The sequence below is a fragment of the Streptomyces sp. NPDC006643 genome (genome assembly GCF_042870175.1).
Lineage (GTDB): Bacteria > Actinomycetota > Actinomycetes > Streptomycetales > Streptomycetaceae > Streptomyces.
Genome location: NZ_JBIAHA010000023.1, coordinates 79,682 through 137,352, shown reverse-complemented (window position 1 = coordinate 137,352; position 57,671 = coordinate 79,682). Strand labels below are relative to the sequence as shown.

Below are 57,671 nucleotides of genomic sequence, written 5' to 3'. Positions count from 1 at the left end.
GACTTCTTCGGCGGGCAGGCGTGGCGGGACCACAACGGCCAGGAGTTCTGGTCGAAGGGCGCGCCCACGGTGAAGGACTGCACGGCGGCGGTCGGCTCCCTCCGCCGCGCGGGCGACCCGCTCGCGGGCCAGGCGGCCAGCCAGAAGATGTGCTGACGCGGGACTGACGTGGCTGGGGTGGCCCGAGGATGCCTCGGGCCACCCAGTCGGCGCGTCGACGCGTCAGCGCGCGGCGAGATGGGTGGTGAAGGCGGCCCAGGCGGCGGGGGAGAGGGTGAGCCGGCCGATGTGGGGATCTTTGGAGTCCCGCACGGGCGTCCCGTGATGCCGCCGGCGACGGTGGGACGGGGCGCGGGCTGGTGCTGGTGGACGCGATCGCCGTGCGGTGGGGGGCAGCGGGCGGTCGGGGCCGGGGAAAACCGTGCGGGCGTACGTGCCGGAGTCAGCGTGAGGTGACGTGGCCGCCGCGGCCCGCCGCCGTACCGGCCAGGGCCATGAGGGCGGCGGCCAGGGCCAGTACGAGGAGCCCCGGGGTCCAGGTCCCGGTGGTGTCCTTGGCGAATCCGAAGAGGACGGGGCCGATCGCGGCGATCAGATAGCCCACGCCGTGGGACATGGCGGCGAGCAGGCCCGCGTCGTGGGCGTCCCGCGCGCGCATCGACATGAACGCGATGCCCAGGCTCAGTACGGCGCCGAGGCCCAGGCCGATGACCGCCGACCAGAGGGCGGGCGCGGCCGTCGGTGCCACGGCCAGGGCCAGGACGCCGATCGCGCACAGAGCGCTTCCGGCGACTGCCAAGTGGCTCTGGCGGGCGGAGCGCCCGGCCCACACCGGGACCACCAGTGCGGTGACGACGGCGGAGCCGAAGCAGAGGGACAGCAGCGCGCCGGCCCGGCTCTCGGACATCTCGTGCGAGGTGTAGAGGGTGGGCAGCCATGTGGTCACGGTGTAGAAGAGCAGCGACTGGCAGGCGTAGAAGAGGGTCACGGCCCAGGCCAGCCGGTCCCGCCGAAGGCCGCGTCCCCGGTCCGTCCGGGGGGTGGCGGTGCCGGGGGCATGGTCGCCGCGTCGTACGAGCGGCGACCAGACCGCTGTGGCCAGGAGGATGAGTACGCCCCAGACGGCCAGGCCGCCGGGCCAGTCCAGGCCCAGGGTGTCGCGCAGCGGGACGGTGAGTCCCGCCGCCAGTGCGCCTCCGCCGACCAGCATCGTGGTGTGCAGGCCCGACATCAGTCCCACGTGGCGGGGGAAGTCACGTTTGATGAGGGCGGGCACGATCACGTTCGCCACCGCTATGGCCGATCCGACGAGAACGGTGCCGGCGAACAGGGGCGGCAGGCTCGGCGCGAGCCTGACGGCCACTCCGCCCAGCAGGATCAGCAGGACCGCGAGGAGGATGCGCGTCATGCCGAAGCGCCGCGCGAGGCGGGGCGCCAGGGGTGCGAGGGCGACGGAACAGATCAGCGGGAGCGTGGACACGACGCCGACGACGGTGTTCGTGGTGCCGGTCGACTCCTTGATGTCGTCCAGGAGGGGAGAGACCGCCGCGATGGCGGGCCGCATGTTCAGACTCACCAGCAGGACGGCGGCGCCGTACAGCGGAAGGCGGAGACGGAGACGGAGACGGTTCGGTCCTGGGCGGGGCGGCGTGGCTGACGGGGAGTCCACGGCGTGCGCGGTGGACTCGGCGGGGGCGTTCATGCGCGAGGGGTCCTTTGCTGGGCGGCCCGGCGGGTCGGGTACGGCCGGCCCCGTCGAGTGGTCGCGCCGCCGGGCGTTCAGGACCTCTCGTGCACCGTGTTCGCGGTTCTGGCCGGGCCGGTGGTGTCCGCCGCGTCGAGTACGGCGCGGGCGCTGTCGTGGGCCAGGCGGGCGGCGTCCGGGCCCAGGAGCGCGGAGGTCACCACGGCTCCTTCGATCAGGATGTGCATCTGTTCGCCGATGCCCGGGGGGTCGGCGTAGTCCTTGGCGAGCCGGGTCAGGTAGGCGCGGTACAACGTCTTGTGCTCACGCACCACTTCGGCCACCAGCGGGTCCTCCTGCGGGGTCCGCGCGCCCAGTTCGGCCCAGGCGTTGACGAACACGCAGCCCCGGAAGCCCGGCATGTCGACGGTTTCCCGCATGCTGTCGAAGGCGGCGAGCAGACGCTCGCGTGAACCCGCCGGAGGCGGCGCGGCCCGCTCGACGTGGTCGCTGAGCCGCGCGCGCAGCCTCTTGCCGTGCGCCCTCAGGTAGTCGGCCACCAGGTGGTGCTTCGACGGGTAGAGCTTGTAGAGCGCCGCCAGGGACACCCCGGCCCGGTCGCGTACCTGGTCCATCCGCACCGCGTGGACGCCGTACGCGGAGTACAGCTCCTCGGCGGCCTCCAGCACGCTGGAGCGCCTTTCGTCGTAGTCCACGGGCGGCATGCGGAGCCTCTTCCTGGAGTCAGAATGGTCCTTCTAGTCTAGGGACGCGCCGTCGGGCGTGAACCACTCGCCGACGGGCTTGACCAGGGGTGTGATGCCCAGTTCCCGGCAGCGGTCCTCGAAGCGCCCGACCGCGCGCGGCGTCTGGCGGTAGACCGGGGGCCGGTTCATGGTGTCGTAGTGGATGGGAACCGCGATGCGGGCCCCGAGGATATGGGCCGCGACGGCGGCTTCCTCCGGCAGCATGACGGCGGGGACCGGGCTCGACGGCCGCAGGTGGGGAGGGGCGACCACCGCGCCGTTGATCGGCACGAAGGCGATGTCCACCGGGCCGAACCGGCGCGCGATCGACCACCAGAAGCCGTGGAACATGGTGTCCCCGCCGTGGAAGACCCGTACGCCGTCGCACTCCACGACCCAGTTGAGCTGCGGATCACCCAGCCCGTCGACGGAGGGCCCCGCGCCGATACGGAACGGGCCGACGGTCCGTTCGTCCCACGGCCGCAGCACTTCGGCCGTGGGGAGGTGCGCGCGGAACGCGGTCTCCATGCCGTCGGTGAACTCCCGGTCCTCCGCCGGTCCGGCGACCGGTTCGGGCCGGTAGACGGGGGCTCCGGCGGCCAGCGCCCCGCGTATCGCGGCGGGGTCGGCGTGGTCCATGTGCAGATGCGTCACCAGCGCCGCGCCGGTGGCTCCGGGCCGGGACGCGGCGGGGAACTTCTCGTCCGACAGCTTCGCGGGGTCGTCGACGAGATCGGCGAGCGGTGAGACGTCCTGGAGGAGGTCGATCACCAACGTCTGGTCCCTGTGGTCGAGTTCAGCGCCTGCCCATCCCAGCCGTCGCAGTCTCACGGTTCTTCCTCCTCGGCTTCGCGGCGCGGTCCGCGCGGGGCGCGGCCGACCATCTCATTCAGATCAGAATGGCCATTCTTAGAATGGTGATTCTGATCGTAGCAGAATGACGATTCTGCGCGTGGTGGGTGGGTGTGGGGATGGCTGGCCGTGCGATGGCCGCCGGGATGCGGAGGCGGGCCGATCAGGGCTTGTAGCGCAGACCGTCCAGCAGGAGGTCCAGCAGGCGGCCCGCCTGCTCGCGCATGCCCGGGTCGCCCGCCGCCAGGCCCACGCCGCTGACGCCGATGAGCACGTCGTCGGCGTCGACATCCCTGCGGAGAGTGCCGTCCTCGGCTCCGGCGTCGAGCAGCAGTCCGATCGCGGAGCCGAGCAGATCGCGGCTGCGCGCGTAGGGGTCGCCGCCGGACGCGATGACCGCGCGGAGCGCGTCGGCCATGCCCTGCTTGGCGATCATGAAGTCTATGTAGCGGTCCATCCACGCGCGTACGGCGTCGGCGGGGGCCAACTCGTCGAGCAGTGCGGCAGCGGCGTCGCAGACGGCCGTCAACTCGTTGTGGTAAACGGCCTCGACCAGGGCCTCGCGGGTGGGGAAGTGGCGGTAGAGCGTCCCGATGCCGACCCCGGCGTCCTTGGCGATCGCGTCGAGGGTCGCGCTCTTGCCGTTCTCCTCGGAGAGCAGCCGCATCGCGGAGGCGAGGACGAGGTCGCGATTGCGGCGCGCGTCCGCGCGCAGGGGCCGGCCGCCGTTCGCTGCTGTCACGCGGGCCTCCCTCCCTCTGCTGCGGCTGTTCGCCCCACTCCGCGAGTACGGCCCGAACGTAGTCGACGGCGGGCATGCTTGCTAAACGGAGCCTCCTCCGGTTAGCTGGGCCAGGCGGAGGATCCTCCGCTTACTGTACGGCGAGGTCTGGACCCCGCCATTTCCCCTGTTCGGTCCGCCTCGGAGCCGTAAAGCAGCCGTACAGAACCCGCACGGAACGGATACAGCGCACAACAGCGCACACAGCGCCCGGAAGAGGACCGTCATGAACCAGCCCGACCGGATCACCACCCCCTACACCCGCGACACCACCGCCGCCGAGGTCATCGACGGCATCGACCTGACCGGCAGGCGCGCCGTCGTCACCGGCGGCGCCTCCGGCATCGGCGTCGAGACCGCCCGCGCCCTGGCCTCGGCGGGCGCCGAGGTCACCCTCGCCGTACGGAACGTCGAAGCCGGCGAGCGTACGGCCGCCGACATCACCGCCACCACCGGCAACACCCACGTCCTCGTCGCCCCGATCGAACTGGCCGACCGCGCGTCCGTCGCCGCGTTCGCCACCGCCTGGCAGGGGCCGCTGCACATCCTCGTCAACAACGCCGGCGTCATGGCGGAACCGCTGAAGCGCACCCCCGAAGGCTGGGAGCACCAGTTCGCGACCAACCACCTCGGCCACTTCGGGCTCGCGCTCGGCCTGCACGACGCCCTCGCGGAAGCGGGCGACGCGCGCATCGTGTCGGTCAGTTCGAGCGCCCACCTGCGCTCACCCGTCGTATTCGACGACATCCACTTCGACACCCACGAGTACGAGCCGTGGGCGGCGTACGGCCAGTCCAAGACCGCCAACATCCTGTTCGCCGTCGAAGCCACCAAGCGATGGGCCGCCGACGGGATCACCGTCAACTCCCTCATGCCGGGCGGAATCCGCACCAACCTGCAACGCCACCAGAACACGAACCCCGAATTCCAGAAAATGACCGAGGGCGCCCACTGGAAGACCGCCGAGCAGGGCGCGGCCACCTCGGTCCTGGTCGCGGCCTCACCGCTGCTGGAAGGCATCGGCGGCCGGTACTTCGAAGACGTCACCGAAGCCGGACCCAACGTGCCGGGCAGCGGCACCGGCGTCGCCGACTACGCGATGGACCCCACGTCGGCCACCCGGCTGTGGGACCTCTCACAGGAGATGCTCGCCCGCTGAGGCGCACCGCCCGCGCGGTCCCCGGGACCGGTCAGTTTCGGAGAAGCGCCCACCGCCCGGCCCCATTAGCGTGAGCGCCATGGGCCGCAGCGCCGGTCGACGACCGCGCGGGCGACGCCGCCTCACAGATGGAGTCACGATGAGCAAGACCACGAGGACCGGTACGAGGGCGGCGGGCACGCAGGCGGCGGGCTCCCGGGCGGCGGGCACGCAGGCGGCAGGCAGAGGAACAGGCACGCGCACGCCCGCACGAACACCCGCGCGCACGCCCGCGCCGGACGGCGCCCTCAGCCACGGGGTGATCCGCGTCCACGGCGCACGCGTGAACAACCTCAAGGACGTCAGCGTCGAGATCCCCAAACGTCAGCTCACGGTCTTCACCGGCGTCTCCGGCTCCGGCAAAAGCTCCCTCGTCTTCGGCACCGTCGCCGCCGAGTCGCAGCGCCTCATCAACGAGACCTACAGCGCCTTCGTACAAGGCTTCATGCCGACCCTCGCCCGGCCCGAGGTCGACGTACTCGAAGGACTCACCACCGCGATCATCGTCGACCAACAGCGCATGGGCTCCGACCCCCGCTCCACCGTCGGCACCGCCACCGACGCCAACGCCATGCTGCGCATCCTCTTCAGCCGTATCGGAAAGCCGCACATCGGCTCACCCGGCGCGTTCGCCTTCAACGTCGCGTCGGTGCGCGCCAGCGGCGCGATCACCGTCGAACGCGGCCCCGGCCGGAACAGAGCCGTCAAAGCGACCTTCAGCCGCACCGGCGGCATGTGCCCCCGCTGCGAAGGCCGCGGCACCGTCTCCGACATCGACCTCACCCAGCTCTACGACGACTCCAAGTCGCTCGCCGACGGCGCGTTCACCATCCCCGGATGGAAGTCCGACAGCTTCTTCACCGTCCGCGTCTACGCCGAATCGGGCCTCTTCGACCCGCACAAGCCGATCCGTAGATTCACGAAGAAGGAAATGCAGGACTTCCTCTACCGCGAACCGACGAAGGTCAAGGTCGAGGGCGTGAACCTCACCTTCGAGGGACTGATCCCCAAGATCCAGAAGTCGTTCCTCTCCAAGGACCGGGAGGCGATGCAACCCCACATCCGCGAGTTCGTGGACCGGGCCGTCACCTTCACCACCTGCCCCGACTGCGACGGCACCCGGCTCAGCGACGAAGCCCGGTCCTCGAAGATCAAAGGCATCAGCATCGCCGACGCCTGCGCCATGCAGATCAGCGACCTCGCCGACTGGGTCCGCGCGCTGCGCGAACCGTCCGTGGCACCGCTCCTCGAAGCAGTCGGCGCCACCCTCGACTCGTTCGTGGAGATCGGACTCGGCTACCTCGGCCTCGACCGCGCCTCCGGCACCCTCTCGGGCGGCGAGGCACAACGCGTCAAGATGATCCGCCACCTCGGCTCCTCCCTCACCGACGTCACCTACGTCTTCGACGAGCCGACGATCGGACTGCACCCCCACGACATCAGCCGCATGAACGACCTCCTGCTGCGGCTGCGCGACAAAGGCAACACAGTGCTCGTCGTGGAACACAAACCGGAGACCATCGCCATCGCCGACCACGTCGTCGACCTCGGCCCCGGCGCCGGTACGGCGGGCGGCACCGTCTGCTTCGAGGGCACCGTCGAAGGACTGCGCACTGCGGGCACCGTCACCGGCCGCCACTTCGACGACCGCGCCACGCTCAAGACAACCGTGCGCGAACCCACCGGCACCCTGGAGATCCGCGGCGCGACCACCCACAACCTGCGCGACGTCGACGTCGACATCCCGCTCGGCGTACTCACCGTCGTCACCGGCGTCGCCGGCTCGGGCAAGAGCTCCCTCGTCCACGGCTCGCTCGTCAACAGCCCGGCTACGGCGGTCGCCGGTGCGGGTGCGGGCGCGGGCGTGGGCTCGGGCGTGGGGGCGGGCGTCGTCGCGATCGGCCAAGGCGCCATCCGCGGCTCACGCCGCAGCAACCCCGCCACGTACACCGGACTGCTCGACCCGATCCGCAAGGCGTTCGCCAAGGCCAACGGCGTGAAGCCCGCACTGTTCAGCGCCAATTCCGAAGGCGCCTGCCCCAACTGCAACGGCGCCGGCGTCGTCTACACCGACCTCGGCATCATGGCCGGCGTAGCCGCCGTCTGCGAGGAGTGCGAGGGCAAGCGGTTCCAGGCGTCCGTACTGGAACACCACCTCGCCGGCCGCGACATCAGCGAGGTGCTCGCCATGTCGGTCGCCGAGGCCGAGGAGTTCTTCGGCGCCGGCGAGGCACACACGCCCGCCGCACACCGCGTCCTGGACCGGCTCGCCGACGTCGGACTCGGCTACCTCACCATCGGCCAACCACTCACCACCCTGTCCGGCGGCGAGCGGCAGCGGCTCAAACTGGCCACCCACATGGGCGAGAAAGGCGGCATCTACGTCCTCGACGAGCCGACCGCCGGACTGCACCTCGCCGATGTCGAGCAACTGCTCGGCCTGCTCGACCGGCTCGTGGACTCCGGCAAGTCGGTCATCGTGGTCGAACACCACCAGGCGGTCATGGCGCACGCCGACTGGATCATCGACCTCGGCCCCGGCGCCGGACACGACGGCGGCACGATCGTCTTCGAGGGCACACCGGCCGACCTCGTCGCGGACCGCACCACCCTCACCGGCGAGCACCTCGCGACGTACGTCGGCGCCTGACACCGGGCTCCCGGCCCGCCGAATCCCCGTCCCCGCCACATCTCTGCCACATCCCTGCCCCTCACCCCCCGCGCCCCCGCCCCCCCCGCCTCGCGAGTTGGGCCCCGACAAGCCCGTGTCGCTGTTGGGCCGAACGGGTGAGGGGCGAGAGGATGGGCCGTATGCAGACACAGCGCACGGGCGGGGTGATCCGGTGAGCCGGTACGGCGGTTACGACAGGTACGACGCCACCGACGAGCAATGGGAAGGACTCGCCCAGGTCGTCCCGCTACGGGGCCGCAACGAGTGGCCCTCACGCGTCGACCACCGGGCGATCCCCGAGGACTACACCGCCGAACAGCGGCGATTCGTGGTCCTGCGGGTCCAGGTCTTCGCCGACGCCCGCGACGTCGCCGAACACCTGATCGCGCAGATCCCCGTACTCCTCGACCTGACCGGCGCCGACACCGACGTGGCCAAACGCATCCTGGACTTCAGCAGCGGCGTCGTCTTCGGACTCGGCAGCGGCATGCACCGCGTCGATCGCAACGTCTTCCTGCTCGCCCCGGTCGGCACCGAGGTGGAGGGCATCGCGGCGGCGGCCGTCCAGCAGCCATGACACCCCGGCACACCTGATACATCTGGGTCCGTGACCGAACTTGATGTACAGGGATTGCAGCACAGACTCGTGGAATTCGCGGCGGCCCGGAAGTGGCAGCCGTACCACACACCCAAGAACCTGGCAGCCGCGCTCAGCGTCGAGGCGTCCGAACTGCTGGAGATCTTCCAGTGGTTGACGCCCGAGCAGTCGGCGCGCGTGATGGACGACCCCGCGTCGGCGCACCGCGTACGCGACGAAGTCGCCGACGTACTGGCCTATCTGCTCCAGTTCTGCGACGTGTTGGGGATCGACGCGCTCACCGCGCTCTCCGAGAAGATCGACCGCAACGAACTGCGCTTCCCGCCGAGCGTCCCCCCGGGGCCTTCCTCCTAGCGTCACCCCGGGTCTCCCGCCGGGCCTCCCGCCGGGCGACGACCTCCCCGCGTCCCGGCCGACGACGCCCCCGACGTCCACATCCGACTGATTCGTCACTCTGCGGAGTGAGCGAGTTATCCACAACTGGCTTCCTGTCCACAGATTTCCGAATTCCTCTGGTCTTTCTGTTGCCAACCCCTCACTCTGGGTAATGAGTAAGTGGGCAGGGTGTTCGACAGACGGGGACCGACGGACAGATCGGACAGACGGAGACGGGGATGGCGAATGGACGCGGAAAGGCTCATCGGAGCCGGCCGGGTTGCCTTGGCCCGGAGCGGATCGGCACTGGACATCGTCGCGGAAGCCTGGCAGGCACAGGCTCTCGCCCAAGCGATCGGGGACCAACTGGCCCTGCACGGACCACAGGAGCTGAGGACGGAAGCCAGAGGACTCGCCGAAACAGGCGCGCGGGGCGGCGCCTCACCTGACCATCCCTCGCTGCGCGCCGGAGGGATACGGGCGGCACGACTCTCGACAGTCATAGACCCACGCACCGCACTGACCGGGCTCGGCGTCCTCCTCGGCGAGGTGGGAATCGCGCTCGTCTCGGTGGCCTGCGGGACGGACGAGGAAGGGTTGTACTGGCAATGCATCGAAGCGATCGACGCGGCCGACGAATCGAACGACCGGGTGCTCGGCATGCTGCGAAAGCTCACCACACAGGAAGAGGTGCGGGAACGGGTGCGCGAGACAGAGAGAGAAAGAGAGAAGGAGAGAGGTTGACGCAGCGGTGTGAACGACCGGCAGGGGAATGCGCGGGGCCCGGCGAGGACGCGCGCACGACGGGCGCTCGGAGGTGCAGGATGGATGCATGGATCTTCGAATCTTCACCGAGCCCCAGCAAGGGGCCAGCTACGAGACACTGCTGATCGTCGCCAAGGCGACGGAAGACCTCGGCTTCGACGCCTTCTTCCGCTCCGACCACTATCTGCGGATGGGCTCCGCCGACGGCCTTCCCGGTCCCACCGACGCCTGGATCACACTGGCCGGTCTCGCCCGTGAGACCAAGCACCTCAGGCTCGGCACCCTCATGACGGCGGGCACCTTCCGACTGCCCGGCGTACTCGCCATCCAGGTCGCACAGGTCGACCAGATGTCGGGCGGCCGGATCGAACTGGGCCTGGGCGCGGGCTGGTTCGAGGAAGAGCACACGGCCTACGGAATCCCCTTCCCCAAAGAGAAGTTCGCCCGACTCGAAGAGCAACTGGCCATCGTCACCGGACTGTGGAGCACACCGCTCGGCGACACGTTCTCCTACGACGGAACGCACTACCAACTGACCGACTCACCCGCGCTGCCCAAGCCGGCCCAGTCCAAGATCCCGGTCCTCATCGGCGGGCACGGCGCGAAGCGCACCCCGCGCCTCGCCGCGCAGTACGCGGACGAGTTCAACATCCCGTTCGCGTCGGTCGACGACAGCGCCAAGCAGTTCGGCCGCGTGCGGGACGCGGCGGTCGAGGCCGGACGGAAGGCCGACGACCTGGTGTATTCGACCGCGCTGGTCGCCTGCGTGGGCAAGACCGACGCGGAAGTGGCCCGCAGGGCCGCCTCCATCGGACGAGAGGTGGAAGAACTGAAGGCGAACGGACTCGCGGGTTCGCCCGCCGAGGTCGTCGACAAGATCGGGCAGTACGGGGCCATCGGCGCCTCCCGTATGTACTGCCAGATTCTGGACCTGGACGACCTCGACCATCTGGAACTGATCTCCTCCCAGGTCCAGTCCCAGCTGGGCGCCGACCTGATCGAGCAGTCCGCCCACTGAGCCGAACCGACCACCGACCACCGACTACCGTCCACCGGCCGAGGACAGGGAGGCGCCGGTGAAGCCCGTCCGCACATTCGCCGCCGCGCTCGCCGAGGGCAGCCTTGTCCTCGACGGGGGTCTGTCCGACCAACTGCGGGCACAGGGCTGCGATCTGTCCGACGACCTGTGGTCGGCGCGGCTCCTCGCCGACGCACCGGAACAGATCGAGGCGGCCCACGCCGCCTACGTACGGGCCGGCGCCCAGGTGCTGATCACCGCCAGCTATCAGGCGACGTACGAGGGCTTCGCCCGCCGGGGCATCGGGCGGGGCCACGCGTCCCGGCTGCTGGCCGACAGTGTGGCTCTGGCCCGGCGGGCGGGCGCAGGGGCGGCGCGGGAGATCTGGGTCGCCGCGTCCGTCGGGCCGTACGGGGCGATGCTGGCGGACGGCGGTGAGTACCGGGGACGGTACGGGCTGTCGGTGCGGGAGTTGGAACGGTTCCACCGGCCGAGGATCGAGACGCTGGCCGCCGCCGGGCCGGATGTCCTCGCGCTGGAGACGGTGCCGGACACCGACGAGGCAGAGGCGCTGCTCAGGGCGGCCGAGGGATGCGGAGTGCCGGTCTGGCTCTCGTACACGGTCGCGGGGGACCGTACGCGCGCCGGGCAGCCGCTGGCCGAGGCGTTCGCCCTGGCGGCGGCCGAGGACGACGTGATCGCGGTGGGCGTCAACTGCTGTGACCCGTCGGACGCGGACCGTGCGGTCACGCTAGCGGCCTCGGCCACGCACAAACCACTGGTCGTCTACCCGAACAGCGGCGAGAAGTGGGACGCGACAACCAAAAGGTGGGTGGGAGAGGGGCAAGGGGTGGGGGAGGGGAGGGGGGAGGGGCCCCTCCCCTCGTTGTTCACATCCGACCGGCTTCGTGGCTGGCAGAGCGCCGGGGCCCGTCTCCTCGGTGGCTGTTGCCGCGTCGGTCCCGCCCGGATCGCCGATGTCGCGGCTCTGCTGGACGCGGAGCGGGCCGACCGCTGACGTCAGTGGTCTGAGTGGTGGGTCCGCAGCGCTGATCGCTACGGAAACTACATCAACCTGGCGCCGGCCAACCGGCCGCGCCCGCCCGGCCCCGGGGCCGCCCCCCCCCGGGCGCCCCGCCACCGGCCCCACCGGCCGCAGTTCAGCGAGTGACGGTGCCCCCGGGGGCTGCGGCGAAGCAGGCGTCCGGATCGTGGTCGTGGTTGTGGTCGTCTTTGTTCTCACCGACCGCCGCCGTCGTCATCGACTCCAGCGTGACCGCCGTTTCAGGCGCCGCCGCCTCCGGCGTGGCGGCCATGACGGCGTCCAGCGCGGTGCCCGCTGCCAGCAGATCCGCCACGGCTCTGTCGATCCGTTCGCGCTCCCGTTGCAGGTCGGGAAGCAGGCCGGCACACCCGGGCACCGGCCCCTGACCGTCGTTCACCATGCAGGGCAGCAACCCTGCGATGGTGCGAGTGCTGAGACCGGCGGCGAGCAGCATGCGGATGCTCTGTACGGCGCGTACGTCTTCCTCGGCGTACTCGCGATAGCCACTGGGCCGACGCAGCGGGTGCAGCAGGCCCTGCTCCTCGTAGTAGCGCAGCAGTCGCTGGCTGATCCCCGTCCGGCGGGAAAAGGCTCCGATACGCATTCGCACGTGATCGCCACCACAGACTCGAATCGACTCTTACATCAGCCGGCTCGCGATCCGGCTTGACTCTCACACCGATGGGAAACTCTAACCTCCTACTCATGACAACGCAGCAGTCAATTCCCCAGCTCAGTAACCCCGTTACCGTCGTCGGACTCGGCCCCATGGGCCTGGCGCTCGCCGAGACACTGCTCGATCGCGGCCACCCACTGACCGTCTGGAACCGGACCCCGGAGAAGGCGGATTCCCTCGTCGCCAACGGCGCCCGCCGCGCGGCGACCGTCGCGGAGGCGGTGTCCGCGAGTCCACTCACGGTCATGTGCCTCAAGGACTACGACACGATGTACGAGGTCCTCGACCCGGCCGGTGACGCCCTGGCGGGCCGCACACTCGTGAATCTCAATTCCGGTACGCCGAACGAAGCCCGCGCGGCGGTCAGTTGGGCGGACGAGCGCCGCCTCGGCTATCTCGACGGGGCGATCATGGTGCCGCCGCCACTCGTCGGGCATCCCGAGTCCGTTTTCCTGTACAGCGGTTCGCCGGACGTCTTCGCCGAGCACCGGGCGACTCTGGCGAGCCTGGGAGACCCTCGCCACCTCGGCTCGGATCCCGGTCTGGCGGTGCTCTACAACACGGCACTGCTCGAAATGATGTACACGACCATGAACGGCTGGCTGCACGCCACCGCACTCGTCGGCTCGGCGGACGTCTCGGCGGTCACGTTCACCGAACTCGCCGCCGGCTGGTTCATGCCCACCGTCCTGAGCCCGGCGTCGTTCCTCGCGCAGGCGCCCGACCTGGACAAGGCCCACTACCCGGGCGATCTCGGCACGATGGAGATGAATCTGAACGCGCTGGACCACATCGCCCGCACCAGCCAGGAACAAGGCGTCAACTCCGAACAGCCCCGGCAGTTGAAGGAGATCGTCGAGCAGGCGGTCGCCGAGGGCCATGGCAGCCACAACTACTTCGCCCTCTTCGAGATCTTCAAGAAGTCGTCCCGGACCACACAGACGACCTAGACCAGCCAGACCACGTAGCCGACGCAGGCGACGCAGCGGCGGTAATCCGCTACCGCCACATGCCCGCCGACACACATACTCGGTCGGGTGTTCCTTACGATCAGTACGACCGGCACCCATGAACGCCCCGCCACCGACCTCGGGTTTCTGCTGCACAAGCATCCCGACAAGGCGCAAGCGTTCTCGACCTCCCACGGCACCGCGCACGTCCTGTACCCCGAGGCGTCCGCCGAGCGCTGCACGGCGGCGCTCCTGTTGGAGGTCGATCCGGTGGCTCTGGTCCGGCGCGGCAAGAACAAGGGGCGCGGGGGCGCGCCCGACGCGGCGCTCGCGCAGTACGTCAACGACCGCCCGTACGCCGCGTCCTCGCTGCTCGCCGTCGCGCTGAGCACCGTCTTCAAGAGTGCGCTGCGCGGCGTGTGCGCCGCGCGGCCCGAGCGCGCGGCCGAGCCGCTGCCTCTGCGGATCGAGGTGCCCGCCCTCCCCGCGCGCGGTGGCGCCGAACTGGTCCGTGGCCTGTTCGGGCCGCTGGGCTGGACGACCGTCGACGTGCGGCCGGTGGCGCTGGACGAGACGTTTCCCGCGTGGGGCGACTCGCGCTACGTACAGCTCGTACTGGAGGGGGAGCTGCGACTCGCCGACGCGCTGCGGCAGTTGTACGTACTGCTGCCGGTGCTGGACGATGCCAAGCACTACTGGGTCGCGCCCGACGAGGTGGAGAAGCTGCTGCGGGCGGGCGAGGGCTGGCTGGCCGGGCACCCGGAGCGGCAGCTCATCACCAGCCGTTATCTGAACCGCCGTTGGAGCCTGACGAGGGAGGCCACCGAACGGCTCGAACTGGTCCGGCTCGCCGAGGCCGACGACATCGGCGTCGAGGCGATCGACAACGCCGTCGAGGACCCGTCCCCGGACGAGGAAGCCGACAGCACCGACAGCACCGACAACACCGACAACACCGACAGGACCGGCAGCACCGCGAAGGGTGTCTCCCTCGCCGATCAGCGCCGCGAGGCGATCCTCACCGCCCTGCGCGACACCGGCGCCGGCACTGTGCTCGACCTCGGCTGCGGCCAGGGGCAGCTCCTCCAGGCCCTGTTGAAGGACGTGCGTTTCAGCAAGGTGGTGGGTGTCGACGTGTCCGTACGCGCGCTCACGGTCGCCGCCCGCCGGCTCAAGGTGGAGCGGATGAGTGAGCGCCAGGCCGAGCGTGTCGCGCTGATGCAGGGCTCGCTCACGTACACGGACAAGCGGCTCAAGGGGTACGACGCCGCCGTGCTGAGTGAGGTCATCGAGCATCTGGACCTGCCGAGGCTGCCCGCTCTGGAGTACGCGGTGTTCGGTACGGCGCGGCCCGCGACGGTCGTGGTGACGACGCCGAACGTCGAGTACAACGTCCGCTGGGAGACACTGCCCGCCGGACATGTACGCCACGGGGATCACCGTTTCGAGTGGACGCGCGCGGAGTTCCGCGCCTGGGCGGACGCGGTGGCGGAGCGCCATGGGTACGCCGTGGGGTACGTACCGGTGGGGCCGGACGACCCCGAGGTGGGGTCGCCCACTCAGATGGCCGTGTTCACCCTTGCCACGGCAGCCACAAAAGACCTGACAGACACCACAGACACCACAGACAGGAAGAAGGAGGCGAAGGCCGCATGAACAAAGACAAGAACAAAGACATGAACGAAGACACGAACGAAGACAACGCCACCACCACCGAGCCCCGCCTCCTCCCCGTCACCGACCTCTCCCTCGTCGTCCTCATCGGCGCCACCGGCTCCGGCAAGTCGACCTTCGCTCGCACCCACTTCAAGCCCACCGAGGTCATCTCCTCGGACTTCTGCCGCGGTCTCGTCGCGGACGACGAGAACGACCAGAGCGCCAGCGCCGACGCCTTCGACGTGCTCCACTACATCGCGGGCAAGCGCCTCGCCGCCGGCCGGCGCACGGTCGTCGACGCCACCAACGTCCAGCAGGAGAGCCGCAGGCAGCTCGTGCGGCTCGCCAGGGAGCACGACGTGCTGCCCATCGCGATCGTCCTCGACCTGCCGGAGGCGGTCTGCGCGGAGCGCAACGCCGAGCGCCCCGACCGGGCCGGCATGCCGCGCCATGTCATCAAGCGCCACCAGCGCGAACTGCGCCGTTCGCTGCGCGGACTTGAACGCGAAGGCTTCCGCAAGGTGCATGTCCTGCGCAGCGTCGAGGAGGTCGAGCGCGCCCAGGTCGTCACCGAACGCCGTTACAACGACCTCACCCACCTCACCGGACCCTTCGACATCATCGGTGACATCCACGGCTGCCGCTCCGAGCTGAACACCCTGCTGGCCAGGCTCGGTTACGCGGACGGTGACGGCGCCCATCCCGAAGGCCGTACGGCGGTCTTCGTCGGTGACCTCGTCGACCGCGGCCCCGACAGTCCCGGTGTGCTGCGCCGCGTGATGCGCATGGTCGGCGCGGGCAACGCGTTGTGCGTGCCGGGCAACCACGAGAACAAGCTGGGCCGTTGGCTCAAGGGCCGCAACGTCCAGCTGACGCACGGACTCGCGGAGACCGTCGAGCAGTTGGGGAAGGAGGACGACACCTTCCGTGCGGAGGTGCTGGCCTTCATCGACGGCCTCGTCTCCCACTACGTCCTGGACGGCGGCAACCTCGTCGTCTGCCACGCCGGGCTGCCGGAGAAGTACCACGGCCGCACTTCGGGCCGGGTCCGTTCGCACGCCCTGTACGGCGACACGACGGGCGAGACCGACGAGTTCGGTCTGCCTGTGCGCTATCCGTGGGCCGAGGAGTACCGGGGCCGGGCGGCGGTCGTGTACGGGCACACCCCCGTACCGAACACCTCCTGGATCAACAACACCATCTGCCTCGACACCGGGGCCGTCTTCGGCGGGAAGATGACGGCGCTGCGCTGGCCCGAGCGCGAGTTGGTCGACGTACCGGCCGAGCGTGTCTGGTACGAGCCGACGAAGCCGCTCGCTACTGAGGCGCCGGGCAGCCGGGAGGGCCGTCCGCTGGACCTCGCCGACGTGCACGGCCGGCGCGCCGTGGAGACCCGGCACATGGGGCGGCTCGCGGTGCGCGAGGAGAACGCGGCGGCGGCTCTTGAGGTGATGAGCCGTTTCGCGGTGGACCCGCGGCTTCTCGCCTATCTGCCGCCGACGATGGCACCCACCGCGACCTCTCGCGAGGAGGGTTATCTGGAGCACCCGGCCGAGGCGTTCGCGACGTACCGCGAGGACGGCGTGGCGCGGGTCGTGTGCGAGGAGAAGCACATGGGCTCGCGCGCGGTGGCGCTGGTGTGCCGGAATGCGGCCGTGGCGCGTGAGCGTTTCGGCGTCGGCGTCGGCTTCGGCGGCATCCGTGTCGGGGACGACAGCGACGGACCGACCGGCGCGCTGCACACCCGTACCGGCCGGCCCTTCTTCGACGACCCGGCGGTCACCGAGGAGATCCTGGGCCGCCTCCGTACGGCCATCGGTGCCGCCGGTCTCTGGGACGAGCTGGAGACGGACTGGCTGCTGCTCGACGCCGAGCTGATGCCGTGGTCGCTGAAGGCCACCGGCCTGCTGCGTACCCAGTACGCGGCGGTCGGCGCGGCGGCGGGTGCCGTCTTCCCGGCGGTGACGGGCGCCCTCGAAGCGGCCGTCGGCCGGGGTGTCGATGTGGGCGCGCTGCTGAGCGGTCAGCGTGAACGGGCCGCCGACGCGGCGGCGTTCACCGAGGCGTACCGGCGCTACTGCTGGGAGACGGACGGTCTGACGGGTGTCCGGCTGGCGCCGTTCCAGCTCCTCGCCGCGCGGGGCCGCAGTCTGGCCTCCGTGCCGCATGACCGGCAGCTGGCCTGGATCGACCGGCTGACCGAGCACGACCCGACGGGGCTGCTCCAGGTCACCCGGCGTCTCGTCGTGGAGACGGGCGACGAGGAGTCGGTACGCGCCGGGGTCGACTGGTGGCTGGAGATGACGGGGCGCGGCGGCGAGGGCATGGTCGTCAAGCCGCTGGACGCGCTCGTACGGGACGGCAAGGGGCGGCTGGTGCAGCCGGGCATCAAGGTGCGCGGGCGTGAGTATCTGCGGATCATCTACGGCCCCGAGTACACCCGGCACGCGAATCTGGAGCGGCTGCGCGGCCGGTTCCTGGGGCACAAGCGGTCGCTGGCGCTGCGGGAGTACGCACTGGGGCTCGAAGCGCTGGACCGGCTGGCGGACGACGAGCCGCTGTGGCGCGTCCACGAGGCGGTGTTCGCGGTACTGGCACTGGAGTCGGAACCGGTCGACCCCCGGCTCTAGAGCACACCCCACCGGGACCTGGCCGCGCCGCTCCGACGAGCCGCGCGGCCCGGTCTCTGTCCCCATTCGCCGCGTGAACGCGGCCGGATCCGCGAGGATGGAGTCATGGGATTCCATGTCGACTCCGAGACCGGGCGGCTGCGCCGCGTCATACTGCACCGCCCCGACCTGGAGCTGAAGCGGCTCACCCCCACCAACAAGGACGCGTTGCTCTTCGACGACGTGCTGTGGGTGCGCCGCGCCCGCGAGGAGCACGACGGCTTCGCGGACGTCCTGCGTGACCGGGGGGTGAAGGTTCATCTCTTCGGCGATCTGCTGCGGGAGTCCCTGGACATCCCGACGGCGCGCGCGCTCGTCCTGGACCGGGTGTTCGACGAGAAGGAGTACGGCCCGCTCGCCACCGATCACCTCAGATCGGTCTTCGACGCGCTGCCGACGGACGCTCTCGTGGAGGCGCTGGTGGGCGGGATGACCAAGCGGGAGTTCCTGGACAGCCACGCCGAGCCGACGTCCGTGCGGTTCCATGTCATGGATCTGGACGACTTCCTGCTCGACCCGCTGCCGAACCATCTCTTCACCCGCGACACCTCCGCCTGGATCTACGACGGTGTGTCGATCAACGCGATGCGCTGGCCGGCCCGGCAGCGCGAGACGGTGCATTTCGAGGCGATCTACAAGCACCATCCACTCTTCACCGGCCCGGACGCCGGGTCCTTCCACCACTGGTCGGAGGGGCAGGGCGACTATCCGTCCACCATCGAGGGCGGTGACGTGCTGGTCATCGGCGCGGGCGCCGTGCTGATCGGGATGAGTGAGCGCACCACGCCGCAGGCGGTGGAGATGCTGGCGCGCGGGATGTTCGAGGCCGGTTCGGCGCGGACGATCGTGGCGCTCGACATGCCGAAGCACCGGGCGTTCATGCACCTGGACACGGTGATGACGATGGTCGACCGCGACATCTTCACGCAGTACGCGGGCCTCGGCATGCTCCGCTCGTACACCATCGAGCCGGGCGCGGGCGGCAACGAACTCAAGGTCACCGACCATCCGCCGGAGCATATGCACCGCGCGATCGCCGCCGCCCTGGGGCTGGACAGCATCCGCGTCCTGACGGCGACGCAGGACGTGCACGCCGCCGCGCGCGAGCAGTGGGACGACGGCTGCAACGTGCTGGCGGTCGAGCCGGGGGTGGTCGTGGCGTACGAGCGCAACGTCACCACCAACACGTATCTGCGCAAGCAGGGGATCGAGGTGATCGAGATCCGGGGCAGTGAGCTGGGCCGGGGGCGGGGCGGGCCGCGCTGTATGAGCTGTCCGATCGAACGGGACGCGGTCTGACCGGCGGCGGTTCGGCCGGAAAACGCCACCTGTATATCAATACGGAAGGTCGTATATAGTTCCAAGGTCTCTGTATCGGTCCCCGTACAGGTCTCCGTATTCGCGACACAGGAGCAGCCCGATGGCGATACAACTCGCAGGCCGCCACTTCCTCAAGGAGCTGGACTTCACCGCCGAGGAGTTCCGGGGGCTGGTCGAGCTGGCCGCCGGGCTCAAGGCCGCGAAGAAGTCGGGCAACGAGGTGCAGCTCCTGCGCGGCAAGAACATCGCCCTCATCTTCGAGAAGGCGTCGACGCGTACGCGCTGCGCGTTCGAGGTGGCCGCCGCCGACCAGGGTGCCTCCACGACGTACATCGACCCGGCCGGCTCGCACATCGGGAAGAAGGAGTCCGCCAAGGACACCGCCCGTGTGCTCGGCCGGATGTTCGACGGCATCGAGTTCCGCGGCGACGCGCAGTCGACCGTCGAGGAGCTGGCGGCCTACGCGGGGGTGCCCGTCTTCAACGGGCTCACCGACCACTGGCACCCCACGCAGATGCTCGCCGACGTGCTGACGATGACCGAGCACACCGACAAGCAGCTGGAGCGGATCACCTTCGCCTACCTCGGCGACGCCCGCTACAACATGGGCAACTCCTACCTCGTCACCGGCGCGCTGCTAGGCATGGACGTACGGATCGTGGCGCCCCGCGCCTACTGGCCGTCGGACGATGTCGTCGCCCTGGCCCGTAAGTCGGCGGAGATCAGTGGCGCGCGGATCACCCTCACCGAGTCGATCGCCGAGGGCGTCAGCGGCGCGGACTTCGTCGCCACCGACGTGTGGGTGTCGATGGGGGAGCCGCAGGAGGTCTGGGACGAGCGCATCGCCGCGCTGGGGCCGTACAGCGTGACGATGGACGTGCTGAGCGCGACGGGGAATCCGGACGTGAAGTTCCTGCACTGCCTCCCGGCCTTCCACGACCTGGGCACGGTCGTGGGGTGGGAGATCCACGAGCGGCACGGGCTGACGGAGCTCGAAGTGACCGACGAGGTCTTCGAGTCCGCGCACTCCGTGGTCTTCGACGAGGCGGAGAACCGGCTGCACACGATCAAGGCCGTCCTCGTCGCGACGCTCGCCCCGGACCCCCCGGCCACGCCCCGTTCCGCACGCTGACGGGACACCCGGCGCGCTGACACGACATCCGGCGCGCTGACACGACACCCCGCACGCTGACACGACATCCGGCGCGCCGCCGGGACGGTCAGCGCGCCGACAGGGTGAACCAGACCGCCTTGCCCTGGTCCGTCGGACGGTGGCCGCAGTCGGCGCTCAGGGTGCGGATCAGCAGCAGCCCCCGGCCGTGTTCCTGCCAGGGATCCGGCAGACGGCCGGGCACCGGCGCCGACAGGTCGCCGGGCGGGCCCGGGTCGCCGTCGTGGACCTCGATCTGGCAGCCCGAGGGCAGCAGCTCGACCACCAGCTCGATGGGGACGGCCGGATCCGTGTGCTCGACGGCGTTGGCGACCAGTTCCGCCGTCAGCAGCTCCGCCGTGTCACTGTCCGCGGTCGGTCCGATGTCGGCCAGCGCCGTACGGATCAGGGCACGGGCCATCGGCACCGCTGCCGCGCTGTGCGGCAGGGTGATCCGCCAGGAGGCGGGGTCCGATGCTTCGTCGAGCAAGGCGGGGAATCCGTTCGGGGCGGTGCGGGGTGCCGGAGGGCCCTGGGCCGGGACTCGGGGAGTGGCGCGACATGCGGGGGCCTGGGCCCAACCTTACGGAGCGTGAACAGCATGACAAGAGGCAGCGGACTGCCGGAAATAGGACCTCCGCCACTTTTCCCCCGGGCCTTTCGGCGTGTCGCCCGGGACCTTCGGCGCACCCGCCCGGCCCCGCGCCGGCCGTATCGCGCACCCGAGTGGCCCCCACGCTCGCCGTGTCGCGCACCAGCGCGCCCCCCGCACTCGCCGTGTCGCGCACCCAGGCGGCCCCGCGTCCGCCGTATCGCGCACTCGTGACGGCGGTCACAGACGAGTGATATCTTGCTTGCGAAGGTCCGCCCAGCAGTGAGCTGAAGGAGGCCGCACCCCATGAGCCCGTTCGCCGGCTCCACCCCCCGCACCGAGGAGTGGCGCCATCTGCGGCTGACGCGCGAGGACGGTGTCGCGACCGTCACCCTCGCCCGCCCCGACAAGCTCAACGCCCTCACCTTCGGCGCCTACGCCGACCTGCGCGACCTGCTCGCCGAGCTGTCCCGGGAGCGGTCCGTGCGCGCACTCGTCCTGGCGGGCGAGGGGCGCGGCTTCTGCTCGGGCGGCGACGTGGACGAGATCATCGGTGCCACCCTCTCCATGGACACCGCCCAGCTCCTCGACTTCAACCGGATGACCGGGCAGGTCGTCAGGGCCGTACGCGAATGCCCGTTCCCGGTGATCGCCGCCGTGCACGGGGTCGCCGCCGGCGCCGGTGCCGTCCTCGCGCTGGCGGCCGACTTCCGCATCGCCGACCCCACCGCGCGCTTCGCGTTCCTCTTCACCCGCGTCGGTCTCTCCGGCGGCGACATGGGCGCGGCGTATCTGCTGCCGCGCGTCGTCGGTCTCGGCCACGCCACCCGGCTGCTGATGCTCGGCGAACCGGTCCGCGCGCCGGAGGCCGAGCGCATCGGTCTCATCAGCGAGCTGACCGACGAAGGCGCCGCCGACAGCCGCGCCGCCGAACTCGCCCGCCGCCTCGCCGACGGCCCGGCCCTCGCGTACGCGCAGACGAAGGCGCTGCTCACCGCCGAGCTGGACATGCCGCTCGCCGCGTCCGTCGAACTGGACGCCGCCACGCAGGCGTTGCTCATGAACGGCGAGGACTACGCCGAGTTCCACGCCGCCTTCACCGAGAAGCGGCCCCCCAAGTGGCAAGGCCGCTGACCATGCCGGGCACACGCACCGACACGGCCGCCATGCCGGGCACACGCACCGACACGACGCCCCTGAAGGTCGCCGTCATCGGCGGCGGACCCGGCGGGCTGTACGCCGCCGTCCTGCTCAAACGGCTCGACCCCCGGCGCGAGATCACCGTCTTCGAGCGCAACGCCCCCGACGACACCTTCGGCTTCGGGGTCGTCCTGTCCGACGAGACCCTGGGCGGCATCGAGCACGCCGACCCCACCGTCCACCGCGCCCTCCAGGGCGAGTTCGTGCGCTGGGACGACATCGACATCGTCCACCGGGGCCGCACCCTGACCTCCGGCGGCCACGGCTTCGCCGCCCTCGGCCGCCGCCGGCTCCTGGAGATCCTGCACGAGCGCTGCGCGGCACTGGGGGTACGGCTCCGCTTCCGCACCCAGGCACCGCCCGCCGCCGAACTCGCCGCCACGCACGACCTGGTGATCGCCGCGGACGGGGTGAACAGCCGCACCCGCGAGGCGCACGTCGATGTCTTCCGGCCCACCGTCACCACCGAACGCTGCCGCTACATCTGGCTCGCCGCCGACTTCGCCTTCGACGCGTTCCGCTTCGAGATCGCCGAGACCGAGCGCGGCGTGATGCAGCTCCACGGCTACCCGTTCTCTCCCGACGCCAGCACCGTCATCGTCGAGATGCGCGAGGAGGTCTGGCGCGCGGCCGGGTTCGACACGCTCGACGAGCGGCGGTCCACCGAACAGTGCGCGAAGATCTTCGCCGACGCGCTCGGCGGGCGGGCCCTGCGCGCCAACAAGTCGTCCTGGACCGCCTTCCGTACGGTCGTCAACGAGCGCTGGAGCCACGGCAACACGGTCCTCATCGGCGACGCCGCCCACACCGCGCACTTCTCCATCGGTTCCGGCACGAAGCTCGCCGTCGAGGACGCGCTGGCGCTCGCCGCGTGCGTCGAGGAGCAGCCCGATCTGCCGGCCGCGCTCGCCGCGTACGAGAGTGAGCGGCGCCCCGTCGTGGCGTCCACGCAGCGCGCGGCGGCGGCGAGCCTGCGCTGGTTCGAGGAACTGGCCACCTACACCGGCCAGCCCGCGCGGCAGTTCGCGTTCGGGCTGCTGACCCGCAGCCGCCGCGTCACGCACGACAATCTGCGGCTGCGCGACGCCGCGTTCACGGAGGCGGTGGAGGAGGACTTCGGCTGCGCGCCCGGTACGCCGCCGATGTTCACGCCCTTCCGGCTGCGCGGGCTGACGCTGCGCAACCGGGTGGTCGTCTCGGCGATGGACATGTACGTCGCCGAGGACGGCATGCCCGGCGACTTCCACCTCGTCCATCTGGGGGCGCGCGCCCTCGGCGGGGCGGGGCTCGTCATGACGGAGATGGTGTGTGTGAGCCCGGAGGGCCGGATCACCCCGGGCTGCACCGGGCTCTGGACGGACGAACAGGCCGCGGCCTGGCGCCGGGTGACGGATTTCGTCCACAACGGCGCGCCCAACTCCACGCACAACGGCGCCCCCACCGACGCTCCCAATCAGACCCCCAACCACCCGCCCGACGACCGCCGTTCACCCCGCCCCGCGATCGGGATCCAGCTCGGCCACTCGGGACGCAAGGGCTCCACCCGCCTCATGTGGGAGGGCATGGACCAGCCGCTGCCGGACGCCAACTGGCCGCTGGCCGCCGCCTCGGCGCTGCCGTACCTGCCGGGCGTCAGCCAGGTCCCGCAGGCGCTCGACCGGGCCGGACTCACCGCGATACGCGAGCAGTTCGCGTCGGCGACCCGCCGGGCCGCCGACGCCGGCTTCGACCTCCTCGAACTCCACTGCGCACACGGGTACTTGCTCTCCGGCTTCCTCTCGCCGCTGACCAACACCCGCACCGACGCCTACGGCGGCGACCTCGCCGGCCGCCTCCGCTACCCCCTCGAAGTCTTCGACGCCGTCCGGGAGTTGTGGCCCGACGACCGGCCGATGACGGTCCGGATCTCCGCCACCGACTGGGCGGCGGGCGGCAACACCGCCGAGGAGGCGGTCGAGATCGCGCGGGCGTTCGTCGCGCACGGCGCCGACGCGATCGACGTGTCGACGGGGCAGGTCGTGTCCGAGGAGCGCCCCGAGTTCGGCCGCTCCTACCAGACGCCGTACGCCGACCGGATCCGTAACACCCTCGCCGTGCCGGTGATCGCCGTCGGCGCCATCTCGTCCTGGGACGACGTCAACTCACTCCTGCTGGCCGGCCGCGCGGACCTCTGCGCCCTGGCCCGCCCCCATCTCTACGATCCGCACTGGACCCTGCACGCGGCGGCCGACCAGGGCTACACCGGTCCCGGCGCGCCGTGGCCGCTGCCGTACCGGGCGGGCAGCCGCACACCTCCGACGGGCCGCACGGACGGCCCGAAGCCGAGGCTCACCCTGTCGTGACGGTGCCCCCGCCGCCCCCTTCGCCCTGGGCCTGGGCCTGGGACTGAGCCTGGGCCTGGGCCGTCAGGCACTCGTGGCACAGGCATCCCGGCGGGTGCGGGACCCCGGCGTAGGTCTCCTGGCGGTACAGCGCCGCAAGACGTTCGAGGCCGGTCGCCCGCTCCCGCGTCAGCTCCTCGGTGAAGCCCTTGATCCCGAGCTTCCCGGCCCGGCGCAGCACGGCCGGGGTGTGCACGAGTTTGGCCCGGAAGGTGTGCAGATGGCGCGTCGAGGTGTCGATGGTGATCCAGTGGCCGGTGTTGCGGGCCTGGCCGACCGTGGTCAGTTCCATGTTGCCCATGCCGGCGTAGGTGGAGATGACATACACGCGCGCACCGCCCCGGTACGCCTTGGTGCCGGGGCGCAGCTCCTGGCCGCCGTCGCCGTACCGCCGCCATCGCACGATGTTGGCCACGACCATCCACTGCGGTTCGGGTGTTTCGTCCATGCCCCGCATGATGACCGTGGACGGCCCGCCGAGTCACCCGATTTCAGGCCGGGTGTATGAACGCGGCCCCGGCGTCGCGCAGTTGGCTGTGCAGCGCGGTGAAGACCTCCGCCGAGCGCCCGCCCGGCCAGTCGGCCGGCAGCAGCTCCGCCGGCAACCCCGGGTCGGCGTAGGGGAGTTGCCGCCAGGAGTCGAGAGCCAGCAGATAGTCCCGGTACGCGGACTCCGCCGGAGGGGTGGCCGGTCCCCGGGTCTCCCACCGCCGCAGCACCGGCTCGTGCGCCCGCAGGAAGTCCTCGTGCCGTGCGGCGATCTCCCCGAGGTCCCACCATCGGGCGACCGTCTCCGCCGTCGCCGCGAAGCCCAGATGCTCGCCCCGGAACAGGTCGACGTACGGGTCGAGCCGCAGCCGCTCCAGTGCGTGCCGTGTCTCCTCGTACAGATGGCCGGGCGCGATCCACACCCCGGGCGCGGCCGTCCCGAAGCCCAGTCCGGCCAGGCGTGAGCGCAGCAGGTGGCGCTTGTTGCGTTCGGCCTCGGGGACGGAGAACACCACGAGCACCCAGCCGTCCGACAGTCCGGGTACGGGGCGGCCGTAGATGCGCCGGTCGCCGTCGTCGAGCAGTTGCCGCGCGTCGGCCGACAGCGCGTATCCGGCGGCCCCCCGCGCGGTGCGTTCGGCGATCAGCAGTCCCCGGCGTTTGAGGCGGGACACCGACGACCGTACGGACGGCGCGTCGATCCCGAGCGCGCCGAGCAGCCGCACGAGTTCCGCCACGGCGAGCGGCGCGCCGTCCGGGGTCCGGCCGTACGCGCCGTAGAGGGTGACGATCAGGGATCGCGGGGTGTGCTGCTCGGCCACGTGATCACTCTAAGGGGTGGCGCAGTGGCTGGTCTCAGGCGTCGGGCCGGAGCCGGAAGCGCTGGAGTTTGCCCGTCGGGGTGCGGGGGAGCGCGTCGGGGAATTCGAAGACGCGCGGGCATTTGTACGGCACCAGCCGCGAGGTGACGAACGCGCGCAGCGCCTCCTTCGTCTCCTCGCCCGGCCGCACCCCGTCGCGCAGGACGACGTACGCCGCCACGATCTGGCCCCGCAGCTCGTCGGGGTGGCCCACGACGGCCGCCTCCGCCACATCGGGATGCGCCAGCAGTGCCTCCTCGACCTGCGGGCCCGCGATGTTGTACCCCGCCGAGATGATCATGTCGTCGGCGCGTGCGACATAGCGGAAGTAGCCGTCCGGCTCCCGTACATAGGTGTCGCCGGTGAGGTTCCAGCCGCCCTGTACGTAGTCGCCCTGGCGCGGATCGGCGAGATACCGGCAGCCCACCGGGCCCCGTACGGCCAGCAGCCCCGGCTCCCCGTCGGGCAGCGGTTCGCCGGACTCGTCCACGACGCGCGCCTGCCAGCCGGGCACCGGCACACCTGTCGTGCCGGGGCGCACCGCGTCGTCGGCGGCGGAGATGAAGATGTGCAGCAGCTCCGTGGCGCCGATGCCGTTGATGATCCGGATGCCGGTCCGCGCGTGCCAGTCCCGCCAGGTGGCGGCGGGCAGATTCTCCCCGGCGGACACGCAGCGCCGCAGCCCGGAGACGTCGTACGTGTGAGCCGCGGCCAGTTCGCCCAGCATGACGCGGTACGCCGTCGGCGCCGTGAACAGCACCGACACCCCGCGCTCGGCGACGGCCGCCAACAGCTCCTTGGGGGCGGCGTGTTCGAGCAGCAGCGTCGAGGCGCCCGCCCGCATCGGGAAGATCACCAGTCCGCCGAGTCCGAAGGTGAAGCCGAGCGGCGGACTGCCGGCGAACACGTCGTCCGGCTCCGGCCGCAGCACATGGCGCGAGAACGTGTCGGCGATGGACAGCACATCGCGGTGGAAGTGCATACAGCCCTTGGGCCGCCCCGTGGTCCCCGAGGTGAAGGCGATGAGCGCGACGTCGTCGGCGGCCGTGTCCACGGCCTCGTACCGCTCCGGTTTGGTCTCCGCCAGCCGCAGCAGATCGTCCTCGGCGTCCCCGCCGTACGTAGTGACGCGCAGCCCCGGCACCTCCGCCTTGACCAGGTCGTCCACCGACCGGATGTCGCAGATCGCGTGGCCGACGCGCGCGATGTCGCACATCGTGGCCAGTTCCCGCTCGCGCTGCTGGGCGAGCACCGTCACCGCCACCGCGCCCGCTTTCAGCACGGCGAGCCAACACGCCGCCAGCCAGGGCGTGGTGGGGCCGCGCAGCAGGACCCGGTTGCCCGGCACCACGCCCAGGTCGTCGGTCAGGACGTGCGCGATCCGGTCGACATGGGTGCGCAGCGTGCCGTACGACCAGGGGTCGCCGGACGGGAGGTGGAAGACGGGGCGGTCGGCGCCGAAGTGTTCCACCGTGCGGTCGAGCAGTTCGACGGCGCAGTTCAGCCGGTCGGGTCCGCGCAGCTCCGGCGGGTCGAAGACCAGCTCCGGCCACTGTTCGGGCGGCGGCAGATGGTCGCGCGGAAAAGTGTCGCGGTGCGCCGAGGGTGTGAGAACCGCCGGGGTCAGCTCCATCGTTCGCCCCCTCGTGGGGTGGCTTGGTGGCCTTGTGCATCGAGCGTATCGTGTGGGTGACGACAGTCAACAGTCCGCGATAGAAGCGATCCAAGTGAGGGCCCGGATGCCCGTATTCTCGCTCGATCCGGCACAAAAGTCCTGGTGCGACGAGCTGCGCGCCGTCGCCGCCGACCGGCTGCGCCCACTCGCCGACAAGGGCGGGCCCGGCCGGATCAACCGCCCGCTCGTCGCCGCCCTCGGCGAGCTGGGGCTCCTCGACCGCATGCTGAGCGCCGGAGCGCTCGATCTCTGCCTCATGCGCGAGTCCCTGGCCCACGCCTGTACGGAGGCGGAGACCGCGCTCGCCCTCCAGGGGCTCGGCAGCTACCCGATCGTCCAGGCCGGCACCGCGGAGCAGCGGGCGCGCTGGCTGCCCGAGGTGGCGGCGGGCCGCGCCGTGGCCGCGTTCGCGCTGAGCGAGCCGGGCGCCGGGTCCGACGCGGCGGCCCTCGCACTGCGCGCCGTACCCGAAACCGGCCCGGACGGCACCGGCTGGCTGCTCGACGGCGAGAAACGCTGGATCTCCAACGCGCCCGAGGCCGACTTCTACACCGTCTTCGCCCGCACCACCCCGGGGGCCGGGGCGCGCGGCGTGACCGCGTTCCTCGTCCCCGCCGACCGGCCCGGACTCACCGGAACGCCGATCGAGATGCTCTCGCCGCACCCCATCGGCTCCCTGGCCTTCGACTCCGTACGCGTCGGCCCCGCCGACGTCCTCGGCGAGGTGGACCAGGGCTTCCGCGTCGCCATGAACACCCTCAACCTCTTCCGCCCCAGCGTCGGCGCCTTCGCCGTCGGCATGGCGGGCGCCGCCCTGGAGGCGGCCCTCCTGCACACCGCCGACCGCACCGCGTTCGGCGGCCCGCTCAAGGACCTCCAGTCCGTCTCCCACCAGGTCGCGGAGATGGCGACGCGCACCGAGGCGGCCCGGCTGCTGGTGTACGCGGCGGCCGAGGCGTACGACACGGGCGCGCCGGACGTACCGCGCCGCTCCGCCATGGCGAAGCTCTTCGCCACCGAGACCGCCCAGTACGTGGTCGACGCCGCCGTCCAACTGCACGGCGCCCGCGCCCTGCGGCGCGGACATCTGCTGGAACACCTCTACCGCGAGGTCCGCGCGCCCCGTATCTACGAAGGCGCGACCGAGGTCCAACGCACCATCATCGCCAAGGAGTTGTACGGATGAGCAGCCTGGAGCGGACCAACCCCGCCGAACTCGCGCCCCCGTCCGGCTTCTCGCACGCGGTGAGCGTGACGGCGACCGACGGCCGGCTGGTGTTCCTGGCCGGCCAGACCGCGCTCGACCGGACGGGCGCCGTCGTCGGCGAGACCCTGGTCGAGCAGTTCGAGACGGCCCTCACCAACCTCCTCGCCGCGCTCGCCGCGACGGGCGGCACCCCGGACCATCTCGCGCGCGTCACCGTCTACGCCACCGACGTCGCCGACTACCGCGCCCACGCCGCCGAACTCGGCCGGGTGTGGCGGCGCCTCGCGGGCCGCGAATACCCGGCGATGGCGTTGATCGGCGCCGTCAGACTCTGGGACGAGAGCGCGCTCGTGGAGCTGGACGGCATCGCGATGGTGCCCTGAACCCGCCCCGACACCCCTCTGCGCAGCGCAAGTACCGTTGACCGGTCTACGGAGATCGGAGCACGCCGCATGAAGGACGTCACCCCCCTCACCGACGGCTGGACGCTGCGCCACGACCGGACCGACGTACCGGCGACGGTCCCCGGCTGCGTCCACACCGACCTGCTCGCCGCCGGGCTCATCGAGGACCCGTTCCTCTCCCGGAACGAGACGGCGGTCGCCTGGGTGGGACGTACCGACTGGCGCTACGACACCGTGCTCGGCCCCCGCGACACCACGCACGAACGCACCGACCTCGTCTTCGACGGACTCGACACCGTCGCCACCATCGGCGTCGGCGGTGAGACCCTCGCCAACACCCGCAACATGCACCGCGGTTACCGCTTCGACATCACGGACCGGCTGAAGGCCGCCGCCCCCACACCGCTCTCCGTGGAGTTCACCTCCGCCTACACGGAGGCCGAGGCCGTACGCGACCGGGTGGGGGAGCGGCCCAACGCCTATCCCGAACCGTTCCAGTACATCCGCAAGATGGCCTGCTCCTTCGGCTGGGACTGGGGGCCGACCCTCGTCACCGCCGGCATCTGGAAGCCCGCCCGCCTGGAGCACTGGTCCACCGCCCGGCTCGCCGCCGTCCGCCCGCACGTCACCCTCGACGGCCCCACCGGCCGCGCCGAACTGCGCGTCGACGTCGAACGGACCCCCACCGCGCGGGTCCTCACCGTCCGCGCCCGCGTCGGCGACCACACCGCCACCACCGACTTCGACGGCCCGCACACCGCCCTCACCGTCGAAGTCCCGGACGCCGCTCCGTGGTGCCCCCGAGGCTACGGCGAACAGCCCCTGTACGAAGCCGAGTTGGAGCTGCTGGACGCCGACGGCGCGGTCCTCGACCGCTGGCGGCGCCGGCTCGGATTCCGCACCGTCACCCTCGACACCGGCGCCGACGCGCACGGCACCGCCTTCACCCTGGCCGTCAACGGCGAACCGGTCTTCGCCCGCGGCGTCAACTGGATCCCCGACGACGTCTTCCCCTCCCGTATCACCCCCGACCGCTACCGCGCCCGGCTCACCCAGGCCGCCGACGCGGGCGTCAACCTCCTGCGCGTCTGGGGCGGCGGCCTCTACGAGAGCGACGACTTCTACGACGTCTGCGACGAACTCGGCCTGCTGGTCTGGCAGGACTTCCCCTTCGCCTGCGCCGCCTACCCCGAGGAGCAGCCGCTGCGCTCCGAGATCGAGGCCGAGGCCCGCGAGAACGTCGCCCGCCTCATGCCGCACGCCTCCCTCGTCCTGTGGAACGGCAACAACGAGAACCTGTGGGGCTTCCGCGACTGGGACTGGGAGCCCACCCTCGCCGGCGACTCCTGGGGCGAGGGCTACTACCTGGGCCTGCTGCCCCGCGTCGTCGCCGAGACCGACCCCACCCGGCCCTACTGGGCGGGCAGTCCCTGGTCCGGCTCCTGGGGCCACCACCCCAACGACCCCGCGCACGGCACCGCGCACTCCTGGGACGTCTGGAACCGCGCCGACTACACCGACTACCTCCACACCGTCCCCCGCTTCGTCGCCGAATTCGGCTGGCAGGCACCGCCGGCCCACGCCACCCTGCGGCGCGCGCTGCCAGGGGAGGAGTTGTCCGCCACCTCACCGGGCATGCTCCACCACCAGAAGGCCGCCGACGGCAACGGCAAACTGGAGCGCGGACTCGCCCGCCACTTCGCCGTGCCCGAGACCGGCCCGGCCGGCTTCGACCGCTGGCACTACCTCACCCAGCTCAACCAGGCACGCGCCATCGCCACCGGCATCGAACACTGGCGCTCCCACTGGCCGGTGTGCGCGGGCACCGTCCTGTGGCAGCTCAACGACTGCTGGCCGGTGACCTCCTGGGCCGCGATCGACGGCGACGCACGCCCCAAGCCGCTGTACTTCACCCTGCGGCGGCTGTACGCGGACCGGCTGCTCACCGTGCAGACCCGCGACGGCCGGCCCGTCGTCGTCGCCGACAACCAGTCCCCGGCGTCCTGGGACGCGGAGGTGACGCTGCGCCGTATGACCGCCGACGGCCGCACCCTCGCCGAGACGACGGTGACCGCGCGGGCCGGGGCACGCGAGGTCGCGCTCGCGGCGGTGCCCGACGAACTGCTGCCGGACGCCGCAGCCGCGGACGAGTTCCTGGTCGCCGACACGGCCGGACCGGACGGACCACGCGCACCGGACGCACCACGCGCACCGGACGCACCGCACGCACCGGACGGACCACGCGCACCGCACGCACCGGACGCACCGCACGGACCGGACGGACCGCACGGTCCCGGCGGGCTGCGGGCGCTCCACTTCCCCGTACGCGACCGGGAGTTCGCCTACCCCGCCCCGCGCTACGACGTGGCCGTCGTCGACCGCGGCGGGATCGTGGACGTCGTCGTCACCGCCCGTACGCTCCTGCGCGACCTGCTGCTCCAGGCCGACCGGCTCGCCCCCGCCGCCGTCGCCGACCAGGGACTTCTGACGCTGCTGCCCGGCGAGAGCGCCACCGTCCACGTACACGGCTGGGACGGCGCCGGGGCCGGCTCCACCGCCGCCGTACGCGACGCGCTGTTCATGGTGGAGCCCGCGTACACGCGGCGCGGGGTCGCGGGCGATTAGGGTCGCTGTCCACCGACACAGAGGGAGCCGCACGATGTCCCCACCGACGTCCCCGCCGATGTCCGACGACGAACAGCGGATCCGGACCCTGATCGAACAGTGGGCGGCGGCCGTCCACACAGGTGACATGGACCGTGTCCTGGCCGACCACGCCGCGGACATCGTGATGTTCGACGTGCCGCCGCCCCAGGAGGGCGTACGCGGTATCGACGCCTACCGCGAGACCTGGCCCGGTTTCTTCGAATGGCAGGCGGGCGGCGGCACGTTCGACATCCTGGAACTGGACGTCACCGCAGGGACGGACGTCGCCTACGCCTTCGCCCTGCTGCGCTGCGCCACCCCGCAGCAGACGGCGGAGCGGCCGGACGTCCGGCTGCGGCTGACCGTCGGACTGCGCAAGGAGGGAGGGCGCTGGGTGGTCGCGCACGAGCACCACTCGTTCCCCGACACGTCGGGCGACGACGCCTGACGCCACGCGCCGCCGACGGGGTCAGCGGTCCAGGTCGACGCGTACCGTCAACAGGTTCGCGCCCAGCATCCGCACCACCGCGCTGTTCCCCGTCGGCAGGCTCCGCAGCCGCGCCCGTGCGTCGTCCTCCGGCATCGGGTGCGCCGTCCCGTGGTGCCAGGTGCCCCTGATCCGCACCCGGACCCTCGGATCCGCCCGGATGTTCCGTACGTACTGCGACGTGTCGCCGTACTCCGACACCAGCCAGAACTCGTTCCCGACCAGCCTTCCGCCGACCGGTGTCCGCCGGGGCTTCCCGGACGTGCGCCCCGTGGTCTCCAGCAGGATCTGCCACGGCATCCGGGTCGAGACCGGATTGGCGATCCGCCGCTGGAACGTGGTGACGACCCGCTGCTTCATCCCGTCGTGGCGCGACATCCATGACTCCCGTTCGGTGGGCTGACGGCTTCTCATCCTCCTCTTACCTTGCTCATACGCTGCCATCACGCGCCGTACATATTTTCCACGCCATGTTCTTCACCTACCTCCGGCGCGAACTGCGCCGCCGCCGCAAGGCCGCGCTCGTCGTCGCCTCGGGGCTCGCACTCGGTATCGCACTGGTCATCGTCGTCAACTCCGCCTCCGCGGGGATGCAGCAGGCCCAGGGAAAGGTGCTGGAGTCCCTCTACGGACTCGGCACCGACATGACCGTCACCAAGGCCGCCCCGCCGCCCTCCGAGGGCGGCCGTGAACGGCCCCGCTTCAACTTCGACGCGCAGGACGGCGACGAGACACAGAGCAGCGACATCGTGATGCCGCAGGGCTTCGAGACCCTCGCGTCCAGCACCGTCGGCGAGGTCGCCGAACAGAGCGGGGTGGCGGGCGCCGTCGGCGGCCTCAGCCTCTCGGTGCTCAAGGTCGACGGGGAGTTCAAGCCCGGCGAGTTCGCCCCCAGGGAGGAAGGCGCGAACGGCGGTGGCGCGGGCGGCCCGCAGGGTGAAGTACGCGGCGGCGGAGCCAACTTCGACGTCAACTCCTACACCGTCTACGGCACTGACACCGCCCACCAGGACCTCGGCCCGCTGACCTCCTCCAAGATCACCGACGGCCGCGCGTTCAGGACGGCCGAGACCGACGCCGAGGTGGCCGTCGTCGACTCGGCCTACGCGAAGCAGAAGAAGTACAAGGTCGGCACCGACGTCACGATCAAGGGAACGAAGTTCGAGATCGTCGGCATAGCCACCGCCGACAGCGGTGACGCGTCGGCCAATCTCTACATCCCCCTCAAGCAGGCGCAGACCCTGTCCGACTCCAAGGACAAGGTCACCACCGTCTACGTCAAGGCCGACGACTCGCAGCAGATCACCGCCGTCAAGTCGGCCGTCCAGAAGAACATCCCGGGCACCACCGTCACCACCTCCGCCGACCTCGCCGACAAGGTCTCCGGCTCCCTCTCCACGGCGTCCGACCTCGCCACCAGCGTCGGCACCTGGCTGTCGATCGCCGTCCTCGTCGCCGCGTTCGTCGTCGCGGGTCTGCTCACCATGTCGGCCGTCACCCGCCGCGTACAGGAATTCGGCACGCTCAAGGCCCTCGGCTGGAAGAGCGGCCGGGTCACCCGGCAGGTCGTCGGCGAGGCGATGGTCAACGGTCTGGTCGGCGGCGCGCTCGGCATCGCCGTCGGCCTGGCCGGCGCGTACGTGCTGACCGCCGTCAGCCCCTCCCTGACCGCCGAGATCGGCGCCGCGGCGGCCGGCCCCGGTGGCGGCGGCATGATGCGGGCCGGCGGCGCCGGCGGACAGGCCGCCGACAAGGCGATCGAGATCGCCCTCACCGCGCCCGTCTCCGCCGCCACCATCGCCCTGGCCGTCGCCCTCGCGGTGACCGGCGGCCTGATCGCCGGCGCCTTCGGCGGCTGGCGCGCCTCCCGCCTCCGCCCCGCCGACGCGCTGCGCCGCGTCGAGTAACCCCGGGGCACGCCTGTGAACCACCCGAACCACCCCCGAACTCATCGCAGTGTCACAGCAGTCCAGGAGTCGCACCATGTATGAACTCAGCGGCGTCACCAAGCGGTACCGCAGAGGAAAGGAGACCGTCGACGCGCTCGCCGGCGTCGATCTGACCATCGGGCAGGGCGACCGGCTCGTCATCAAAGGCCCCACCGGCGGCGGCAAGTCCACCCTCCTCCAGATGCTCGGCGGCCTCGACCGGCCCACGGCGGGCAGCGTCCTGCTCGACGGCACCGACCTCGCCCGGCTCGGCGAGGCCAAACTCACCGCCGTACGCGGCCGGTCCATCGGCTTTGTCTTCCAGAGCTTCAACCTCATCCCCACCCTCTCCGCGCTGGAGAACGTCGAGACGGCCCTCGTCCCGCTCGGCACCAAGGCCCCGGAGCGCCGCGAGCGCGCCGCCGAGGCCCTGCGCTCCGTCGGGCTCGGCGAGCGCATGGGGCACGTGCCCTCCGAGATGTCCGGCGGTCAGCAGCAGCGCGTCGCCATCGCGCGGGCGCTCGTCAAACAGCCCAAGGTGCTGCTCGCCGACGAACCCACCGGCAACCTCGACGAGTCCATGCGCGACGAGATCATGGAACTGCTCGAAGGGCTCTGGAAGGAGCACGGGCTGACCTTCGTGATGGTCACCCACGACAGCGCCATCGCCCGCCGCGCGACGCGCCTGGCGACCATCAGACGCGGAAAGCTCACCCTCACCGAGCGCCCGGAGTAGGCGGGGGACGGCCGGAACACGGCCCCGGGAGGTCCTGGACGGCGACTCGGCGCGGGCTCATGTCGTCGCCCAGGGCCTCCGCGATCCCGGCGGCGCGTGCGAGGCCGGCGGGCGGGCCCGGCCCGGCCGCCGCCGGGCCGGACGGCACCGAGGTCATCGCGCCCATGTGGCGGACGTGTCCCCGCCCCACCGGAGGCGTGTACCGGCTGGGGGTATGCGGTGGGTCCGGTCGTGCGGACAGAGGTCTCGGTCATGGGGCGGGCGTGTCAGGCCGGAGTGCGCGGCGTACGACCGTACGCTGAGCCGGTCCGCGGACCCTCCCCGCCGCGCGCTCCCCCACTTCCCCCGCGTCCCCCCACGCCGGCCCCGGAGGCGTTCTTGCCGTCCCGCTCACCTTCGCCGAATCTCTTCACCCGGCTCCCGCTGGCCGGGAGCTACCCGGCGGCCGTCACCCTGGCGCTGCTCGCGCTGAGCCCGTATCTGATCCTCACCACCGCCACCGCCCTGATGGAACCGCAGATCATGCGGAGCATCGACGCCACGGCGTACGAGGTCCAGCTCAGCAGCGGCATGTCGAACGCCGCTTACGCCTTCGGCGCCGTCGCCTGCGCCGACATCGTGCAGCGGGTGGCGCGCCGCCGCGTCTATCTCGTCTGCGAGTGCGGATTCGTCCTCAGCACGGTGCTCGCGCTCAGCGCGCAGAACATCGGCATGTACGCGGCCGGGGTGGTGCTCCAGGGGCTGTTCACCGGCATGCTGCTGGTCGCCGCGCTGCCGCCGCTGATCATCGGGCACCCCATCGACAAGCTCCAGACGACGGCCGCGGTCGTCAGCCTCGGACTGTTCGGGATGGTGGCCTTCGGGCCGCTGGTGGGCGGGCTCGTCGGGTCGTTCGGCGGCTGGCGGCCACTGTTCGCGGGCATCGGCACCCTGGCGCTGATCGGACTCGTCGTCGGATCGCTGACGTTCGAGGGCAACGCCCCGCCGGACCGCCGCGCGAAGTTCGACTGGTCCGCGATCCCGCTGGCGTTCGGCACGACGGCGCTGCCGTTCTTCGGTGTCTCCTGGCTGACGCGCGGCGACTTCAGCGACCCCGAGTTCTACGTACCGGTCGTCGTCGGGCTCGTCTGCGGGGTGTTCCTGGTGGGCGGGCAGTACCGGAAGGAGCGTCCGCTGATGCCGGTGCGGCCCATCAGCAACACCCTGCCGGTCGTCGGCACCCTCAACGCGATGCTGGTCGGGGCGTGCTTCACCACCCTGCTGGAGCTGATCGAGGTCTACTACACCAGGGAGGCGGTGTTCTCCGCCGTACGGATCGGGGCGCTCGTCACACCCCAGATCCTCGGCGTGCTGATCGCCGCCCTGCTGTTCCGCCAGCTGATGTCGACCCGCTGGACGCCGTATCTGGCCCTGTGCGGGACGGTCAGCGTCGCCATCGGCGCCGCCGTCCTGCTGGCCGCCTCCACGTCGAACGCGTCCACGACCGTCCCCGTCGCCTCCTTCTTCCTCGGCTTCGGCGCGGGCGCGGGCGTGACGCCGGGACTCTTCCTGGCCGGTTTCTCCGTCCCCGCCGCACAGATCGGCCCGACGTTCGCGCTGGTCGAACTGTTGCGCTCGGAGGCGGCGTTCCTGATCGGACCCGTCCTGCTGCACTTCGCGCTCGTCCAGGGACTCGCCGACGGATTCCACCAGGCGGTGGGGATCACGCTGGGGATCACCGTGGTCGGCGCGGTGGGCCTGGTGACCCTCTATCTCCTCGGCGGGGCCCGGCCGGAGGCCCCGGACCTGGTGTCCTGGCACGCGGGCACCTCGACGGGTTACCACTCACCGGCGCTGCTGGCCGCGGTCCGCAAGTCCTGACCCGGCCGGCGGGTACGCCGTGCCGGGCCCGGCCGACGTGCGGGGGGCCGGGCGCGGCCGGATAGTGGAGGGGAGGGGGCGGCTCTCGGGGTGGAGGCGCATCGATGACCAGGCGCGGCAGAAACCCCGGCGGGAAGCCCGGCGGGAACCCCGGCGAACGAGCGGCCACCGGCGCACGACGGCGCCGTCCGACGTATCTGACCCCCGCGCAGCGGGCCGAGCGCGGCAAGGCGGCGCGCAAGGTCGCCCCGCGGTCGAGCCACGCGGTGTTCGAGGCCGCCGCCGGCCGGCCCGACCCGGTGTCGGTCGTCGACGCGCAGTCGCAGACGCGGGTCGCGGAGCTGGTGCCCATCCGGTACGGGCGGATGACCGAGTCGCCCTTCCGCTTCTACCGGGGCGCCGCCGCGATCATGGCCGGTGATCTGGCGGCCACCCCGGTCTCCGGCATCAGGGCCCAGCTCTGCGGGGACGCGCATCTGATGAACTTCCGGCTCCTCGGCTCGCCCGAGCGCCGGCTGGTCTTCGACATCAACGACTTCGACGAGACACTGCCGGGCCCCTGGGAGTGGGACGTCAAACGGCTCGCCGCGAGTCTGGTGATCGCCGGGCGGGAGAACGGCTTCTCCGCCAAGGAACGGTCCGTGATCGTCACCGCGGCCGTACGGTCCTACCGCGAGCGGATGCGCGAATTCGCCGGGATGGGCAATCTCGACGTCTGGTACACCCGGGCCGACATGGAGGAACTCCGGCCGCTGGCCGACCGGCAGCTCGGCGGGAGGGGCCGGCAGCGGCTGTCGAAGTCGATGACGAAGGCCCGCGGACGCGACAGCCTCCAGGCGTACGAGAAGCTGACCCTCTCGCGCGACGGCGAGCGCCGCTTCGCGGCCGATCCGCCGCTGGTGGTGCCGATCGACGACCTGCTGCGGGGCGTGCGGCACGACAGGTTCGTCGCCGAACTCCACAAACTGGTCGACCGGTACGGCCGGAGCCTGTCCACCGAGCGCAGGCAACTGCTCCGGCAGTACCGCGTGGTCGACATCGCCCGCAAGGTCGTCGGCGTGGGCAGCGTGGGCACCCGCTGCTGGATCCTGCTCCTGCTGGGCAAGGACGACACGGATCCGCTGATCCTCCAGGCGAAGGAGGCGGACCACTCGGTGCTGGCCGAGCACGCGGGCGCGAGTGACTACAACAACCAGGGCCACCGCGTCGTCGCCGGGCAGCGGCTCATGCAGGCGGTCGGTGACGTCTTTCTGGGATGGGACCGGGTACGGGGGCTGGACGGACGCCAACGGGACTTCTACGTACGGCAGTTGCACGACTGGAAGGGCATCCTCGAACCGCAGGACATGATCCCCAACGGGATGCGTGTCTTCGCCGAACTGTGCGGCGCCACGCTCGCCCGCGCCCACGCCCGCTCGGGGGACCGGATCGCCATCGCCGCCTATCTGGGCGGCGGCACCGTGTTCGACAACGCGCTGGCCGACTTCGCGGAGAGCTACGCCGACCAGAACGAACGCGACCACGCCGCCCTCGTCGCGGCCGTGAAATCGGGCCGGGTGACGGCCGAGACGGACTGACCGACCCCCGCGAGCATGGCCCGCACCTGCGGCCCGATACGCCGTATCCGCATCGGATGTACTGTCGAATGTCGGCGTTGACGGCTGCATCTGCGGACAGGGGGCGGGGCGGTGGCTGTTCTGGTGGTGGAGCACGTACCGGGGGAGGGGCCGTACGCGATCGGCGCCGCGCTCGACGCGGCCGGGCTGCGGACACGGCTGTGCCGGGTGTGGGCGGGCGACGCGCTGCCCGAAAGCCTCGTCGGGATCGAGGCGTTGGTCGTGATGGGCGGCCCGATGGCCGCACACAGCGACGCCGGATTCCCCACGCGGGGCGCCGAACTCGCTCTGCTGCGTGCCGCGTTGGCCGCCGAGGTGCCGGTGCTGGGGGTGTGTCTGGGCGCCCAGCTGCTGGCGGTCGCGGCCGGCGGCTCGGCCCGTACGGGCCCGGAACTCCAGGTGGGCTGGGGCGACGTACGCACCGGCCCGCCGGCCGCCACGGACCCGCTGCTGGCCGGGGCGCCCGAGCGGCTCGGGGTGCTGCACTGGCACGGCGACACCATGGACCTGCCGGACGGCGCGGTCCTGCTCGCGTCGTGCGACCGCTACCCGGTACAGGCGTTCCGGGTCGGCGGTGCGGCCTGGGGGCTCCAGTTCCATCTGGAGGCGGACGGGTCGACCGTGGACACCTTCGTGGCCGCGTTCCCGGCGGACGCCGCCACCGTTCCCGGACTGCGGGACGCCACCTCGGCCGCACTGGCGGCCCTGGCCCCGCACCGGGACCGGGTACTCGGGCGCTTCGCCGCACTGGTCGCCGACCGGGCGGCGCACACCGCGAGCCGTACGTTCTTCACCCCCAGGGCCGCCCGCTGGGAGGCGCGTTTCGCCGCCGACACCCCGGCGTACGCGTCGGCCGTGGCCCGTATGGGGCTGCGTCCCGGGCAGACCGCGCTGGACCTGGGCTGCGGCACCGGACGCGTCCTGCCCGCGCTGCGCGCGGAGGTGGGGGACAAGGGCACGGTGCTCGGTGTGGACGTCACCCCCGCCATGCTCGCGGCGGCGGCCCGCGAGGGACGCGACGGCGATCTGGCGCACCTGCTGGTCGCCGACTGCCTGCGTCTGCCGCTGCCGTCGGACACCGTCGACGGTGTCTTCTCCGCCGGACTGCTCGATCATCTCGCCGAACCGGCCGCCGCGCTGCGCGAATGGGCCCGCGTCGTCAGACCGGGCGGCACGCTGGTGCTCTTCCACCCCTCCGGCCGCGCGGAACGCGCCGCCCGCCACGGCCGCCCCCTGAGCCCGGCCGACCCCCTGGCCGAGCCGAACCTGCTTCCGATGCTCACGGCCGCCGGCTGGCACCCGGAGGAGTACGACGACGCCCGCGCCCACTTCCTGACACGCGCCGTCCGAACCGGCTGACGCGGGCGGCCGGTTGGCGGATCACGCCGCCGACTTTCCGGACAGGCCCTGGCGCAGACCGAGCGCGTCGCGTCCCGCGTAGCGCGCCTGGGCGCCCAACTCCTCCTCGATGCGGATGAGTTGGTTGTACTTGGCGGTGCGGTCCGAGCGGGAGAGCGAGCCGGTCTTGATCTGGCCGCAGCCCGTGGCCACGGCCAGGTCGGCGATCGTGGTGTCCTCGGTCTCGCCCGAGCGGTGCGACATCACCACGGTCCAGCCGGCCCGGTGGGCGGTGGTGACGGTGGCCAAGGTCTCGGTGAGCGTGCCGATCTGATTGAGCTTCACCAGGATCGAGTTGGAGATGCCGTCCCGGATGCCCTCGCGCAGCAGCGTCTCGTTTGTGCAGAACACGTCGTCGCCGGTGAGCTGGCAGCGGTCCCCGAGCCGCGCCACGAGCGTCTGCCAGCCCTCGCGGTCGTCCTCGGCCATCGGGTCCTCGATGGAGGCGACGGGGTAGCGGTCGACGAGCGAGGCCAGATGGCCGACGTGCTCGGCGCGGTCGCGGCGTACGCCTTCGCCCGCGTAGTCGTAGACCCCGTCGCGGTAGAACTCGGACGTGGCGGGATCCATCACGACGGTGATGTCCGTGCCGGGCTTGTAGCCGGTGCGCTCCACGGCCCCTACGACGAAGTCCAGCGCCTCCTCGGCGGTACGCAGCTCCGGGGCGAATCCGCCTTCGTCCCCCACGCCGGTGCTGTGTCCGGCGGCGACGAGGTCGCGGCGCAGGGTGTGGAAGACCTCGGAGCCCATCCGTACGGCTTCGGCGAAGGTGGCCGCGCCGATCGGCGCGATCATGAACTCCTGGAAGTCGAGCGCGTTGTCCGCGTGCGCACCGCCGTTGATGATGTTCATCATCGGCACCGGCAGCAGGCGCGCGTCCACCCCGCCGACGTAGCGGTAGAGCGGGAGCCGGTGGGCGCTCGCGGCGGCCTTGGCGGTGGCGAGGGAGACGCCCAGGATCGCGTTCGCGCCGAGTCTCGCCTTGTCGGGGGTGCCGTCCAGTTCGACCAGTGTCGCGTCCACGCCGGCCTGGTCCTCGGCCTCAAGGCTGACGACGGCGTCCGCGATGACCTCGTTGACGGCGTCGACGGCCCGCCGTACGCCTTTTCCGTGGAAGCGGGCCGGATCCTCGTCGCGCAGTTCCACGGCCTCGCGGGCGCCGGTGGAGGCGCCCGAGGGTACGGCGGCGCGTCCGGTGGAGCCGTCGGCCAGTTCGACGTCGACCTCGACGGTCGGGTTGCCCCGGCTGTCGATGATCTCCCGGGCGACGACGCGGGTGATGGTGGTCATGGTGCCGCTCCTCATGGAGTGAGTTCCTGAGTAAGTTCCAGCAGAGAACAAAATGAGTTCCGAAAGGGAACGTACTATGGCGGCATGAAGATGCACAACGCCGACGAGAACTGCGGGATCGCCCAGGCCGCGGTCGTCACCGGCGACTGGTGGAACGTGCTGGTGCTGCGCGAGATCGCGCGCGGGCACGTCCGCTTCGACGCGCTCGCCACCGAACTCGGCCTCTCCCGGAAGGTCCTGACGGAGCGTCTGGGACGGCTCGTCGCACGCGGCGTACTGCGCCGCAGCCTCTACCAGCGGCGCCCCGTCCGCTACGAGTACCTGCTCACCGACTCCGGACTGGACCTGCTGCCGCTGCTCGTGGCCATGCAGGACTGGGGCGACCGCTGGATGCTCGGTGACGGCAGCACGGCCGCGACAACGGCGGAGGACAGCGCCGAGCACTCCCGGGTCCACGCCCTCGCCGGCACGCCGCTGCCCCCGGATCTCGAACTGACCGGCCACGACGGCACGGACCGCGCCGTCGCCGCCCCCGACGCCGCCGCGACCGTGCTGTTCACCTATCCGGGCACCGGTGTGGACTGGGGCGACGACCCGATTCCGGGCGCCCCCGGCTGCACCCTGGAGAACCGCCTCTTCCGCGACGCCTGGCCCGACTTCCGGCGCGCCCGTGTGGCCGTCCACGGTGTCAGCACCCAACTCCCCTACGAGCAGGCGGACTTCGCCCACGCGGAGTCACTGCCGTACCCGTTGCTCTCCGACGCCCGGCTGCGCCTCGCCGCGGCCCTGCGCCTGCCGACCTTCCGGGGCGCGGGCCGGCTCCGGCTCAAACGGCTCGTCCTGGTCGTCGACGCCGAACGGACCGTACGGCACACGCTGTTCCCCGTGCACGACATCCCGGGCGCGGTCGACCAGGCGCTGCGCCTGGCCGCCGAGGCGGCACGGTGATCAGCCCCCTACCCCCTGCGTCCCCTCCGCCGCCGCGTCCAGCGCCAGCCACACCCGGTCGCGGGTCAGCGGCAGTCGGGTGAAGCGCAGTCCCGTCGCGTCGCGCAGCGCGTTCGCGAAGGCCGGGGCCACCGGGTTGAAGGGACTCTCGCTCATCGACTTCGCCCCCAGCGGACCGATCGCGTCCCTGGTCTCCATGAAGTGCACCTCGGTACGCGGGACGTCCGCGTACTGGGGGAGCCGGTACTGCCGGAACGCGGCCGTCTCCACCCGCCCGAGGCCGTCCACCCGTACCTGCTCGAAGAGCGTCGCCCCGAGGGCCTGGGCCACCCCGCCCTCGATCTGGCCCCGGCACTGGAGCGGATTCATCACCTTTCCCGCGTCGGCGGCGTGGACGCTGCGCAGGATACGGATCTCGCCCGTCCCCGGGTCGACGGCGAGACGGAACCACTGGGCGTTGAAGGCGACCGAGCGCGGAGTGCCGCCGAAGTGGCCGTCCGCCACGAACTCGACACCCAACTCCCGCCCCGTCGCGTGGAGTTCCTTCAGCGGGAGCAGCCCGCCCGGATGGCGGACCGCCTCGTCGGTCAGCACACAGTCCGCCCGCGCGGCACCCGTCCGCGATGCGGCGAAGTCGAGCAGCGCGTCCGCGAGGGCCCGGCAGGCCCGCAGGGTGGCCTTGCCCGCCACCACCGTGCCCGTGGACGCGAACGCGCCCGTGTCATGGCGTACGACATCGGTGTCGGACTGGCGGACGGTGATCCGGTCCACGGTCGTGGCGAGTTCCCCGGCCGCGATCTGCTGGTGCACGGTCGTGGTGCCGTTGCCGAACTCCGCCGTGCCGACGGCCAGTTCGAACGTCCCGTCCGGCAGCAGCGCCGCGCGGGCGTCGGCGATGTGCCCGCCGGGCGGCCCCGTCGCGATCATCGCCAGCGCCGCGCCCTCACCGACCAGCCAGCCCGCCGGCCCCGGCTCGGCCGGCTCGGCCCGCGCCGCCCGGACGATGGCCAGACAACTGTCCAGGCCGTACGAGGCGATGTGCAGATCCTCCTCCTCACCGCCCGGCGTGAGCATCGCCTCACCGGGCCCGATGATGTTCCGCTCCTTGAACTCCAGCGGATCCAGGCCCAGTCGGCGGGCCAGCTCGTCCAGCGCGGACTCCATCGCGAACATCACCTGCCCCAGCCCGTAGCCCCGGAAGGCCCCGGCCGGGACGGTGTGGGTGTAGACGGAGAACGCGTCGACCTTCTTGTGCGGCGCGCGGTAGACGGCCAGCGACTCGCCGACGCTGTGGAACATCACGGCCGGCCCGTGATTCCCGTACGCCCCGGTGTCGGCCACCACCCGCAGCTGAAGCGCGGTGAGCGTCCCGTCCCGCCGGGCCCCGGCCTTGACGCGGACCGTGAACGGATGCCGCGTGGTGGCCCCGTGGAACTGCTCGGCGCGCGTGAACTCCAGCTTCACCGGCCGCCGCAGCCGCAGCACCGCCAGCGCCACGATGTCCTCCACCAGCATCTCCTGCTTGCCGCCGAACCCGCCGCCGACCCGGCCGGCGACGACCCGCACCCGCTCGCGCGACAGGTCGTACAGATCGCACAGCGCGATCCTGGTCAGGAACGGCGTCTGCGAACTGGTACGCACGGTCAGCCGGCCGTCCTCGTCGAACCAGGCCACCGCGCCATGGGTCTCCAGGCTCGCGTGCTGCACCCGCTGGGTGCGGAACGTCTCCTCGTACACCGCGTCGGCCTCGGCGAACCCCGCCTCCACATCGCCGATCTCGCCGTGCGTCTCACCCACGACGTTGGCGCCGGGGCGCGCGATCCGCGCGGTCGCCGCGTCCTTGGCGTGCACGACCGGCGCGCCCGGCCGCATCGCCTCCTCCGGGTCCAGGACCGCGGGCAGCACCTCGTACGTGATCCCGACCCGCCGGCAGCCCTCCTCGGCGGCGGCCTCGCTGTCCGCGACGACGGCCGCCACCCGCTGCCCGACATGGCGGACGGTGTCGTCCAGGACCCGGGTGTCCGCCGGGTCCTCCTCGGGGTGTTCGTGCCGGGCGGTGGAGAAAAGCCGTGCGGGCGCGTCGTGATGGGTCAGGACGGCGTGCACACCCGGTACGCGCAGCGCGGCCGAGGTGTCGACGGCGACGACACGGGCGTGGGCGTGCGGGGAGCGCAACAGCTTCATGTGCAGCAGACCGGGCACGTCGATGTCGAAGGTGTAGCGGGCGGTCCCGGTGACGACCTGCGGCCCCGCCGGGGCGGGCAGGCTGCGGCCGACCGCCTCACCGGCGGACGGCGCCTCGGTGTGGCACACGCCCCGTACGGCGTCCTCGATGGCGCGGTAACCGGTGCAGCGGCACAGATTGCCCTTGAACGCCCGTGGCAGATCGGCGAGTTGGTCCTCGTCCAGCGCGGCGGTGGTCATCAGGAACCCGGCGGTGCAGAAGCCGCACTGAAAACCCTGCGCGTCGAGGAACCGCCGCTGTACGGGGTGGAGTTCGCCGTCGTCGGAGGCCAGCCCCTCCACCGTGGTGACCGTCCGGCCGTCCGCGCGCACCGCCGGATACAGACAGCTGTGCACGGGCTCGCCGTCCACATGGACGGTGCAGGCCCCGCAGTCACCGGCGTCGCAGCCCTTCTTCACCCCGAACCAGCCGCGCTCGCGCAGATACGTCCGCAGACACTGGCCCGGCCGTGGCTCGGCGTCCGACGCCCGGCCGTTCACCTCGATCCCGAAGCTCACAGATCCTGGCCCTTCTCGAGCGGATTCAGTTCGCGGCGGATCTCCTCCGCCAGCCGGAAAGTCATGTGCCGTCGCCAGGCGGGCAGTCCGTGGATGTCGTCGAACCACTCGTGGTCGGCGACCGCCCCTTCGATTGCCGCCCGCAGGCCCGCCGCCGTGGGCGGCAGCGGGAACCACAGCCGCACCGGCCGCACCGTCGACGCGGTGATCGTCACGGTGAGGGAGTGGTCGACCGGATCGAGCGCCCCGATCACCAGCGCGCCCGAGCGGCCGAGCCCGTACAACGACACCTGCCGGAAGGCCGTACGGCAGGCCGTCGCGCGAGCGGGCAGGGTCACCGAACGCAGCAACTCGCCCTCGGCGAGGACGTTCTGGCCGGCGCCCGTGACGAAGTCGGCGACCGGGACCCGGCGCAGCGCACCGCCCTGCGAACGCAGCAGACACTCCCCGCCGAGCGCGGCCGTCAGCGAGATCATCGGGCCGGCGGGCAGGGCGTTGCACAGGTTCCCGCCGACCGTGGCCATGTTCCAGATCTTGAACGAGGCGAGAAAAGCCCGGCAGCACTGCTCGAACAGCGGCGCCGCCTCCGCGCGCACACCGGCCGCGAACCGAGACAACCGCGCGACGGTGCACGTCGCCGCGATCTCCAGCGAACCGTCCGGACGCCGCACCACCGGCTCCCAGCCCATCCGGCTCAGATCCACCAACCGCCGTAGCCGCGGCTGCGGTTCGGAGAAGAGATACGTGCCACCCCCCAGCCACGCGTCGCCGGTCCGCCAGGGCCCGGCCCGCCGGGCGTCCCGTACCTCCACCACCGTGTTCAGGTCCATGCCGTCAGTGAAGCAACGCGAACCCGCCCGGGACGACTGGTTCACCACACGGAAACACCGATGATCCAGGACGATGCGCTGGAGGATCAACCAAGAGCCGTACCGCCCGCTTCGTCTTGCATTTACCATGCGATCACCCGTACTCACCTGGTGAATGCGGGACGCGCAAGAGGAGCCGGAAACCCATGCACATCGCACACCTCCTGGGAGACGAGTCCCTGGGCCTGCGCCCGCTGTGGTGCGAGGACACGATGCTGGGGCGGGAGATCAGCGGAGTGACCGCGACCGACCTGGAGGACCCGGCACGCTTCGTCCGGCCCGGCGAGCTGGTGCTCAGCGGCCTGGTCTGGTGGACCCCCGACGACGGCCCGGCCAAGGCGGAACGCTTCGTCTCCGCGCTGCGTACGGCCGGCGCCGCCGCGCTGCTGGCGGGTGAGGAGACACACGGCGGGGTGCCCGACGACCTCGTCCACGCGTGCCGCCGGCACGCCATCCCGGTGGCGGCGGTCCCCGCCCACGTCATGTTCCGGACGATCACCGACTCGGTCTATCTGCGGCAGTGGGGCGGTCTGAGCCGCCAGCACGCCCTGCCCGAACTCACCCGTGAGCGACTCAGCCGCCTGCTGGCCCAGGGCGCGAGCCCCGCCGCCCTGCTGGACGCGGCGTTCGCGCACCTCGACCGGCCGGCCGCGTACCTGCTCACGGCCGCCGGCCGCACCGTCGCCGCGACGGCGGACGCCGCCGCGCTCCCGCCCCGCGAGGCCGCCCGGCTGCCGGTGGACGGCACGGGCGTCACGGTGCCGGTGGAGGTCGACGGGGCGGAGCCGTACGGGCGCCTGCGCCTGTATCTGCCCGAGCCCGGCGGCGCCCCGCCCCGGATGCTCCAGGAGATCGCGGCGGTCCTGGGCACCTGGCAGCGGTCGGGGAGGAGCCACCGGGCCGCCGCGTACGAGGCGGCGAACACCCTCGGCACCCTGCTCACCGGTACCGGGACCGGTACCGATACCGATAGCGGCACCGGCACCGGCGCCGACAGCTTCGCGCTGCGGGCCGCCCTGCTGGCCTGCGGGCTCCCGCCGCGGGGCCCGTACGAGGTGATCGCGGCGGCACCCGACGGAGCGGCGCTGTCGGAGGCCGTGGCCCAACTGCGGCCCGGCGGCGCGGCCGTGGGCCAGCTGCCCGACGGGACGGCGTTCGCGGTCCTGCCGACCGACTCGCCCGCAGAGTCGCCCGCCGGGTCGTCCTCGGAGTCGCCCGCCGAACCCGTCGCCCAGCCCCTCGCCGCGATCTGGCCACTGATCGCCGCCTGCGACGCCTCCCGCCCCCTGCACGCCGGCACCGGCCCCCGCGCCGACCGCCCCGAGGACCTCAACGGGGCGCTGTCCCAGGCCCGTTACGCCCTGGCCTCCGGCCGTAACGCCGCCCCCGGCGCCTCGTCCGTCACCGACGCGGCGGCCTTCACCGGGCTCGCGGCGCTGCTGACCGGGATACCCGAAGAGGTCCGCGCCGCGTACAGCCACACCGTCCTCGGCCCCCTCCTCGACGCCGGCAACGCCTCGTCCGTGGCGCTGCTCCAGACCCTGGAGACCTTCCTCGCCCGCGACGGATCATGGGCACGCGCGGCCGAGGAACTGCATCTGCACGTCAACACCGTCCACTACCGGGTCCGGCGGATCGAGCACATCACCGGCCGCGACCTCTCACGCCTGGACGACCGCCTCGATCTGCGGGCGGCGCTGCTGTGTCTCGGACGGTGACGCCCCCCGCACCTTGAGTCGCTTCCGGGGCGTTGATCCCGGCGCACAGGGGTGGCCGCCCCGGCTGTTAGGCTGGTCAGCAGCGAAGGGGAGTAGTCCCGAGAACCGCTGGTCGACACACTGGACGCCCTTGGGCGTCCCGGCCACCGGGCCACCGCGAAAGCTGCGGGGCGGACGAGACCTTCGGCCAAGGCATGATCCGGTCCGCGCTTGTGCGGGGGCCGTCCATCGTGCCGGGTCGAACGGTTCCTCCCGTCGCCTTCCCGGGTGTCGTACGAGCTGTCGGCCCGGCCCCGGCAGAGAGCAAGAGAATGACCTTCGACCCCCTGGCGATGCTCACCGCCTTCGGGCTGATCTTCCTCGCGGAACTCCCCGACAAGACCATGTTCGCCTCACTGGCCATGGGCACCCGGATGCGACCGCTCTACGTGTGGTTCGGCACATCCACCGCCTTCGTCGTGCACGTCGCCATCGCCGTCGGCGCCGGCAGTCTGCTCAGCATGCTCCCCGAGATGGCGGTCAAGCTGGTCTCCGCCGCCCTGTTCGCGTTCGGCGCCTTCGTTCTGCTGCGCAGCGGTGGCGACGAGGACGAGGACGGCGGGGGCAAGACCGTCACCGGATTCTGGCCCGTCTACACCACCGCCTTCATGGCCGTCTTCATCAGCGAATGGGGCGACCTCACCCAGATCACCACCGCCAACCTGGCCGCCAGCAACGGCTGGCTGCCCACCGCGATCGGCTCGGCCCTCGCGCTGATGTCGGTCTCCGCCCTCGCCCTGCTGGCCGGCCGTTTCATCGCCCAGCGGGTTCCTCTGAAGACGGTCCAGCGCATCGGCGCGGCGTGCATGGCCGGACTCGCCATCTGGACGCTCGCCGAGGCGTTCACCCTCTAGCCCTCTCTGGCACCCTCCGACACCCGCGCCGACCGTGGCGGGCGTGGCGGGCGTGGCGGCGTACTCGCCGCGCCGCCCGCCACGGTGCCGGTGCCCCTGCCAAGAGCGGTCCGGTGGTCAGGAAGTCGCCATGGGCGGCAGGTCCGGGCGCGTCGGCGGGTGGCCGGCGGCGGGGCGCAGCGTGAGCACCGTCGTGAAGCCGCCGCCCGGGGTGTCCTCCGCGGTGAGGGTGCCACCCATCGCCTCCGCGAAGCCCCGGGCGACCGCGAGACCGAGCCCCACTCCAGCACCGCGCGGCGCGTCCCCGTACCGCTGGAAAGGAGCGAAGATCCGGTCCTTCGCGTCGTCCGGGACGCCGGGGCCCCGGTCCACCACACGTACCTCGACCCGGTCGGCGATCGCGCTGGCGGAGACGAGCACCGGCGCGTTGTCGGGGCTGTACTTGACGGCGTTCTCGACGATGTTGGCCACGGCGCGCTCCAGCAGCCCCGGATCGACGGCGACCATCGGCACGTCCTCCGGGATGTCGAGGACGACACTGCCCTGCGGCACCCCGCCGAGAGCCATCGGGACGACCTCGTCCAGATCGATCTCGCGGATCAGCGTGGTCACCGTGCCGGTCTGGAGGCGGGACATGTCGAGGAGGTTGCCGATCAGATTGTCCAGGCGGTCGGCGCCGTCCTCGATGCCCGCGAGGAGTTCGGCGTGGTCCTCGTCGGACCATTCGACGTCGTCCGAGCGGAGCGAGGTCACCGCGGCCTTGATACCGGCCAGCGGGGTGCGCAGGTCGTGGCTGACGGCGGCGAGCAGAGCGGTACGGATCCGGTTGCCCTCGGCCAGTTCACGAGCCTGCCCGGCCTCGCCGACCAGGCGCTGGCGGTCGAGGACGACGGCGGCCTGGGCGGCGAACGCGGAGAGCACCCGGCGGTCCTCGGCGGGCAGCACCCGGCCGGACAGGGCAAGTGCCATGTGGTCGCCGACGGGCATGTCGACGTCCGCGTCCTCGGGCCGTTCGACCAGTTCCCCCGCCCCCACACTGCCCGCGCGGGTCCACGGAGCGATGTCGCTCTCGCGCTCCAGCAGCACCACCGATTCCATGGCGAAGGTCTCGCGTACGCGTTCCAGCAGGGCGTCCAGGGTGGTCTCGCCGCGCAGCACACTGCCCGCCAGGAAGGACAGGATCTCGGACTCGGCACGGAGTCTCGCCGCCTGATGGGTGCGCCGGGCCGCGATGTCGACCACGGACGCCACCGAGACCGCGACCGCGAAGAAGATCATGATCGCGACGATGTTCTGCGGATCGGCGATCGTGAACTCGTGCAGCGGCGGCGTGAAGTAGTAGTTCAGCAGCAGCGAGCCGAACGCCGCCGAGGCGAGCGCCGGGACCAGACCGCCCAGCAGGGCCGCGGCCACCGTCAGCGTCAGAAAGAGCAGCATGTCGTTGGCCAGCCCGACGTCCGGGGCCAGACCGTCCAGCAGCAGCGTCAGCAGCACCGGTCCCACGACGCCCGTGAGCCAGCCCCCGACGATCCGCGCCCGGCCCAGTCGCGCGCCGCGCGCCACCGGCAGCCCCCGGCCCCTGGCGACCTCCCCGTGCGTGACGATATGGACGTCGAGATCGGGACCGGAGTCCCGGGTGACCGTCTGACCGACCCCGGGGCCGAAGGCGTACTGCCAGGTCTTACGGCGGCTTGAACCGAGCACGACCTGCGTGGCGTTGACGCCGCGCGCGAACTCCAGCAGCGCCGAGGGCACGTCGTCGCCGATGACATGGTGGAAGGTGCCGCCGAGGTCTTCCACGAGGGTGCGCTGGAGGGTCAGTTCCTTGGGCGAGACCGAGGTGAGGCCGTCACTGCGGGCGATGTACACGGCCAGCACCTCACCGCCGGCCCCCTTCTCCGCCAGCCGGACGGCACGCCGGATGAGCGTACGGCCCTCCGGTCCGCCGGTGAGACCGACGACGATCCGCTCACGGGCCTGCCAGGTGGAGCGGATGTTGTGCTCGCCCCGGTACTGCTGGAGGTACTCGTCCACCCGGTCCGCGGTCCAGAGCAGCGCCAACTCGCGCAGCGCGGTGAGGTTCCCGGGGCGGAAGTAGTTGGACAGAGCCGCGTCGAGCTTGTCGGGCTGATAGATGTTCCCGTGCGCCATACGGCGCCGCAGCGCCTGCGGATCCATGTCGACCAGCTCGATCTGATCGGCGCGCCGCACCACCTCGTCGGGGACGGTCTCCCGCTGCCGTACGCCCGTTATCGACTCGACGACATCGCCGAGCGACTCCAGATGCTGGATGTTGACGGTGGAGATGACGTCGATGCCCGCCCGGAGCAACTCCTCGACGTCCTGCCAGCGTTTGGAGTTCCGGGAGCCCGGCACGTTGGTGTGCGCGAGTTCGTCCACGAGGGCGACGGCCGGACGCCGCGCCAGAACGGCGTCCACGTCCATCTCCGTGAAGACGCTGCCGCGGTACGGGATCTCCAGCCGCCGGATCTGCTCCAGACCGTGGAGCATCACCTCCGTACGGGGCCGGTTGTGGTGCTCCACAAAAGCGACGACACAGTCCGTGCCCCGCTCCACCCGGCGCTGCGCCTCGGCGAGCATCGCGTACGTCTTGCCGACGCCGGGCGCGGCGCCGAGATAGATCCGGAGCTTGCCACGTCTCATGGTGTCATCTCTGGGCGAGGGCCTTGAGTGCGATGTTCAACTTCAGGACGTTGACGTTTGGTTCGCCGATGAAGCCGAGGATGCGGCCGTCGGTGTGGTTGTCCACGAGTTTCTGGACGGCTGTGACATCGAGGTTGTTCAGCTTCGCGATGCGGTGGACCTGGATGTCGGCGTACTGGGGGGAGATGGCGGGGTCGAGGCCGGAGCCGGAGGAGGTCACCGCGTCGGGCGGGACATCCGAGGGTTTGACGGTGTAGCCGTCGACGGAGTTGTCCTTGATGACGGCTGCTTTGGCGTCCTTCACCCACTGGATCAGCTCGGCGTTGTCACCGGCTCTGTTGGTGGCTCCGGAGAGGATGAGCTGGTACTGGGTGTTGACGCTGTTGGTGCCGAGTCCGTTGGAGGGGCGGGGCTGGAACCACTTCAGGTCCGGGTCCGGCGTCTCCTGGCCGTCTTTGAGGGGCAGGTCGTAGCGCTGGCCGATGAGTTCGGAGCCGACGACTTTGCCGTTGGCGGTGATCTCGGAGCCGTTCGCCTGATGGTTGAACAGTCCCTGTCCGATGCCCATGACGGCGAGGGGGTAGATGACCCCGCACAGGATGGTGAGGACGAGCAGGGCGCGGAGTCCGGCGGTGAGGAGGCGGGTGGAGGTGCCGAGGGTGGTGTTCATGGTCATCAGCCGATTCCGGGGATGAGAGAGATGAGGAGGTCGATGAGTTTGATGCCGGCGAAGGGGGCGATGAGGCCGCCGATGCCGTAGATGCCGAGGTTGCGGCGGAGCATCCGGTCGGCGCTCATGGGCCGGTAGCGCACCCCGCGCAGGGCCAGGGGGACGAGGGCGATGATGACCAGGGCGTTGAAGATGACGGCGGAGAGGATCGCGGACTCGGGTGAGGACAGGCTCATGATGTTGAGGGTGTCCAGGCCCGGATAGACGACGGCGAACATCGCGGGGATGATCGCGAAGTACTTCGCGACATCGTTGGCGATGGAGAACGTCGTCAACGCGCCCCGGGTGATGAGGAGTTGTTTCCCGATCTCGACGATCTCGATGAGTTTCGTCGGGTTGGAGTCCAGATCGACCATGTTCCCGGCCTCTTTGGCGGCGGAGGTGCCGGTGTTCATCGCCACCCCGACATCGGCCTGGGCGAGTGCGGGGGCGTCGTTGGTGCCGTCGCCGGTCATCGCGACGAGCTTCCCGCCGGCCTGCTCACGGCGGATGAGGGCCATCTTGTCCTCGGGAGTGGCCTCGGCGAGGAAGTCGTCCACCCCGGCCTCCTGGGCGATGGCCCGCGCCGTCAGCGGATTGTCACCCGTGATCATCACCGTCTTGATCCCCATCCGGCGCAGCTCCTCGAACCGCTCCCGCATGCCCTCCTTCACCACATCCTTCAGATGAATCACCCCCAGCACCCGGGCGCCGTGCCCGTCCTCCACCGCCACCAGCAGCGGCGTCCCGCCGTCCTCGGAGATACGGTCCGTCAACATGTGCGCGTCCGGAGCCACCTGACCGCCGCGTTCGGTGACCCAGGTGATGACCGAACCGGCCGCGCCCTTGCGGATCTTGCGGCTGTCGACATCGACGCCCGACATGCGGGTCTGCGCGGTGAACGGCACCCACTCCGCCTGGCCCAGCTCACCCTGCCTGCGTTCCCGCAGCCCGTACTTCTCCTTCGCGAGTACGACGATGGAACGGCCCTCGGGCGTCTCGTCGGCGAGGGAGGAGAGCTGGGCGGCGTCGGCGAGTTGGGTCTCGGTCACGCCTTCCACGGGGAGGAGTTCGGCGGCTTGGCGGTTGCCGAGGGTGATGGTGCCGGTCTTGTCCAGGAGGAGTGTCGAGACGTCGCCCGCGGCTTCCACCGCGCGGCCGGACATGGCCAGGACGTTGCGCTGGACGAGGCGGTCCATGCCGGCGATTCCGATCGCGGACAGCAGTGCCCCGATCGTGGTCGGGATCAGACAGACCAGCAGCGCGGTCAGGACGATCATGGACTGCTGGGCGCCGGCGTAGATCGCGAACGGCTGGAGGGTGACCACGGCCAGCAGGAACACGATCGTCAGCGACGCGAGGAGAATGTTCAGCGCGATCTCGTTGGGTGTCTTCTGCCGGGCCGCGCCCTCGACGAGTGCGATCATCCGGTCGATGAACGTCTCGCCGGGCTTCGTCGTGATCTTGATGACGATACGGTCGGACAGGACCTTCGTCCCGCCGGTGACCGCGCTGCGGTCCCCGCCCGACTCCCGGATCACCGGCGCCGATTCACCCGTGATCGCCGACTCGTCCACCGACGCGACGCCCTCCACCACATCCCCGTCACCCGGGATCACATCCCCCGCCTCACAGACCACGAGGTCGCCGATCCGCAGATCGGTCCCAGGAACACGCTCCTCTTGTACGGGCTCCGCGTTCCGCCCGGTCAGGCGTCGTGCGACCGAGTCGGTCTTCGCCTTGCGCAGGGTGTCGGCCTGGGCTTTGCCGCGGCCTTCGGCGACCGCCTCGGCGAGGTTCGCGAAGATCGTCGTCAGCCACAGCCAGGCGGTGATCGCCCAGCCGAACCACTCACCCGGCTCCGTGAGCGCCAGCACCGTCGTCAGCACCGAGCCGGTCTCGACCACGAACATCACCGGTGACTTGACCATCACCCGCGGATCGAGCTTCCTCAGCGCATCCGGAAACGACCTCACCAACTGCCGGGGGTCGAACAGCCCGCCCCCGACCCGCCCGTCGGATTGGTGGCGTGCGGGCGCATCGCTGTGTTTGATGGCGGTGGTCATGAGGCGAGTCCTTCGGCGAGCGGTCCCAGCGCGAGTGCGGGGAAGTAGGTCAGACCGGCGACGATCATGATCGTGCCGACGAGGAGACCGCTGAACAGCGGTTTGTCGGTGCGCAGGGTGCCCGCGGTCTCCGGGACCGGTTTCTGCTCGGCCAGGGACCCGGCCAGCGCCAGCACGAACACCATCGGCAGGAACCGCCCCAGGAGCATCGCGATCCCGATCGTGGTGTTGAACCACTGCGTGTCCGCGTTCAGCCCGGCGAACGCCGAACCGTTGTTGTTCGCCCCCGACGTATACGCGTACAGAATCTCCGAGAAGCCGTGCGCACCGCTGTTCGTCATCGAATGCGCGGGCGTGTCCAGCGCCATCGCGACCGCGGTGAAACACAGCACCAGAGCGGGGGTGATGAGGATGTAACACGCGGCGAACTTGATCTGCCTCGTGCCGATCTTCTTCCCCAGATACTCCGGTGTCCGCCCCACCATCAGCCCGGCGAGGAACACCGCGATCACCGCCATGATGAGGATTCCGTAGAGCCCCGATCCCACACCGCCCGGCGCGATCTCGCCCAGCTGCATTCCCAGCATCGCGATCCCGCCGCCGAAACCGGTGTACGACGACAGGAACGAATTCACCGCGCCCGTCGAGGTGAGTGTCGTCGCGACCGAGAAAATGGAGGAGGCGCCGATACCGAACCGGGTCTCCTTGCCCTCCAGCGCACCCCCGGCGATGTCGAACGCCGGCCCGCCGTGGTGGAACTCGGTCCACATCATCAGCCCGGTGAACACCACCCAGATCGTCACCATCGCCGCGAGGATCGCGTATCCCTGCTTCACACTCCCCACCATCCGGCCGAACGTCCGCGTCAGCGACAGCGGAATCAGCAGGATCAGGAAAACCTGGAGAAGGTTCGACAGCCCGTTCGGATTCTCAAACGGGTGGGCGGAGTTGGCGTTGAAGTACCCGCCGCCGTTCGTGCCCAGCTCCTTGATCGCCTCCTGCGACGCGACCGCACCGCCGTTCCACTCCTGCACCCCGCCCGGGAACTGGCCCACCGGATGGATCCCGGCGAAGTTCTGAATCGCCCCGCACGCCACCAGGAGCACCGCTCCGACCAGCGCGACCGGGAGCAGGATCCGTACCGTGCCGCGTACCAGGTCCGCCCAGAAGTTCCCCAGCTCACCCGTACGGGAGCGGGCGAAACCCCGTACCAGCGCGACCGCGACCGCCATGCCCACCGCCGCCGACAGGAAGTTCTGCACCGCCAGCCCGCCGGTCTGCACCACATGGCCCATGGCCTGCTCGCCGTAGTACGACTGCCAGTTGGTGTTCGACACGAACGACGCGGCGGTGTTGAACGCCTGGTCCGGATCGATCGACGCGAAACCCAGAGAACCAGGCAGACTGCCCTGGACCCTTTGCATCAGATACAGGAACAGGACACTCACCAGCGAGAAGCCGAGAACACCGCGCAGATACGCGGGCCACCGCATCTCCGTGGCGGGATCGGCACCCACAGCCCGGTAGATCCATTTCTCGACCCGCAAATGCTTCGGGGAGGAATAGACACCGGCCATGTAATCACCGAGCGGACGGTATGCCAGCGCCAGCGCCACCATCAGCGCGAGCAACTGAAGCACACCGGCAAGAACCGGGCTCATCAGGACTCAGAACCTCTCCGGGAACACAAGAGCGAGGACCAGATATCCCAGCAGAGCGACGGCGACGACGAGACCCACAACGTTTTCCACGGTCATAGCTTCGCCACCCCCCTGGCAACGAGAGCCACCAACGCGAACAACGCGATCGTGGTGACGACGAAGGCCACGTCGGCCATCGTGAACTCCTGAAAGAGATCGACAATCAAGGACCTCTAGAGGAGAACCCGTGTTCGGGGGAATCTGAGTCTTGCTGACGCTTCCCTTACGCCCGAGGCTGTCGCTTTGACGGTTTCCATACAGTCCCCGTCACCGGCCCGGCCGTCAGGAGGCCGCGAGGCGTGCCTCGAAGCCGTCGAGGATGGCCTGGAGGCCGAACGCGAAGCTGTCGTCGGGCGCCGCCGCGTACTCGGCCGCTGCGGCGGTGTCGAGGCGTTCGCGCAGCAGCGGGAACTGCTTGGCGATCTCCGCGCCGCGCGCCAGGGTGTCGGTCAACTGCTGTTCGGCGTCTTCGCCGTTCTTCCGTAGCCGCCGGGTCAGTGAGACCTGCGAGGCCGGCCCGAGGGCGCTGCCGAGCACGTGGACGAAGACGGTGGCCGCTGCCCGGTCCGCGTCGGCGGGGGCGAAGCCCGCTTTCTCGTAGATGGCGAGGCTGTGGTTGTCGTTGCCGGATTTGCCGGCGCCGTACAGGAGATGGCTGCCGAAGGCCTGCACGTACCAGGGGTGCCGCGTCAGCATCGCGTGCATACCGGTGGCCTGGGCGGTGGCCGCCGTGCGCCAGTCGGTCGAGTCGAGATCGACCGGCTCGACCTCGGCGTAGATCGCGTCACCGGCCAGCCGGACCAGGTCGTCCTTGGTCTTGACGTGCCAGTAGACCGCCGTGGCGGCCGAGTTGAGCCGCTGACCGAGGCTGCGCATGTTGAGGCCGTCCAGCCCCTCCTCGTCCAGCAGCTCGATCGCGGCGCGCACGATCCGGTCCGTGGTCAGCGTGTTCCGAGTCATGGCGGCAGCCTACTTGAACTAAGTTCACGCAACCCTTGCGAAGGGGCGGGGAAGCGTTCTAGTCTCCGACTTGTACTTAGTTCAAGAGGGATCGGGCCAAGGCGAAGGAGAAGCGGATGTCGCAGGAGACGCAGGTGCGGGAAGGGCTTCGGGGAGAGCTGCAAGAAGAGCTGTCGGAGTTCGTCGCGGCGCGAGCCGAGGAGTTCGGCGTCCCGGGCGTCGCCGTCGGAGTGCTGCTGGGCGGCCGGGAGATCTACGCCTCCCATGGCGTGACCAGCGTCGGCCACCCGCTGCCGGTGGACGAGAAGACGGTGTTCCATCTGGCGTCGGTGACGAAGACCTTCACGGCGACCGCGATGATGCGCCTGGTCGCCGAGGGAAAGGTGGACCTGGACGCACCGGTGCGCCGCTACGTCCCCGAGCTTCGGCTCACCGACGAGCGGGCGGCGGAGCAGATCACCGTGCTCAACCTGCTCAACCACACCGGGGGCCTCGACTGGAACCTCATCGACACCGGCGAGGGGGACAGCTCACTGCCCGGCTTCGTCGCGCGGATGTCCGAGCTGACGGTGATCGCGCCTCCCGGCACCCGCGCCTCGTACAGCCAGGCCGGATACAACCTGGCGGGGCGGATCATCGAGAAGGTCACCGGGCTGCCCTTCGAGCAGGCCGTGGCCTCACTGGTCCTGGAGCCGGTGGGTCTGTCGGACACCGTCTTCGGCCTGGACGACGTGATGGTCCGTAAGTTCGCCGTGGGACACAACCGGGGCGAGGATGGCGAACTGCGCGTCGCCCAGCCGTGGAAGGCGTTCCGGGAGGGCGCGCGCGGCGACAACCCCGGCGGCGGCGGCGCGTCCAGCGTGAGCGATCTGCTCCGCTGGGCCCGTTTCCAACTCGGCGACGGCGAGGGCGTGTTGCCCGCCGAGACGCTGCACAGCATGAAGGACGCGACGGTCGAGCTGCGCGCCAGCACACTCGGCGACGCCTTCGGGATCTGCTGGTTCCTGCGCGACGTGGACGGTGTCCGTACGGTCGGCCACGGCGGCTCGGGCAACGGCCAGTTCGCCGAACTGCTCCTCGTGCCCGAACATGACTTCGCCGTCGTCTCGCTCTCCAACGGTGGCCCGGACGGCTACCCCCTCAACCAGTCCGTCGTGCGATGGGCCCTCGCGCACTGCCTCGGCGTCGTCGACCGCGCCCCGGAGCCCGTCCCGTACGAGGAGGAGCGGGCCCGCGAGGTCGTCGGCCGCTACGAGGGCGACGCCATGGTCCTCGACATCGCCACGGACGGATCCCGGCTCACCCTCGCGGTCGGGATCAAGCCCGAGATCCGCGCGGCGTCGGACGCCGACATGCCGCCGGACTACGGGCCGGCCGCCGTCGGCTTCCTGCCCGGCGACGGTGAGGAGTACATCATCACGGAGGGTGGACTGAAGGACCAGCGGGGCTACTTCAGCCGCGACGACAGCGGCGCGGTCG

The 57,671-nt window shown here is 71.1% G+C and carries 48 protein-coding genes (2 of these 48 running past the window's edge); 28 read left to right on the top strand and 20 right to left on the bottom strand.

All coding sequences use genetic code 11. From position 1 onward, the window contains the following. A protein-coding gene (locus ACFYNU_RS28940) for a hypothetical protein (protein ID WP_356590879.1) crosses the window boundary here: on the top strand, nucleotides 1–156 show its end. Its footprint begins 372 nt before the window's first position; the window shows 156 of its 528 coding nt (coding positions 373–528); its start codon lies beyond the left edge, outside the window; its stop codon occupies nucleotides 154–156. A gap of 66 nt (nucleotides 157–222) precedes the next feature. Here the strand turns inward: ACFYNU_RS28940 and ACFYNU_RS28935 are convergent, their stop codons facing one another. The 5 genes from ACFYNU_RS28935 to ACFYNU_RS28915 all read right to left on the bottom strand — a co-directional run bounded on the left by ACFYNU_RS28935 (nucleotide 223) and on the right by ACFYNU_RS28915 (nucleotide 4,024). Then, nucleotides 223–396: a DUF397 domain-containing protein gene (locus ACFYNU_RS28935; RefSeq protein ID WP_388767620.1), complete on the bottom strand. Its 174-nt coding sequence runs from the start codon at nucleotides 394–396 to the stop codon at nucleotides 223–225. Between the two features lie 46 nt (nucleotides 397–442). Further along, nucleotides 443–1,702, bottom strand: coding sequence for an MFS transporter (locus ACFYNU_RS28930; RefSeq protein ID WP_356590883.1), 1,260 nt, complete (start codon nucleotides 1,700–1,702; stop codon nucleotides 443–445). 77 nt (nucleotides 1,703–1,779) lie between these two features. Then, complete coding sequence (locus ACFYNU_RS28925) at nucleotides 1,780–2,409, bottom strand: TetR/AcrR family transcriptional regulator (protein WP_356590885.1); 630 nt, start codon at nucleotides 2,407–2,409, stop codon at nucleotides 1,780–1,782. A gap of 33 nt (nucleotides 2,410–2,442) precedes the next feature. Beyond that, nucleotides 2,443–3,261 carry an MBL fold metallo-hydrolase gene (locus ACFYNU_RS28920; protein ID WP_356590887.1) on the bottom strand — a complete coding sequence of 273 codons (819 nt, stop codon included), beginning with the start codon at nucleotides 3,259–3,261 and terminating at the stop codon, nucleotides 2,443–2,445. 184 nt (nucleotides 3,262–3,445) lie between these two features. Further along, the gene (locus ACFYNU_RS28915; RefSeq protein ID WP_356590889.1) at nucleotides 3,446–4,024 is read right to left on the bottom strand and encodes a helix-turn-helix domain-containing protein; all 579 of its coding nucleotides are present in this window, start codon (nucleotides 4,022–4,024) and stop codon (nucleotides 3,446–3,448) included. A gap of 265 nt (nucleotides 4,025–4,289) precedes the next feature. Here ACFYNU_RS28915 and ACFYNU_RS28910 point away from each other — a divergent pair, with 265 nt between their 5' ends. From ACFYNU_RS28910 to mmuM, 7 genes are all read left to right on the top strand, one after another. Then, the gene (locus ACFYNU_RS28910) at nucleotides 4,290–5,222 is read left to right on the top strand and encodes an SDR family NAD(P)-dependent oxidoreductase (protein ID WP_356590891.1); all 933 of its coding nucleotides are present in this window, start codon (nucleotides 4,290–4,292) and stop codon (nucleotides 5,220–5,222) included. A 139-nt stretch (nucleotides 5,223–5,361) separates the two neighbouring features. Then, complete coding sequence (locus tag ACFYNU_RS28905) at nucleotides 5,362–7,911, top strand: excinuclease ABC subunit UvrA (protein ID WP_356590893.1); 2,550 nt, start codon at nucleotides 5,362–5,364, stop codon at nucleotides 7,909–7,911. A 193-nt stretch (nucleotides 7,912–8,104) separates the two neighbouring features. Next, nucleotides 8,105–8,509, top strand: coding sequence for a cell division protein SepF (locus ACFYNU_RS28900; protein WP_356590895.1), 405 nt, complete (start codon nucleotides 8,105–8,107; stop codon nucleotides 8,507–8,509). 30 nt (nucleotides 8,510–8,539) lie between these two features. Next, nucleotides 8,540–8,884 (top strand): nucleotide pyrophosphohydrolase, encoded by a 345-nt coding sequence (locus ACFYNU_RS28895; protein ID WP_356590897.1) that lies wholly within the window; start codon nucleotides 8,540–8,542, stop codon nucleotides 8,882–8,884. Nucleotides 8,885–9,151: 267 nt separating this feature from the next. Then, nucleotides 9,152–9,649, top strand: a complete 498-nt coding sequence (locus ACFYNU_RS28890) for a DUF6099 family protein (RefSeq protein ID WP_356590899.1) — start codon at nucleotides 9,152–9,154, stop codon at nucleotides 9,647–9,649. An 88-nt stretch (nucleotides 9,650–9,737) separates the two neighbouring features. Beyond that, entirely contained in the window at nucleotides 9,738–10,688 is a 951-nt protein-coding gene (locus ACFYNU_RS28885) for an LLM class F420-dependent oxidoreductase (protein WP_356590901.1), read from the top strand. A gap of 58 nt (nucleotides 10,689–10,746) precedes the next feature. Beyond that, nucleotides 10,747–11,706, top strand: coding sequence for a homocysteine S-methyltransferase (gene mmuM, locus ACFYNU_RS28880; RefSeq protein WP_356590903.1), 960 nt, complete (start codon nucleotides 10,747–10,749; stop codon nucleotides 11,704–11,706). 142 nt (nucleotides 11,707–11,848) lie between these two features. Here the strand turns inward: mmuM and ACFYNU_RS28875 are convergent, their stop codons facing one another. Next, nucleotides 11,849–12,337 carry a MerR family transcriptional regulator gene (locus ACFYNU_RS28875; protein ID WP_356590905.1) on the bottom strand — a complete coding sequence of 163 codons (489 nt, stop codon included), beginning with the start codon at nucleotides 12,335–12,337 and terminating at the stop codon, nucleotides 11,849–11,851. 101 nt (nucleotides 12,338–12,438) lie between these two features. Here ACFYNU_RS28875 and ACFYNU_RS28870 point away from each other — a divergent pair, with 101 nt between their 5' ends. From ACFYNU_RS28870 to argF, 5 genes are all read left to right on the top strand, one after another. Then, nucleotides 12,439–13,359, top strand: a complete 921-nt coding sequence (locus ACFYNU_RS28870; protein WP_356590907.1) for an NAD(P)-binding domain-containing protein — start codon at nucleotides 12,439–12,441, stop codon at nucleotides 13,357–13,359. Between the two features lie 87 nt (nucleotides 13,360–13,446). Further along, the gene (locus ACFYNU_RS28865; RefSeq protein ID WP_356590909.1) at nucleotides 13,447–15,015 is read left to right on the top strand and encodes a 3' terminal RNA ribose 2'-O-methyltransferase Hen1; all 1,569 of its coding nucleotides are present in this window, start codon (nucleotides 13,447–13,449) and stop codon (nucleotides 15,013–15,015) included. 20 nt (nucleotides 15,016–15,035) lie between these two features. Beyond that, nucleotides 15,036–17,645, top strand: coding sequence for a polynucleotide kinase-phosphatase (locus ACFYNU_RS28860; protein WP_356590911.1), 2,610 nt, complete (start codon nucleotides 15,036–15,038; stop codon nucleotides 17,643–17,645). Between the two features lie 105 nt (nucleotides 17,646–17,750). Beyond that, nucleotides 17,751–18,983, top strand: a complete 1,233-nt coding sequence (locus tag ACFYNU_RS28855; RefSeq protein ID WP_356590913.1) for an arginine deiminase — start codon at nucleotides 17,751–17,753, stop codon at nucleotides 18,981–18,983. A gap of 121 nt (nucleotides 18,984–19,104) precedes the next feature. Next, on the top strand, nucleotides 19,105–20,136 hold the full coding sequence (gene argF, locus ACFYNU_RS28850; protein ID WP_356590915.1) for an ornithine carbamoyltransferase: 1,032 nt from the start codon (nucleotides 19,105–19,107) through the stop codon (nucleotides 20,134–20,136). A gap of 88 nt (nucleotides 20,137–20,224) precedes the next feature. Here argF and ACFYNU_RS28845 read toward each other — a convergent pair whose 3' ends face one another. Further along, nucleotides 20,225–20,644: an ATP-binding protein gene (locus ACFYNU_RS28845; protein WP_356590917.1), complete on the bottom strand. Its 420-nt coding sequence runs from the start codon at nucleotides 20,642–20,644 to the stop codon at nucleotides 20,225–20,227. A 408-nt stretch (nucleotides 20,645–21,052) separates the two neighbouring features. On the opposite strand from ACFYNU_RS28845, the gene ACFYNU_RS28840 reads away from it, so the two are divergent. Next, nucleotides 21,053–21,880 carry an enoyl-CoA hydratase family protein gene (locus tag ACFYNU_RS28840; protein WP_356590919.1) on the top strand — a complete coding sequence of 276 codons (828 nt, stop codon included), beginning with the start codon at nucleotides 21,053–21,055 and terminating at the stop codon, nucleotides 21,878–21,880. 32 nt (nucleotides 21,881–21,912) lie between these two features. Then, nucleotides 21,913–24,288 (top strand): oxidoreductase, encoded by a 2,376-nt coding sequence (locus ACFYNU_RS28835; RefSeq protein WP_356590971.1) that lies wholly within the window; start codon nucleotides 21,913–21,915, stop codon nucleotides 24,286–24,288. Here the strand turns inward: ACFYNU_RS28835 and ACFYNU_RS28830 are convergent. From ACFYNU_RS28830 to ACFYNU_RS28820, 3 genes are read right to left on the bottom strand one after another with little or no spacing between them, the layout of a single operon-like run. Continuing rightward, nucleotides 24,275–24,775, bottom strand: a complete 501-nt coding sequence (locus ACFYNU_RS28830; protein ID WP_356590921.1) for a hypothetical protein — start codon at nucleotides 24,773–24,775, stop codon at nucleotides 24,275–24,277. The genes ACFYNU_RS28835 and ACFYNU_RS28830 overlap by 14 nt on opposite strands. Nucleotides 24,776–24,818: 43 nt before the next feature. Next, nucleotides 24,819–25,637, bottom strand: a complete 819-nt coding sequence (locus ACFYNU_RS28825) for a PaaX family transcriptional regulator C-terminal domain-containing protein (RefSeq protein WP_356590923.1) — start codon at nucleotides 25,635–25,637, stop codon at nucleotides 24,819–24,821. A 34-nt stretch (nucleotides 25,638–25,671) separates the two neighbouring features. Further along, nucleotides 25,672–27,309 carry an AMP-binding protein gene (locus ACFYNU_RS28820; protein WP_356590925.1) on the bottom strand — a complete coding sequence of 546 codons (1,638 nt, stop codon included), beginning with the start codon at nucleotides 27,307–27,309 and terminating at the stop codon, nucleotides 25,672–25,674. Between the two features lie 106 nt (nucleotides 27,310–27,415). Here ACFYNU_RS28820 and ACFYNU_RS28815 point away from each other — a divergent pair, with 106 nt between their 5' ends. From ACFYNU_RS28815 to ACFYNU_RS28800, 4 genes are all read left to right on the top strand, one after another. Next, nucleotides 27,416–28,537 carry an acyl-CoA dehydrogenase family protein gene (locus ACFYNU_RS28815; protein ID WP_356590927.1) on the top strand — a complete coding sequence of 374 codons (1,122 nt, stop codon included), beginning with the start codon at nucleotides 27,416–27,418 and terminating at the stop codon, nucleotides 28,535–28,537. Then, a complete protein-coding gene (locus tag ACFYNU_RS28810; protein WP_356590929.1) occupies nucleotides 28,534–28,941 on the top strand; it encodes a RidA family protein in 408 nt (135 codons plus the stop codon). The genes ACFYNU_RS28815 and ACFYNU_RS28810 overlap by 4 nt, the downstream gene beginning before the upstream one ends. 69 nt (nucleotides 28,942–29,010) lie before the next feature. After that, complete coding sequence (locus ACFYNU_RS28805; RefSeq protein WP_356590931.1) at nucleotides 29,011–31,587, top strand: glycoside hydrolase family 2 protein; 2,577 nt, start codon at nucleotides 29,011–29,013, stop codon at nucleotides 31,585–31,587. A gap of 58 nt (nucleotides 31,588–31,645) precedes the next feature. Then, nucleotides 31,646–32,056 carry an SgcJ/EcaC family oxidoreductase gene (locus ACFYNU_RS28800; RefSeq protein ID WP_356590973.1) on the top strand — a complete coding sequence of 137 codons (411 nt, stop codon included), beginning with the start codon at nucleotides 31,646–31,648 and terminating at the stop codon, nucleotides 32,054–32,056. Between the two features lie 21 nt (nucleotides 32,057–32,077). On the opposite strand, the gene ACFYNU_RS28795 is transcribed toward ACFYNU_RS28800, so the two are convergent. Beyond that, complete coding sequence (locus ACFYNU_RS28795; protein ID WP_356590933.1) at nucleotides 32,078–32,473, bottom strand: nitroreductase/quinone reductase family protein; 396 nt, start codon at nucleotides 32,471–32,473, stop codon at nucleotides 32,078–32,080. A 92-nt stretch (nucleotides 32,474–32,565) separates the two neighbouring features. On the opposite strand from ACFYNU_RS28795, the gene ACFYNU_RS28790 reads away from it, so the two are divergent. From ACFYNU_RS28790 to ACFYNU_RS28770, 5 genes are all read left to right on the top strand, one after another. Continuing rightward, nucleotides 32,566–34,002 (top strand): ABC transporter permease, encoded by a 1,437-nt coding sequence (locus tag ACFYNU_RS28790; protein WP_356590935.1) that lies wholly within the window; start codon nucleotides 32,566–32,568, stop codon nucleotides 34,000–34,002. 76 nt (nucleotides 34,003–34,078) lie between these two features. After that, nucleotides 34,079–34,759 (top strand): ABC transporter ATP-binding protein, encoded by a 681-nt coding sequence (locus ACFYNU_RS28785; RefSeq protein ID WP_356590937.1) that lies wholly within the window; start codon nucleotides 34,079–34,081, stop codon nucleotides 34,757–34,759. 378 nt (nucleotides 34,760–35,137) lie between these two features. After that, complete coding sequence (locus ACFYNU_RS28780; RefSeq protein ID WP_356590939.1) at nucleotides 35,138–36,619, top strand: MFS transporter; 1,482 nt, start codon at nucleotides 35,138–35,140, stop codon at nucleotides 36,617–36,619. 104 nt (nucleotides 36,620–36,723) lie between these two features. Beyond that, nucleotides 36,724–38,196 (top strand): DUF2252 domain-containing protein, encoded by a 1,473-nt coding sequence (locus ACFYNU_RS28775; protein WP_356590941.1) that lies wholly within the window; start codon nucleotides 36,724–36,726, stop codon nucleotides 38,194–38,196. 111 nt (nucleotides 38,197–38,307) lie between these two features. Beyond that, on the top strand, nucleotides 38,308–39,594 hold the full coding sequence (locus ACFYNU_RS28770; protein ID WP_356590943.1) for a methyltransferase domain-containing protein: 1,287 nt from the start codon (nucleotides 38,308–38,310) through the stop codon (nucleotides 39,592–39,594). A gap of 21 nt (nucleotides 39,595–39,615) precedes the next feature. Here the strand turns inward: ACFYNU_RS28770 and eno are convergent, their stop codons facing one another. Further along, entirely contained in the window at nucleotides 39,616–40,923 is a 1,308-nt protein-coding gene (gene eno / locus ACFYNU_RS28765; protein WP_356590945.1) for a phosphopyruvate hydratase, read from the bottom strand. Between the two features lie 84 nt (nucleotides 40,924–41,007). Between eno and ACFYNU_RS28760 the strand changes: the two genes are divergently transcribed. After that, nucleotides 41,008–41,871: a winged helix-turn-helix transcriptional regulator gene (locus tag ACFYNU_RS28760; protein ID WP_356590947.1), complete on the top strand. Its 864-nt coding sequence runs from the start codon at nucleotides 41,008–41,010 to the stop codon at nucleotides 41,869–41,871. On the opposite strand, the gene ACFYNU_RS28755 is transcribed toward ACFYNU_RS28760, so the two are convergent. Both ACFYNU_RS28755 and ACFYNU_RS28750 read right to left on the bottom strand, forming a co-directional pair. Further along, complete coding sequence (locus ACFYNU_RS28755) at nucleotides 41,872–44,613, bottom strand: molybdopterin-dependent oxidoreductase (protein ID WP_356590949.1); 2,742 nt, start codon at nucleotides 44,611–44,613, stop codon at nucleotides 41,872–41,874. Then, complete coding sequence (locus ACFYNU_RS28750) at nucleotides 44,610–45,443, bottom strand: FAD binding domain-containing protein (RefSeq protein WP_356590951.1); 834 nt, start codon at nucleotides 45,441–45,443, stop codon at nucleotides 44,610–44,612. Before ACFYNU_RS28750 ends, ACFYNU_RS28755 begins: the two co-directional genes overlap by 4 nt. A 185-nt stretch (nucleotides 45,444–45,628) precedes the next feature. Here ACFYNU_RS28750 and ACFYNU_RS28745 point away from each other — a divergent pair, with 185 nt between their 5' ends. Together ACFYNU_RS28745 and ACFYNU_RS28740 are read left to right on the top strand one after the other, a co-directional pair. Continuing rightward, nucleotides 45,629–47,200, top strand: a complete 1,572-nt coding sequence (locus ACFYNU_RS28745; RefSeq protein WP_356590953.1) for a helix-turn-helix domain-containing protein — start codon at nucleotides 45,629–45,631, stop codon at nucleotides 47,198–47,200. Between the two features lie 311 nt (nucleotides 47,201–47,511). Further along, nucleotides 47,512–48,093 (top strand): TMEM165/GDT1 family protein, encoded by a 582-nt coding sequence (locus ACFYNU_RS28740; protein ID WP_356590955.1) that lies wholly within the window; start codon nucleotides 47,512–47,514, stop codon nucleotides 48,091–48,093. Nucleotides 48,094–48,210: 117 nt separating this feature from the next. Here the strand turns inward: ACFYNU_RS28740 and ACFYNU_RS28735 are convergent, their stop codons facing one another. The 6 genes from ACFYNU_RS28735 to ACFYNU_RS28710 all read right to left on the bottom strand — a co-directional run bounded on the left by ACFYNU_RS28735 (nucleotide 48,211) and on the right by ACFYNU_RS28710 (nucleotide 56,192). Further along, nucleotides 48,211–50,757: a sensor histidine kinase KdpD gene (locus ACFYNU_RS28735; protein ID WP_356590957.1), complete on the bottom strand. Its 2,547-nt coding sequence runs from the start codon at nucleotides 50,755–50,757 to the stop codon at nucleotides 48,211–48,213. Between the two features lie 4 nt (nucleotides 50,758–50,761). After that, nucleotides 50,762–51,427 carry a potassium-transporting ATPase subunit C gene (locus tag ACFYNU_RS28730; RefSeq protein ID WP_388767597.1) on the bottom strand — a complete coding sequence of 222 codons (666 nt, stop codon included), beginning with the start codon at nucleotides 51,425–51,427 and terminating at the stop codon, nucleotides 50,762–50,764. 5 nt (nucleotides 51,428–51,432) lie between these two features. Further along, on the bottom strand, nucleotides 51,433–53,532 hold the full coding sequence (gene kdpB / locus ACFYNU_RS28725; RefSeq protein WP_388767595.1) for a potassium-transporting ATPase subunit KdpB: 2,100 nt from the start codon (nucleotides 53,530–53,532) through the stop codon (nucleotides 51,433–51,435). Further along, complete coding sequence (gene kdpA, locus ACFYNU_RS28720) at nucleotides 53,529–55,193, bottom strand: potassium-transporting ATPase subunit KdpA (RefSeq protein ID WP_388767593.1); 1,665 nt, start codon at nucleotides 55,191–55,193, stop codon at nucleotides 53,529–53,531. Before kdpA ends, kdpB begins: the two co-directional genes overlap by 4 nt. Nucleotides 55,194–55,199: 6 nt before the next feature. After that, entirely contained in the window at nucleotides 55,200–55,289 is a 90-nt protein-coding gene (gene kdpF / locus ACFYNU_RS28715) for a K(+)-transporting ATPase subunit F (RefSeq protein WP_023537980.1), read from the bottom strand. A 225-nt stretch (nucleotides 55,290–55,514) separates the two neighbouring features. Then, entirely contained in the window at nucleotides 55,515–56,192 is a 678-nt protein-coding gene (locus tag ACFYNU_RS28710) for a TetR/AcrR family transcriptional regulator C-terminal domain-containing protein (protein ID WP_356596603.1), read from the bottom strand. A gap of 116 nt (nucleotides 56,193–56,308) precedes the next feature. Between ACFYNU_RS28710 and ACFYNU_RS28705 the strand changes: the two genes are divergently transcribed. Next, nucleotides 56,309–57,671 carry the 5' portion of a serine hydrolase domain-containing protein gene (locus ACFYNU_RS28705; RefSeq protein WP_356596601.1) on the top strand. It continues 56 nt past the right edge of the window, so the window shows 1,363 of its 1,419 coding nt (coding positions 1–1,363); the start codon lies at nucleotides 56,309–56,311; its stop codon lies off the right edge, out of view.

Coding starts and splice junctions, on each gene's coding strand:
- ACFYNU_RS28930 (WP_356590883.1), bottom strand. CDS start 1,702: ATGAACGCCCCCGCCGAGTCCACCGCGCACGCCGTGGACTCCCCGTCA.
- ACFYNU_RS28925 (WP_356590885.1), bottom strand. CDS start 2,409: ATGCCGCCCGTGGACTACGACGAAAGGCGCTCCAGCGTGCTGGAGGCC.
- ACFYNU_RS28910 (WP_356590891.1), top strand. CDS start 4,290: ATGAACCAGCCCGACCGGATCACCACCCCCTACACCCGCGACACCACC.
- ACFYNU_RS28905 (WP_356590893.1), top strand. CDS start 5,362: ATGAGCAAGACCACGAGGACCGGTACGAGGGCGGCGGGCACGCAGGCG.
- ACFYNU_RS28890 (WP_356590899.1), top strand. CDS start 9,152: ATGGACGCGGAAAGGCTCATCGGAGCCGGCCGGGTTGCCTTGGCCCGG.
- ACFYNU_RS28885 (WP_356590901.1), top strand. CDS start 9,738: ATGGATCTTCGAATCTTCACCGAGCCCCAGCAAGGGGCCAGCTACGAG.
- ACFYNU_RS28875 (WP_356590905.1), bottom strand. CDS start 12,337: ATGCGTATCGGAGCCTTTTCCCGCCGGACGGGGATCAGCCAGCGACTG.
- ACFYNU_RS28870 (WP_356590907.1), top strand. CDS start 12,439: ATGACAACGCAGCAGTCAATTCCCCAGCTCAGTAACCCCGTTACCGTC.
- ACFYNU_RS28860 (WP_356590911.1), top strand. CDS start 15,036: ATGAACGAAGACACGAACGAAGACAACGCCACCACCACCGAGCCCCGC.
- ACFYNU_RS28855 (WP_356590913.1), top strand. CDS start 17,751: ATGGGATTCCATGTCGACTCCGAGACCGGGCGGCTGCGCCGCGTCATA.
- argF (WP_356590915.1), top strand. CDS start 19,105: ATGGCGATACAACTCGCAGGCCGCCACTTCCTCAAGGAGCTGGACTTC.
- ACFYNU_RS28840 (WP_356590919.1), top strand. CDS start 21,053: ATGAGCCCGTTCGCCGGCTCCACCCCCCGCACCGAGGAGTGGCGCCAT.
- ACFYNU_RS28835 (WP_356590971.1), top strand. CDS start 21,913: ATGCCGGGCACACGCACCGACACGACGCCCCTGAAGGTCGCCGTCATC.
- ACFYNU_RS28830 (WP_356590921.1), bottom strand. CDS start 24,775: ATGGACGAAACACCCGAACCGCAGTGGATGGTCGTGGCCAACATCGTG.
- ACFYNU_RS28820 (WP_356590925.1), bottom strand. CDS start 27,309: ATGGAGCTGACCCCGGCGGTTCTCACACCCTCGGCGCACCGCGACACT.
- ACFYNU_RS28815 (WP_356590927.1), top strand. CDS start 27,416: ATGCCCGTATTCTCGCTCGATCCGGCACAAAAGTCCTGGTGCGACGAG.
- ACFYNU_RS28810 (WP_356590929.1), top strand. CDS start 28,534: ATGAGCAGCCTGGAGCGGACCAACCCCGCCGAACTCGCGCCCCCGTCC.
- ACFYNU_RS28805 (WP_356590931.1), top strand. CDS start 29,011: ATGAAGGACGTCACCCCCCTCACCGACGGCTGGACGCTGCGCCACGAC.
- ACFYNU_RS28800 (WP_356590973.1), top strand. CDS start 31,646: ATGTCCGACGACGAACAGCGGATCCGGACCCTGATCGAACAGTGGGCG.
- ACFYNU_RS28795 (WP_356590933.1), bottom strand. CDS start 32,473: ATGTCGCGCCACGACGGGATGAAGCAGCGGGTCGTCACCACGTTCCAG.
- ACFYNU_RS28790 (WP_356590935.1), top strand. CDS start 32,566: ATGTTCTTCACCTACCTCCGGCGCGAACTGCGCCGCCGCCGCAAGGCC.
- ACFYNU_RS28785 (WP_356590937.1), top strand. CDS start 34,079: ATGTATGAACTCAGCGGCGTCACCAAGCGGTACCGCAGAGGAAAGGAG.
- ACFYNU_RS28775 (WP_356590941.1), top strand. CDS start 36,724: ATGACCAGGCGCGGCAGAAACCCCGGCGGGAAGCCCGGCGGGAACCCC.
- eno (WP_356590945.1), bottom strand. CDS start 40,923: ATGACCACCATCACCCGCGTCGTCGCCCGGGAGATCATCGACAGCCGG.
- ACFYNU_RS28760 (WP_356590947.1), top strand. CDS start 41,008: ATGAAGATGCACAACGCCGACGAGAACTGCGGGATCGCCCAGGCCGCG.
- ACFYNU_RS28750 (WP_356590951.1), bottom strand. CDS start 45,443: ATGGACCTGAACACGGTGGTGGAGGTACGGGACGCCCGGCGGGCCGGG.
- ACFYNU_RS28745 (WP_356590953.1), top strand. CDS start 45,629: ATGCACATCGCACACCTCCTGGGAGACGAGTCCCTGGGCCTGCGCCCG.
- ACFYNU_RS28740 (WP_356590955.1), top strand. CDS start 47,512: ATGACCTTCGACCCCCTGGCGATGCTCACCGCCTTCGGGCTGATCTTC.
- ACFYNU_RS28735 (WP_356590957.1), bottom strand. CDS start 50,757: ATGAGACGTGGCAAGCTCCGGATCTATCTCGGCGCCGCGCCCGGCGTC.
- ACFYNU_RS28730 (WP_388767597.1), bottom strand. CDS start 51,427: ATGAACACCACCCTCGGCACCTCCACCCGCCTCCTCACCGCCGGACTC.
- kdpB (WP_388767595.1), bottom strand. CDS start 53,532: ATGACCACCGCCATCAAACACAGCGATGCGCCCGCACGCCACCAATCC.
- kdpA (WP_388767593.1), bottom strand. CDS start 55,193: ATGAGCCCGGTTCTTGCCGGTGTGCTTCAGTTGCTCGCGCTGATGGTG.
- kdpF (WP_023537980.1), bottom strand. CDS start 55,289: ATGACCGTGGAAAACGTTGTGGGTCTCGTCGTCGCCGTCGCTCTGCTG.
- ACFYNU_RS28710 (WP_356596603.1), bottom strand. CDS start 56,192: ATGACTCGGAACACGCTGACCACGGACCGGATCGTGCGCGCCGCGATC.